Origin of the sequence: Streptomyces sp. NPDC058001 (assembly GCF_042886315.1) — a bacterium.
In the GTDB taxonomy this organism is placed as follows: Bacteria; Actinomycetota; Actinomycetes; order Streptomycetales; family Streptomycetaceae; genus Streptomyces.
Map to the genome: position 1 here is coordinate 287,141 of NZ_JBHVQT010000005.1, position 57,671 is coordinate 344,811.

Here is a 57,671-nt window from a genome sequence, read left to right on the forward strand (position 1 = left end):
GACGGCGTGGTGTCCTGGATCTCGGCACGGAAGTAGAGGAAGGCGTCGTCCCACGCGCCGCGCATCGCGTACTTCTTGGTGTCGCCGGTCTTGCTCACGCTGGTCAGCGTCACCGGAATGACGCCGCTCCACTGGTCGGCGCCGCCGCCCACGGTGATCGCCCGGTACGGCAGGTGGGCGACCCGAACCGTCCGCGACCCGCTCGGTGTGACGTTGTTCCGCCCGGTCAGCTGGACCGTCCAGTCGACGCGGTACTCGTTGTCCGGGCTCACCTCGTAGGCGGTGACCGGGAATTGGATCGTCCGCTGCTCGCCCGGCGCCAGGTCGACCACCGGCAGACTGGTGCATCGCAGCTTCCACCCCGATGGTTCGGCGACCCGCACGATCGCCGAGAGCGCCTTGGGGGACACGTTCTCCACCCGCACCTCCAGCTCGCTGCCCTTGCCCAGCGGCTTGACCAGCGACAGCGGGGTCACCAGCAACGGTGTGTCGTACGCGAAGTCGGCCTTGGCGGTCAGCACCTCGCGCAGTTCCTCCGCACTGCGGTCGGTGTCGAAGTAGAGCACCTCCCACGGGTTCAGCGTCAGCGTCACCCGGTCCGCCGACCCGTCGGCCAGTTGGTGGCCGAGGTAGTCGTGGACGCGGATGCCGGCGGCGTCGCGCAGCGTCAGGGTGCCGTGGTATCCGGCGGCGGGGGACTCGTCGGTGCCGTCGTAGATCTGGTCGGCATAGACCGCCGCCCTGCCCTTGCCGTCCTCGGTGCGGAACAGGAATCCCCAGGTGGACTTGGCGTCCGGGTACAACTCGGTCTGGAGGGTCGCGTCCTCCAGGACACTGGTCATCGTGGAGTAGGCGACCACCGCGGGCAGCGGCGTCTTCGTCTTGATGTCGTAGATGTTGAATTCCTGGCCCGAGTAGGGCTTGTCGTAGCAGAGGGAGAACCAGAAGACCTTGATCGGCGAGTCCTCCTCCGCCCCCGCGAGCATGTGCAGCAGGTAGGTCGGGGCCAGCGTGCGGGCCACTCCGTAGATGGCCTCCTCGACCGGCAGGCTGGGGAACGAGTGGACCACCGCGGTGCCGCACTCGGTCTGCCACTGACCGCCACGGCCGCCGGTCCTGGACCAGAGCCGGTCCATCTTGACCTGCGTCTTGGCCATCGCGTACTGGGTGGCGTCCGGGTAGCCGTAGGCGTGGTTCACCGAGCCGTCGATGTAGCCGGCGCGGGCCGAGCCCTGGGCGTACACCGCGTCACGGTTGTAGCTGACGGAACCGCCGCCGATCAGGTCGACATCGGGGAAGCGGGGCTTGACCCGGTCCCAGATCAGCTTGGTCATGTCCCGGTAGTCCTGCGAGTCGCCGGTGGTCCAGTACCGGCCGTGCACCCACGGCTCGTTCCACAGTTCCCAGTTCTTCACCAGGTCCTGGAGTGGCGCGATGGCGTGGTACACCATCTCCGCGTGCGCCACCATGTCCTTCGGCCGGTTCCGGTACGTCGGCAGCGGCCGGCCGTTCGCGTCGGGCTGCACGTTCCAGGACATGTTGTAGTTGATGCCGCCCATCGACGAGATGCCGTAGCTCAGCCATTCGGCCACCTCGGCGCGGGCCTTGTCGATGTCGGCCTGGCCCCAGAACACGCCCGGCGCCGGGCTGACGGTGTCCGGCTGCACCGCGGCGATACCCCGGGTCCACTTGACGCCCATCAGCTGCGCGATCCGCTTGGTGACTTCCAGGTTGCCCTCCTGCCGGATGCCCAGGCCGAACGCCGAGTCGGGCCGCACCCCGGACACCGTGGGCCGCAGCACACCCAACCCCAGCGTCTGCGCGGCCAGTTGCGCGCCGTCCGCATCCGTTACGGTGACCGAGACCCGGTAGTAGTCGGGGTCCAGGGCGCCGAGTGGGACGGTGGTGGTGTGCGCCGTGTCGGCGGCGGCGTTGAAGGCGGCGGTTCCGCTGCCGACGATCCGGGTGCTGCGGGCGCTGACCTTCCAGGCGATCGTGCCGCTCACCGGGGCCGTGCTGGTGACCGTGACGAGCAGGTCGGGGGCGGCACGGCCGGAGCCGTCGACGGGGAACAGGGCGGTCGGGTCGTCGAAGCCGAGCACGATCGACGGCGCGGTGGCCGCCTGCGCCTCCTGGCCGGTGCCGACGACGCCGGCCAGCGCGACGCCGGCGGCGCCCCCGGCACCGTAGAGCAGCGCGCGGCGCCGGGTGATGTTCCGGTCGTCGGTGTCGGGGTGTGAGGAGCTGGGGTGTGGCGTGTCGGTGTGTGGGGCGTCGGAGTGCGGGGTGTCGGACATGAACAGACCTCCGAGGGTGTGTCACGAGGACCGTGGGTGCGGAGTCGCCATGCGGATAGGTCGGCGAGACAGGACAGCGAGACAGAGCAGAGGGAGGGAGGGCAGAGAGACAGGGCAGAGGGGTCGGTCAGGCGGGGGAGAGGCGGCACACACCTGACGGCGGTACGGGCAAGTGGTGTGGGCCGGGGCCGAGTTCCCGGACATGGGTACCTGCCGGCCGGCCGCGGGCATCCGTGACGCTCAGGAGGACCCGGGTATGTGCGGTGAGGTCGAGCACGAGGTGCCCTGCGGTGGTCGAGTTGACCAGGGCGACGTCCGTGAAGCGGTCCGGCTCCAGCGGTACCACCCGGTGCTCGCCGAAGACGGTCACGACGGCCCGGTCCCCGGACCAGGCGGTGACCGTGGCGTCGCGCTGGTCCGGGCGGCCTGTGTCGCGCTCGCCGTCGATCAGCACGTCGCGGTACTGCCGCCAGAACCCCAGCCACCAGGCCGTCATCTCCCGGTGCTCCGTGGACAGTTCGGTCAGCCGTACCGAGATCTGCGGCACCGAGTACAGGGCGGCGTGCAACTGCCGGGCAGCCGCCTCGACGCGGGCATCCGGGTCCCACATGAGCATGTCGCAGTGCACCGAGGCGCCCGGGGCCAGCCGGGCAATGTCCAGCGTGCGCAGCCGGTTGGCCGTCGCGTCCGCCGGGCAGTCGCCGGCGCGCAGCAGGTTGCCGAAGCGGCGCATGGTCGGCCCGGCATAGGGCTGGCGCAGCTCGATGAGTACGTCGTCTCCGCGCAACGCCCGTAGCCGCGCGTGGAGTTCGTCGAGCAGCGTGCGCATCGCCCGGCTGACGTCGGCGGCACCATCACCTTCACCGCCCTCGGCCGTGTCCGCGTAGACCATCGCCTTCTCCAGGAAGTCGAGCTTCAGGCCGTCGAGCCCGTAACGCTCCACAAGGTCGGCGCAACGCTCGACCACGAAGGCCCGCACCTCATCCTGTCGGGGATCCAGCACCCGGCATGCCAGCCTGGGCACGTGATGCGGGGCGAGACCGGCAAGCTCGGCGTGGGCGCGGCTGTGTTCGCCGAGCAGCAGCGGCGCGATCCAGGCGACGTATCGCAGGCCCGTCTCCCGCACTCTGCGCACATGGGCGCGGAAGTCGGGGAACTTGGCCGGATCGGGCGTCCAGTCACCGCAGCCGGAGTATTTGCGGTGGTCGGCCCCCGCCTGCCAGCCGTCGTCCAGCAGCAGCAGTCCGCATCCCAGGTCGGCGGCGACTGCGGCTTCGGCTTCCACGGCGGCCTCGCTGACCGCGTGGTGCATCGAGTACCAGGTCGAGTACGCAGGGGTGCGTCCGGCCTCCGGCGCGGGCAGCGCGTCGTCGGTGCCCGGCATCCACCGGGCCAGCGTGCGGAGGGTGTCGTCCACCGGGCGTCCCGGCGCCTCGATGCGCAGCTGGTACTCCTCGTCGGCGCGCAGCGGTGTCGCCAGCCAAACGCCGAAGCGGGCCGAGTCCTCCGAGACGCCGAAGCGGATCAGGGTCGTCGCGTCACCGTGATCACCGGCGAAGGCGAGCAGCGCCCGGCCCGCGCCGTCGTACAGGCAGCCCGCGGCGGCCGAGTCGACCAGCCCGACCCGTCGCCACTCGCCCTCCCAGTCGGCCGGCAGCGGACGCTCCCAGCCCGCCGCCGGATGCCAGTAGCCCACCCCGTCGCCGAGCGGAACATCAAGACGTACCAACGTTGTCTCAGTCTTGGTGCTTCTGACCCGAATCACGGTGGCCTCGTCCTGCGGATCGGACTCCAGCCGCACTCCGTCCGTCAAGGCGCTTACCGCAACATCATGTACATAAAGGGCATCATCGACGGTCCAGAGTTGCGATATATCCGTTAACTGCATAGGCGCGGCTCTTCCAGCTCGTGCTGAGGCTTGGCGAGGGGAACGTAGCCCGCGTGAGTCAACGTTGTCTAGGCATGGACGCGCAAACTCTCCAGCGCCTGAGGGGAGTTCGAGGTCGGCGGTGCGTTCGGGTCCAGATGGGTCCGGCAAGGGCGCGGGTGGCGCAAAGGGTGAGGTAGGAGCCGTGATTCGGGTCGAGAGGCGTCCGCCCGACACACGCACCGGATGCCCGGAGGGAGCCCGCGCACCGGCCGCTGGCACTCGGATCCCTGTCGGGAGCCGTCAGTGCAGGCCAGCGAGGAAGTGGCTAATCTCAGTCCTACGTTGTCTCGAAGCTCTGAGTTGCCGTGGAGTCAGCGGGTCGTGAGGTGTGCCGACCGAGCACGCGTCAGCCGTTGCCGCGCTCCACCAGCGTGGTCGGTACGACGATGGTCCGTGGCCGGGACTGCTCCCCGTCGATCCGCCGGAACAGCAACTCCGCTGCGACCCGGCCCATTTCACGGGCGTCGGATGAGACGACCGTCAGTGGGTGCGGCACCAGCGCGGCGGCCTCGAAGTCGTCAAAACCCACGATGGCCACGTCGCCGCCGGATCGGCTGAGGACCCCGAGCGCGCCGAGGGTGAGCCGGTTGGTGAGCGTGAAGAGAGCGGTGGGAGGCTCCGGCGACGCCAGCATCCGCTCCACCGCCGCCTGCGTGTCCGGCACGGTGTGCAGTCCGTCCCGGATGAGGTCCGGCCGGTAGGGCAGCCCGGCACGCTCCATCGCCGTCTCCGCGGCCGACAGTCGCTCGCGCATCGTGTAGATCGTCAGCCTGTCCGCCAGCACCCCGATGCGCTCATGCCCCCTGGCCACCAGGTAGTCGATGGCGCTGCGGGCCCCCTGCGCGTTGTCGATGAGCACGTTGTCGGCCCGCACATTGACGGGCGGGCGGTCGATGAACACCACCGGCGTGCCCGCCTCGATCTCGACGCGCAGGTACGTCTGGTCGCCGCCGGCCGGCACCACCAGCAACCCGCCGACCCGCCGCTCGCACATCTCCATCACCAGACCGCGTTCCCGGTCGCCGTCCTCGCCCGAAGTGGCCGTGAGGAGCATGGCGTTGTGATCGAGCGCGCACTCCGCGGCCCCGGCCGCCAGGCTCGAATAGAACGGGTTGGCCAGATCCTCGTCGATGACCAGTCCGATGGTGCCCGACGTGCTGCGCGAACGGAGGCTGCGTGCCATGTCGTTGCGCCGGAACCCCAGCTCCGAGACGGCGGCCAGAACACGTTCGGTGAGCGCGGGGTCGACCGTCGGCACATGGTTCACCACCCGCGACACGGTCTTGAGGCTGACGCCGGCCACGCGGGCGACATCGGCCATGGTGGGGCGGTTGGGGCCCGCGCCGGTCGTGGACGGTCTGCTCATCGGACTGGTGGCTCCTGACGCCGGCGCGATCGGGGAGTACCCACGTTATCCCGCCCCACCCGTCCGGTCGGCCGACGGAGGCGGGCCCGACCGCGGACCGCGCGGCGAAGGCCGTCCCACCGGACCTTGTCGTCCCACACGGCCCTGTCGACGGGGCGGGCAGGGCGTATTACGGTGCTCACCGTCATGGCAGAACGCTTGCCCCGCGCACCCGCGATGGCTGGAGGACACAGGACGTGATGGCTCGTCCATCCGGATCGGGGCCGGGCATCGGCCGGCGGTCACCGCGGTGAGCCCGCCGCGCGTCGCGCTGGCGGGTACCGGCGGCTACGGAGCGGTCCACTTCGACAACATCGAGCGTCTCGTCGGCGCGGGGCGCCTGCGCTTCGCCGGCTGCACCGATCTGCGTCCGCCAGGACCTGACATGGCGCGGCGCATCGCCACGCTCGGCGGGTCTTTCGCCGAGGACTACGACACCCTGCTCAAGGCGGAGCCCGACATCGTCGTGGTCGCCACGCCGCCGCATCTGCATCGCGGGATGGTCTGCGCCGCACACGCCGCCGGCGCGCACGTCCTGGTGGAAAAACCGCCGACCGTCCGGCTCGCCGATCTGGACGCCATGACAGCCGCCGCGTCGGCGGCCGACAGACTCTGCCAGGTGGGCTTCCAGAGCCTCGGTTCGGAAGCGCTCGTCCGACTGCGCAAGCTCATGGACGACGGCGAGTTGGGCGAGGTCACCCACATCGGAGCCACCGGCTGCTGGGCACGCTCGGACTCCTACTACACGCGGGCGCCCTGGGCCGGACGCCGACGGCTCGACGGTGTGGAGGTGGGCGACGGCGCACTGTCCAACCCGTTCGCGCATGCCGTGATGAACTGCCTGGCGCTGAGCGGCGTCGGCGCGTCCGAACTCCCGTACGCCGAGGCAGAGTTGTATCGGACCAGGCCGATCGAGGTCGAGGACACCGGCTGCCTGCGCCTGACCACCCCGGGCCGCCCCCCGATCACCATCGCCGTCACCCTGTGCGCCGAGACTCCGCGTCCCCCGTACGTACTGGTGCGCGGTGACCGGGGGAGCGCGCGATGGTGGTACCAGACCGATCGTCTGGAGATCGCGACGAACGGTCGGCCCGCCGTCACCACGGAGCACACCCGCGTCGACCTGCTGGACGATCTGCTCCAGGCGATCGACGGTCCGGAAGCCGACCTGCGGAGCCCGCTGCGTAGCACCCGGCCGTTCGTCGGAGTCGTCGAATGGCTGGCCGGTCGGCCGGTCCGCACCGTGGCGATCGGGGCGCGCCGCCGCCACGACGACGAACTCGGGCCGCGCAACAGCATCGTGGGCGTCGAAGAGGACATCGAGCGCGCGGTCGCGCAGTCGCGACTCTTCTCCGAGCTACGCCCCCGACCTGGATGGCTGTAGCACGATGCACCTGTCCGACACCGGTACGGCGATCGATCTCACCGTCGGGGGCGTGCGGCTCTACCGGTACGAGTACCGCCCGGAGCTGTCGGCCGAGTACGCGCCACGTCCGTATCTGCACCCGGTCGCCACCCGCGCCGGGGTGGTGGTCACCGACGCGGCACCGGACGACCATCCCTGGCACCACGGCATCGGGGCGGCCGTTCCGATGGTCGCCGGCTCGTCGTTCTGGGGTGGCCCGACCTACGTGTCCGGCCGAGGCTATGTCGCGCTGCCTGATCACGGCCGGATCGAGCACGTCGAGTGGCTGGACCAGGGGATCGCCGCCGAGGACACAGCCGGCGGTGGTGCGGACGACGCGGTTGGTGCCGGTGCCGGTGCCGGTGCCGACGTCGGTCCGGTCGCATCCCTGCGGCACCGCCTTGTCTGGGTCGGGCACGACGGCCGCCCGCTGCTGGCCGAGGACCGCGCGGTGACCGCCCGGCTGAACGCCGATCCCACGGTGTGGACGTTGCGCGTGGCGAGCCGACTGCGCAATCTCACGGACACACCGGTCGAGTTGGCGAGCCCGGCGACCGCCGGACGCGTCGGCGCCGGGTACGGCGGATGGTTCGTCCGCGCGGCGCCGCGGTTCCGCGCGGCCGACGTCGGTGACTCGGACGGGCGGCGTGACGAGGCCGTCCACGGCGAGCGGGCGGCGTCGGTCACGATGGCGTGCGCCACGGCGTCGATCACCGTGACGGCCGACCCGGTCGCCCGGGAACCGTGGTTCGTACGTCGCGCCGAGTATCCCGGCCTCGGTCCCGCGCTTGCCTTCCGTCGGCCCCTGCGGGTGGCTCCCGACGCCCAACTCACCCGCGCCTACCGGATCGACATCGCGGACCGGGGCCCACGGTATTGCGCGGGGAGGGTTGATGGCCCAGTCTAGGCAACCGGACGGCACGGGCGGCGGGCGCCCTGTGCGGGGGCGGACGGAACGAAAGCCGGTCACCGGCCGTGTGACGCCGGACCGGAGCCTGTGGCGATGGGCATGGTCGGCCCTCTACGCGGTCCACCACCGCGGTCCCACCACGCACCGTCCAGGCTCGGGAGGCCATGTGGAACCGGTGAGCCCCACACCATCGGCTGAAGGGGCGAGAACGGCCAATGTGTCGGTCGCGACTGCCTCGCGAACCCTCGGCAGCGGACCCCGGAGTCCTGGAACGGAGCGACGCGGGCGAGGCGTTGACACCCCGATGCGCTTAACCCGCGCACCGAGCACCACGGCACCGGTGAAGACACGTGGCCACACCAACGTCGTAGGACTGATCGTCCATGACATCAACGACCCGTACTTCTCCTCCATCGCCGCCGGGGTCATCGGGGCCGCCGACCAGCAGGACATGATCGTCACGCTGGCCGACACCAGGCGCAGTCCGGAGCGGGAACCGATGTATCTCGCGTCGCTGCGAAGACTCCGCTGCCGAGCGGTGATCCTCGCGGGCAGCCGCAGCACGGACCGCTCGTCGGAGGCACGCCTGCGGCAGGAGATCTCTTCCTTCACCAGCGGCGGTGGCCGGTTCGCCATGATCAGCCAACGGCTGCCCGGAGTGGACACGGTCCTGGTGGAGAACCGCGCGGGCGCCCGCGACCTGGCCCGCGAACTGTTCGACCTGGGACACCGCTCGTTCGCCGTCCTCGCCGGTCCGGCGTCGCTGCGGACCTCCCGCGACCGGGTCTCCGGATTCCGCCAAGGGCTGGCCGACCGGGGACTGCGGCTGGACCCCGCGCATGTGCTCCACGCCGACTTCACCCGTGACGGCGGGTTCGCCGCCGCCATGCGATGGCACCGTTCCGGCACCGGGGCGACATGCCTGTTCGCGGTCAACGACGTGATGGCGGTGGGCGCCATGGACGCCCTGCGCCAACTCGGCCTGACCCTGCCGGACGACGTCTCCATCGCCGGGTTCGACGGCATTCTCCCGCTCCGGGACATCTCACCCCTGGCGACGACCGTGCACATCCCGCTGGAGACCCTGGGGATGGAGGCGATGGGCCTGGTCCTCGCCGAGGACGCCGGCCTCACACCGAGGGTGAAGCGCATCCGCGGCACGGTCCGCCTCCGCGAAAGCACCCGTCCCCCGAACACGCGTCACGGCGATCCCGGTACCGAGGGGCGTGTGCACATCTGATCGATGTGGCATGATCCGCTGCCATGTCGCTGATACCCGCGTGGTCGTCAACAACGGTTCGTCGCCTGCTCGTTGTGCTGCTCGTATGGCTGGTGGCGGCGGGCGCCACCGTGTCCGACGCTGTCACGGCGCCGATGCCGAATACGGAGCTGCCCGACAGGGCGACGCCCGACGGGCTCCGGTACGACGTGCGTCTGCGCGCCGACACCGACGGCTCCCGCTGGACGGGCCGACAGACCGTGTCGCTGCGCAACACCGCCGACCAACCGCTGCGCGAGGTGTACGTACGGCTGTGGGGCAACGGCGAGGACAAGTGCGGCACACCCTACGCACCGCCCCGCGTGGAAGTGGCGGGGGTGAGTGGCGGCACCGCGGGCGGTCTCACCGTGAACTGCACCGCGCTGGCCATCACCCTGCCGAAGCCGCTCGCGCGCGGCGAACGCACGTCCGTCTCTTTCGACGTGTCCATCACCGTGCCCGAGCGCAACGCCCGCTTCGGCCGCGAGGGAGCGTTCCGTTTCCTCGGCAACGCGCTGCCGGTGCTCGCCGTGCACGACGACAAGGGGTGGCACCTCGATCCGTATGTGTCGACCGGCGAGAGTTTCTACGCTCTGGCCGGCGACTTCCGGGTGCGGATGGACCACCCCGCTGCCCTCAAGGTCCCGGCGACCGGCCGCACTTGGACCCGCCCCGGCAGCGCGGGACGCGCGGTCACGTGGAGCGTCGCGAACCGGGTGCGGGACTTCGCGTGGGCGGCCGGCCCGTTCCGGACCGCGACGGACGTGTCGCCCGGAGGCGTGCGCGTGAAGTCGTACTGGGCGCCCGACACACCTGCCGCGGGGGTGCGCCTGAACCGGGAGGAAGGCGTCGCCGCCATTGACCGTTTCGGCGAGGAGCTCGGCCGCTATCCGTACGGCGAGATCGACCTGGTGATGACCAGCGGGTTCGGCGGCGGCATGGAGTACCCGGGCCTGGTCCTGCTGGGCACCACCGAGGAGGGCAGCGCCGTCGTGCACGAGGTGGCTCACCAGTGGTGGTACGGCATCGTCGGCAACGACGAGTACGACGCGCCGTGGCTGGACGAAAGCTTCGCGCAGTACGCCAACGCACGTTTCCAGGGCTGGGACACGAGCGACTGCTGGTCGGACGTCTACTGGCCGAACGAGGGCACCGCGCTCACCAACTCCATGGCGTACTGGGCCGAGCACAGGAACGAGTACCACCACATCTACACGACCGGTTCCTGTGCCCTGGCACGCCTGGAGCTGACCCTCGGGTCCGACACCATGGCCGACCTGCTCAAGACATACGCCCGCGACCACTGGTACGGCGTCTCCACCACCGCCGACTTCAAAGATGCCGCCCAGTCCATGACGGACCAGGACCTGACCGCCTTCTGGGACGAGCACCGCATCCGCTGAGCCTGCTGTCGTCCACTTCAGACGCCGGTCAGGAACCAGCGTGGGACATGGAGAACTGGCTCAGAAGCGGTACGGGTTGCGGAGGTAGGTCAGGCTCAGGTCACCCGTGTTGCCGAAGTACCGGGAGATGAGGTAGGCGGGGTCGGTCGCGATCACGCCTGCCTGGAGGTCGCTGCCGTCGTTCGTGTCGTCCCAGGCCCAGGGAGTGTGCGCCGCGTTGTCCTTGCCGTTGTCGCCGCGGAACGCGCCCCACTTGGCGTACGTCTCACTGTTGTTGCGTCGGCCCCAGAGGCTGTCGGCCGCGGTGAGGTCGGTGAGTAGGTACCGCGCGTCCCGGTCGTTGCCTCCGGCCGGGACGGAGCCCGCACCACGGCTCGGCTTGTAGAGGATTCCGTCGCCGCCGGGGAAGTTGGCACCGTTCCAGGCATAGGCACCGTGACCGCGCGCTTCCTGAAAGCTCGTCGGATGCGCCGCGCCGTCGTAGTTCTGCATGATGACAGTGCCGTCGATGTTCTCGCGGCCGTCGGTGAAGGGGCTGCCCGGAGGGGTGTACGAGTAGAAGTTGTCGTGCGCGAGCGTCACGACGGCCTGGAGCGTGCCGTACTCACTGCCGTCCTTGCGGACGACTTCCACTTGGCCCTCCATGTCGTTCTCGTGCGAGAAGAGGTTCAGCGGGTAGTCCTTCCAGTCCCGGGGGTGGAAGAAGGCGTAGGTGATGTACCAGTGCGTCTGGGTCTCGACCACGGAGTAGTACGCGGTGCCGGTCAGCCGTGCGGTGTTGGCATCGAGGTTCTCCCAGTTGTTGAGGGTGTTCCAGTCGCCGTCGTAGTTCACTGGCGCCAGGTAGTCGGCGGTGTAGTACGCCGACGAGGTGTCCTGGTAATGCAAGGGCGCCCAGCGGTAGGCGAGGTCGGCGTCGCTGGGGGCCGCCTGAGCGGGCGGGGCGAGGAGCAGGGTGGTGGCGCTGACGAACGCGGCCGACAGGATGGCCAGAGCGGATCTCCAACGGGGCACGGCAGACCTCCGGTAAGGGGGAGACGGGGGTGACGACTCCCCATGCTCGGGGCCACCGGGCCGCGCACAAAGCCCAGGTCAATGAATGTTCAACCCAGACGCACGATTGTTCACCTGCCCGCTTTGGACCGTACCCAACTTCTCCTCAGTCCAGGACGGTTGAGGGTCCGTCAGCGACGACGACCCTGCTCGATTAACGTCGCACGTCTGGTTCGGTGGGGGCCCTTGGAAGACGGCATACTCAACGCGGCGTGCGCACTGAGTAACCAGTTGGGGATGGTGGTCCCGGCTGGCTACCCTCCGAGCCATGAGTGGAGCCGTGTTGGTGATCGAGTTGGCGGAGGCCGTCCCCCTCGCGTCGCTCCAACGAGTCCGCGAGTTTCTGGTTCGCTCCTCGGCGCGTTTTGAGGAGGAGCGGGTCGGCGAGTACGACGTGAGCATTCACGCGGAGAGCCTCGGCATCACGGAAATCGGGGACGTTGACGGGCGTCGGCCCCTCATGGTCTCGCTCATGGGACCCGGCATAAGCGACGAGGCCATCTTCGAAGCCGAACACGCCGACGATGTCGACCAGGAACCCCTTATCGGTTTCACCCGACCCACTCCGTCGACGTCATCGCGTTCTGCGACAGCCCCGTCGATCACGTCGCCACGGCCCTGCTGACCGACGCCGTCATGGACCTGATCGGCGGCGTCGCCTACGCCGAACTCCGAGTGGACCAGGTGCCAATCGTGGCGGGCCTTCCCGGCATCGTCGCAACGATGACCGATCCGTGGCCCGCCGCATACGGCTCAGCGGAATTCCTCAGAGCATGGGCCCAACAGCCCCACTTCCGGCTGCTGAAGTAGCCTGGTCGCCGCGCTCGCGGCGCGCGAGGGCGTGCGGGTCGGCGGGGAAACGGCCGGAGTGGGGAACGGCAAGTGACCACGTCCGAGCGGATCACCACGACCGGACTGCGGCTCGGCAACGCCCCGGTCAGCTACGGCGTCTACGGCGAGGGCGCGGGCGGTGACGGCGCCTCCGGCGATGCCCTGCTCGCCTCGATGGCCGAGGCCGGTTACGAGGACAGCGAACTCGGCCCACCCGGATTCTTCGGCACCCCCGAGGAGACCGCCGCCCTGTTCGCCCGCCACGGCCTGGCCGCCGTCGGCGCCTACATCCCGGTCCACTACGCGCTCGGCGATGACGTCGTCGCGTACGACATGCGGCGTATGGAAAGGTGCGGGCTCCGGCCGGTTTCGATCTGGGCGGGGATCCCGGATGGACAATCCCCATGCCGTCGCCTCCGTGAACGATCCCACCCACCCGGCGCCGGCGATCTGACCGCGCCGCCCGTCGTCGTCCCGGCCGGCGCCTACCCTCCCACGGCGTCACCGTACAGTGCGATCCGGGCGGCGACCGGCAGATGGTCGCTGCCGGTGGCGGGCAGGGTGCGGATGCGGCCGACGGTCGCCGAGCGGGTCATGATCTGGTCGATTCGGGCCACGGGGAAGGCGGCAGGGAAGCTGAAGGCGAAACCTCGCTTCGCCACGTTCATCTGTGAGGTGAGCGGGGCCAGCCCACGGTCGTCGACCGTGCCGTTGAGGTCGCCCAGCAGGATCACCGTTCTCAGCTTCTCGGCGGCGACGGCCTTGCCCAGCAGGTCAGCGCTTTCGTCGCGCCAGGAGGATTCGAGGCCGCTCGCCCGGACACGGATCGAGGGCAGGTGCGCGACGTACGCCGCGATGTCACCGTGCGGCGTGTGGACCACGGCCCGCAGCCCGCGACTCCAAGTCTCCGTGATCCCAGGGGGTTTGATGTCCACCAGGCGAGTACCCGTGAGCGGATGCTTCGACCAGAGTCCGACGGTGCCCTGGACTGTGTGGTACGGGTAGTCCGGGGCGAGAGTCTTCCGGTAGACCGGCAGTGCCGGGGGCACCAACTCCTGTAGCGCGATGAGATCGGGCTCGGCGTCAGCCAGGGCGCGGGCCGTGCGCGCCGGGTCGCTGTTCTCGTCGCTGACATTGTGCTGTACCACGACCATGTCGTTCGGGCGGGACTTCGCCCCGGGCAGGAGCAACTCGCCGAAGAGGTACGTCCATGCCGCCGCCGGCAGCAGCAGGGCCACCAGCGCGATGGCTGAACGGCGCAGCAGAGCCAGGCCGAGCAGCGCCACGACCACCAGGCCGAGCCAAGGCAGGAACGCTTCCAGCAAACTGCCCAGGCGCCCGGGGGAGTTGGGCACGGTCCGGTGGAACGCCAGTAGCCCGGCTGTCAGCACCGCGAACGCTGCGAGCACTCGCCCTCGAGTCCAGACCGACCGTGCCCTTCCGTCCCCCTTGTTGCCATCACTCGGAATCCGCTGCCCAGCCCGGCGCACCGCTGCCTTCACCGTCGACGTCACACCGCTGTCCGCCTTCTGCACCTGGCTTCCCATCCGCTAGTCCTCGCTCCCCAAGACGGGTCACCAGGTGAATCAGTTTCCGTTTTCCCCGTGGAGGAGCCGTCGGTGCCGGGTCTGGCCGCCAAGGACTGCGTGGACATCCAGGTCTGCGTCGAGGCGATCGACGAAAGCAGGCAGATCGGGCTGCTTACGGCGATCGGCTTCCGCCGCCGCCCCGAACCCTGGAACCGCGTTGAGATCTCCGGTGGCGAGGAGTGTCGCAAGTTGGTGTTCGCGCCGCCTGTCGGCGCCCGCAGGTGCAACGTGCATCTGCGTGAGGACGGCGGTCCGAACGTCCGCTTCGCCCTGCTCTTCCGCGACTACTTGCGCGCCGATGAAACTGCCCGTCGCTCGTGGGGAGCGTTCAAGAAACGCCTGTCCCTCACCGTTCCGGACCTGCTGGACTACGGGCAGATCAAGGCTCCGGCCACGGAGGTACTCATGACGGCGGCCGAACTCTGCGCAGCCGAAACCCGGCTGGCACCCTGGCTTTGTTCACGAGTAGCGGTTCTGGCTGGGGTTCTGTGACTGGTGACGCTGTGTCATGGCTCAAAGTCAAAGAGCGGGATGGTGGGTTGCGGTGGGGCAAGTACCACGCGAAGGCGATTGAGCAGTGCACGCCATCGTCTCTCGTCATCTGGGTCGACCCAGTTCGAGGCTAGCCCGGACTCGTCGCTGACAATGCGTGCGAGGGCCTCGTCGCCAAGCGTCCAAAGATCGGTGGGGAAGGCCGGCATTGGTGTTTCAGGGCCGTAGGGCGTGTCGACAGGGTCGCCGTCTGGGCATTGCGCCGCGATCAATGCGGAGGCGGCCACCGCCTCTTCCGCCTCCACGAGGTAGCCAGTGGCGTCGACGGTTCGGGTGAGGACACCTCGGATCAGGGCTTCGCGTTCCTCGGGCTTGGCGTCGTCGAGAGCGTTGGCGAAATCCGCCGCTGTGTCGTTGTCGAAGGGGCCGGTGTCCCAGGTGCCCATGTTGATCTCCTTGCGTAGGTTCGCCGGGATCCTCGCATCAGCCACCGACAACACCGGTCGGTGGTGGCATGGCACACCGTCACAGGCCATGGCGAACCGATTTCCTCCAACTCCAACTCCAACACCGGCGCTGGAGTTGGCGCCGAGCGGCGTCGGCGTGCGGTGGGGCGGGACCCCGCCCAGGAGGTCCCGCCCCCTCTTCAACGGGTCATGCGGCAATGGGCCATGCGGCTGGGCTCAGAAGCGGTCCGGGGCACGTTCCGGGAGCGGAGAGCCGGGGAGCGAGTCCCGCTTCTGGTTCTTTCGTGCCTCCGCGTTCGAGCCGGCCGTCGCCTGGCAACTCACGTCCTTCGCCGGAAGTTTGCCGGTGAGTAGGTAGCGGGTGACCGTGCCGTCGGTGCAGGCGTTGCCGTTCGGGTAGACGCCGTGGCCTTCGCCGCCGAGGACGGTGACCATTTTCGAACGTTTGAGGTCGGCGTGCAGGGCCTGACCGCTGGGCAGCGGGGTCTGCGAGTCCCACTCGTTCTGGACGACCAGGGAGCCGACCTTGTTGTTCACCTTGGTCACCGGTTCTGCGGACCTGTCCCAGAACGCGCAGGGTTTGATGCTGGACGCGAAGTCACCGTAGAGCGGGTAACGGCCCTTGTCCTCGATGGCGTCCTGCCGGTAGCTCTCAGGATCGCGGGACCACGCGGCCGAGTTGTCGCCGCACACCACGGCCCAGAAGCTCGCCGTCATGTTGTCGGCCGGCACCCCGGAGGCACCGGCGGCGCCTGCCGTTCCGGTCCCCTTGGATCCGGCGAACGCCCCGAGCTTCGTCGCGGAGGCGGGCTCGCCGGCCGCGGCCTTCTTCAGCTCCACGAACGCCTCGGTAGCCATCTCCGGGGTGAAGACCGCCTGGCGCATACCGCTGCGGATGTCATCACCGGTGACCGGCTGCCCGTCCAACTCGATGGGCTTCTCGGTGGCCTGCGCGACCAGGTCCCAGAAGGTCCGGTCGACCTTCTTGGGGGTGTCACCGAGGCCGTACTTCTCCGAACGCGCGGCGGCCCACTCGGTCCACCGGTCGAACGCGGGCTCGGCGCCCTCCGCCCACCACTGGATCATCCCTCGCCACGCGCGCGCCGGATCGACCGCGCTGTCCAGCACGAACCGGTCGGCCCGGCCTGGGAAGAGCTGGGTGTAGACGGCGCCCAGGTAAGTACCGTACGAGTAACCCACGTACGAGATCTTCTTCTCACCGAGGATCGCCCGGAGCAGATCCATGTCGCGCGCGGTGTTGCGCGTGGTGATGTGGGGGAGCGTGTCGCCCGCTTTCTCCCTGCACTTGTTCGCGACGTCGCGTGCCCAGGCGACGTCCTTTTCGAACGTCTCTTCCTTGTACGGCCGTAGCCAGTCCTCCTCCTCGGGCTCCAGACCGCAGGAAACCGGGCTGCTCCGTCCCACACCGCGCGGGTCGAAGCCGATGAGGTCGTACTTCCGCTGTGCGGACTTGGGGAGGCTCTCCTGCATCGACAGCGGCATGTAGAGCCCCTGCCCACCCGGGCCGCCGGGATTGGAGAACAGGACACCGTGCCGATTGCCGGGCGCGGTGGTCTTGATCCGGGATATGGCCAGGTCGATCCGCTTGCCCCTGGGAACCCGGTAGTCCAGCGGGACCTTGATCGTGGCGCACTCGAACTCCGCCGGAGAGTCGGCTCCACACCGCTTCCACTTCGGCCTCTGCTTCACATACCGCTCCAGCGCGCCGTTGGTGGCGGACGAGGCGGCGGCCTGCGGGGTGGCGGCCGGAGCCGCGCTGGCCGTTGAGGTGGCGAGTGCGGGAGCCAGCGTTGCCGTGACACTTACGGCCAACAGGGGCGCGAGACGTCGTCTGCGCACGATATCGATCCTTCCGGTCGCATGTTCGGACAGGAAAGATCCTTCAGGTACCACCCAGGCATGCGGATCCCTCGCCGGGTTGCACCTCCCCTCCACCCTGGGAATGACACAACGGAGGTGGCTGGTACCCGAGTTGTAGGGGACCGGGCCGCTCTCAGCGATGGACGGTACCCGCATCGGCGACGGGACGAACGAACGGGAGACGCCGGGGTCTGGCTCGGATCCTGGATCAGGCCGACCGCGCGCTGCTCTCCTCGTGGTACTGCCGCACGGCGGCCGCGGCGAAGGCACGGGTGTGGCACGGCACTTGCAAGGCCCGGACTGTACGTGGGTGCTGTGGTGCGCCGGGCCCGGCGCGGCGGCGGCAGGGCTGGGGGCTGCCTGTACGGCCGTGGGGCTTTGATCACAGTCAACTTGCCTGTGGCGCACCGAACTTGCGGATCCGCCGCCCCATCTCGTCAGTTATGTGTTCCACCTGGTCGCGCCGGGTGCCTTGCACGGCTTCCGCAGGCCCGGCACGTGGATCACAGCCCCCTTGGGACGGGCGGCCGGGACCTCGGCGACGACCGGGAGGATCTCGATCGCGGTGGGCCCGGCCGGAAGTCCTGGTTCTGCTCTTCAGAGGCTGCTGGCGGTGATGTCGCCCTGGGAAGTGGTGGCGCGGATGTCGAGTTCGGCGGTGCCATCGTTCTTGAGGGTGTTGCTGATGCGGCCGTGGTCGGTGCCGGCGTCCAGGGTGGCCGAGACGCCGGTGGCGGCGGCGACCGAAATGTCGCCGGACTCAGTACGGAGCACGACCGTGCCGCGTACGGCTTCGGCGATCCGGATGTCGCCCCTTGCGGTGCTGATCTCCGCGGGGCCGTTGAGCCGGCCGACCTCGACGTCGCCGTCGACCGCGGTGAGGCGGACGCTCGCGGCCTCGTCGATCTTGATCTGGCGGTACGCGCCTTCGAAGACGATGTCGCCGAGGCGTCCGACGCCGCGGAGTTCGGTGCTGGCGGCCTTGGCCTCGATGCGGGAGTCGGCGGGCAGTTGGACGGTGACCTCCAGGGATCCGGAGGGGCCGAAGAGTTGGTTGTCGGAGGTCCGGGCCGTGATCCGCAGGACGCCGTCGGCGTAGGCGACGGTGGTCTGCTCGGCCATCTTGGTGTCGCGGCTCTTGGAGGGGTTGGCGGGCAGGACCTCGACGGTGGTGTCGGCGCGGTCCGCTGCGATGAACTGGACGCGTCCGGCGGGGATGTTCAGGACGGCGGAGATCGGGGCGGGGGTGTCGAACTTCTGCATCGTGCTCTCCTGTGGTCGTTCTGCGTTTCTGACACCAGAAACGCTACGTTGCTTTCCTGAGTCCGACAATGCATCCGTTGCGTAGGATCAGTATTTACGCAGGTAGATGCCGAGTAATCGTTGCAACGACTTTGAATTCAACGCAACGATAGCTATTCTGATCATTGCAATGGATGTGAAGTGAACGCTATGATGGGGGATCAGGGACCGCTACGAAGAATCACCGAGGAGATCGCGATGCCGGGAGGCAGGCTCACCCAGTCCGAACGCCAGCAGATCGCGCTGGGGCTGGCCGACAGCCTCCCTTACGCCGAGATCGCCCGACGCCTCGACCGTCCGACCTCGACGATCACGCGTGAGGTGATGCGCAACGGCGGCCCCACCGCCTATCGCGCCGACTTGGCCCACCGTGCCACCGAACGCCGAGCCCACCGGCGCAGGAAGGCTGTGCCCAGAGGGCAGGGAGCGCCTGCGCCGAGTCACGGGCGCGACACCGAGGCGGTGCGCGAGTACGAGGAGTCCTTCACCACCCTCCTGATGCAACAGGGCATGCCCAAGATGACGGCTCGGGTGCTGACCAGCCTCTTCATCGCCGACGCGGGCAGCCTCACCGCGTCCGAACTCGTCCAGCACCTCCAGGTCAGCCCGGCGTCCATCTCCAAAGCGATCGCGGTCCTCGAAGAGCAGGGCCTCATCCGCCGGGAACGTGACGAACGCCGCCGCGAGCGCTACTTCGTTGACGACAATGTCTGGTACCAGTCGACGATCGAGAGCGCCCGCCGCATCGCCCAGGTCGCGGAGACCGCACGGCAGGGCGTCGGCATCCTCGGCCGCGACAGCCCGGCCGCCGCCCGCCTGGAGAACATCGCCCGCTTCAGCGACTTCATCAGCGAGAGCATCCTCCGCGCGACGGAGCAGGTCCGCGAGGTCCTCGACACGAAACCCGAAGCGAACTGAGCTTGTTCTTCAACGTCTGAGCCTACGCAGGACCTTGGGCCAAGAGATGCCGGTCTCTCGCACCACAGTCCCGGCTCGTGACCGATCCTGCCCACCGCACGGCTGCGGAGCCGCGCCGGTGGCTGTGGACGTGGGCAGACAGGAACAGCCAAAGAATTGGCTATGTGGCCCATTCCGGCTTCGGCGGTTCCCTGGGCGACCAAGCCACCATCAGGGCGAACGACCCCGGCATCAACCCACTCGGGACCGTCAGGTACTGGGGTGGCACATTGTGCCCTGGGCGGCGACAGCGGGGGAGCAGTGCGTCTACTGACGGCCAGTCGTCCCCAGTTGTCGCAACCGGTGAACCTTTCCCAGGCCAACAGCGTCACGGGGACATGGCCGTCAACCAGACGTCATTCCTCAATTCCGGGAGCACACATGCGGATCAGGTCCTCGCGGTCCGTCAGCCTGCTTGTTGCGGTGCCCCTGGCTGCCACCGGCTTGGGGACTGTCGCCGGTTGCGGCAGCCAGCAGGAGGCCAGCGTCAGTACACAGGCGCCGGCCGACCGTGCCCGGCAAGTTGCCGCAGCCTGGGACGGTTCACCTGCGGCTGCCGCGTGGCGCGCCGGCTACTACCCGGTGGGCGAAGTGATGCAGCTGCCGCAAGGCGGCCTGCGTGGCAAGAATGACAAGCACGCCTACGAAGACCAGAGCTTCGTTCTGCAGGGAACCCTGCCCGCCACCCGGCCGAAGAACGGTCGGGTGGCTTGGGCCGGAGGGGGGTCGCTCACGAGGCCGCTGTTGGCAGCCGATGAGTCGTACGAGACCCTGGCCGGCGGCCACGTCGACGGAAAGCCCCACCTCACAGTGACCGGAGCGAAACTGGGTGAGATGAGGGTCGCCACCAGCCGTGGACCGGCGGTGGTACCGGCCTGGTTGTTCACCCTGGACGGCTACGACTCTCCCCTCAAGCAGGCCGCTGTCATGCCGTCGAAACTCCCCCGGCCGCCGATCAAGAGGGCCAGCGATGTCCCTGGCTATCCGCTCAACCGGCTGGTCCAGATTTCCGCAGACGGGCGATCGGTGACCGTGGTCGCTCTTCACGGCGTCTGCGACGACGGCCCCGTGGTGGACGTACTGGAAACGCCCGACAGCGTGGTGCTGTCAGCCTCCGTCAAGGACCGCAAGGACGGTGACACCTGCACCAAGCAGGGCAAGTTGCAGGAGGTGACGGTGCAACTGGACCGACCTGCGGGCGACCGCGTCCTGCTCGACGGGGTCACCGGCCGGCCGGTTCCCTTCAAGCCGCCGCACGGGCCCTCGCCGAGTTGGAGCTGAGCTCGGGGGACGTTCATCGAAGCGACGGGCCAACACAGAACGCTGGCCGAAACCGGGTGCCCAGGCTTCGGCTTGCGCCCGCAATTGTTGACACTGCGTGTGCAAGGCTTCACGATCAAGATTCTTATGATCGCACCCGGTTGCCGCGCTCGGACGCCGCCTCCGGTACGTATCGCTTGGAGCCCGGAGGTCCTGCATTGGGCGTTCGCAGAGCACGAGGCACCGTGGTCTGTATCGGTGCCGCAGCACTGCTGACCGTGCTCTCGACGTCGGCCTGCATGCGCGGCACGGCAGGGGACGAGGCCGAGAGGATGCGGACGGCGCTGCAACCGCTGCACGATGCCGGCTCTTTCCGGATGGCAGGGAAGCTTCGAGCGGCTGACGGGACCACGACCGCGTTCAACGTGCAGTTGGACGGGCGCGGGAACTGCAAGGGAACGCTGGGCGCGGCAGAGAGCCTGCTTGTGGGTAAACGCGTCTGGACGCGTTGGCAGGATGCCGCATTGCCGGACGCGGTCAGTTCCCTGAACGGCGGTCCTCTCGACCCGGTGGACCCGGCCGCCGACCCGAGCGAGGACACGGAATCGGCCGTCATGAAGCTGCTCAGAGGCGCGTACATGGTCACCGATCTCCCAGCCGACAAACCGTCCGCAGAGGGCATCGCCCCCGTGTGCCAGGCGGGTGCGCTGCTTGCCGGCGCGGGCAGCGGTACCGACGACGTCACCAGCGATACGGTCGTGGATGGCGCGGGCGAACGGTTGCAGCAGCTGACCCGTGCCACGGGACCGGTCACGGTCCGGGTTCTCGTACCGGTTGACGGCGAGCCCACCGTGCGACGTGCGGAGTACACGGTGGACGGTGGCCGATCTCTGAGCGCCACGTTCACCGACCTGGGCGACCCTTTGACCGTGAGATTTCCAAGGGACGCTCCGACAGTAGCCTCAGCCGACGTGCTCGCGCTCCTCGGCTGAGCCGCACCGCCGGGCGCGATCGGCGTCCCGCTTTCGGCCGCCTCCCTACTGACCGGCCGGGGAGGTCGTTTGGGGCTGGGACGGCAACTTCCGCGAAGTCGAACAGATCGACTCCGGCGTCCTCAACACAGACGCCACCCTGGTTGCCCTCACCGTCGGCGGCAACGACGCGGGCTTCCCGAGCGTCGTGGCCGAGTCGGCGGCAGACCACCCGCCCTTCGACCGGGACACCTACAAGCGGCGCACCAGCGCCGAGCATTGAATCAATGCCTCAAGCAATGGCGCGGCCTGCCCGGTAGACCGGTGCCGGTTGTGCCGGACCGGCGTGTTCCTCATCTGGTCGGCCGTATGAGCCGGAAGAAGCGGCCTCGTTCAGCTGGGCGGTGTGACGGAGGGCCGCACGCCGAACCACTGCTCGGTGCCGTACTCCTCGTACCGCTCCACCTCGGTGAACCCCAGTTTCGCCGCGAGGCGCATCGCGCGGTCGTTGGCGGCCTGGGTGCAGAGCACTACCGGCTCGCTGGGAAGCGCGTAGGCGAACCAGTCGAGTACCGCTGCGCACCCCTCGGCGGCGTACCCGTATCCCCAAGCCTCCGGGAGGAACATGTAGCCGAGTTCGGCCTCCCCGGCATCCGGACGGACGTGACCCGGACGCTCCGCGTCGCGCCGATCGAGCGTGATCATGCCGATCATCGCCCCGTCGAGGTCGATCACGAAAAGGCCGGGGCGTCGCCCGGGAACCTCAGGCACCGAGTGTTCGAGTTCATCACGCGGTCGAGGGCCACCGAGGTAGGTGCCCACCTCCGGGGATGCGAACAGCTCGATGAACGCCGCACGGTCCCGGGCCTCGGACTCGCGCAACACGAGCCGTTCCGTCCTTATCGGGGCAGGTGGCCAGGCGACGGGTCCGAGTCCGATCATGGCGGGCAACCTATCGCACGCCGTGAGAGTGATCCGATGATCCGAAAGGAAAATGCCCAGCGCGGGGTCTGTCCGGCGATGGAGTCCTGCACGCTCGCGGCGGTTCGGTCAGCTCCCGCGGGCGGGGAGCCGGGCGTCGCCGTGGTCATTCGGACACCTTTGGGTATTGCCTTCGAAGACCGAAACGGGGACCATTCCCCGCTTCGTGTTATGGTCACCTCGATGTGTAAACGGGGAGTTGTCCCCACTTCCACCCAGGAGCTGCCCATGCGCACGCAGCACCCCACCGTCCAACTCGCCGACCTCACCGACGACTTCACCGCCGATCCCTACTCCGCCTTCACCGCACTGCGCTCCCGCGGGTCCGTCCACCACGTGCGTTTCCCCACCGGGGACGAGTCGTGGCTGGTGGTCGGGCACGAGGAAGTGCGCGCCGCGTTCGTCGACCCCAGGCTGCGCAACGACGTGCGGCACTCCGCCGACTTCGAGGACGACGGGCTGTACGCCGTGGGCCGCAACATGCTCCAGGTCGATCCGCCCGATCACACCCGCCTGCGGACGCTGGTGGCGCGCGAGTTCACCGCCCGCCGCGTCCAGGCGCTGCGGCCCCGCGTTCAGGAGGCGGCCGGTGCGCTCCTGGACGCAGTGGTTGCCGACGGCCGTGCCGACCTTGTGGCCGCGTACGCCTATCCGCTGCCGCTCACCATCATCTGCGAGCTGCTCGGCGTGCCGGACGTGGACCGGGCTGCCTTCAGGGCGTGGTCCACGAAGGTCGTAGCCCTCGACGATGCGGAGCAGTCCACCCGCGCCATGCAGGAAATGGCCGCGTACCTCGCGGGGCTGGCGGAGGAGAAGCGGCGGCTGCGGGACGCGGCGGAGACCGATTTGCTGCACGGCCTGGTCCGCACCCACGACGGGGACGGCGCCGACCGGCTCACCCCGGAGGAACTGCTCGGCATGGCCTTCCTGCTGCTCGTCGCAGGGCACGAGACCACCGTCAACCTCATCGCCAACGCCGTCCACCTGCTGCTCGGCCATCCCGGGCAGCTCGACGCCCTCCGCGCCGACCCCGAGTTGCTGAAGGGCGCCGTCGAGGAGACGCTCCGCTTCGAGTCGCCCGCGCCGGCAGGTACCTACCGCTACACCGCCGAACCGATCGACCTCGGCGGCGCCCGGATACCGGCGGGCGCGCGTGTCGTGCTCTCCATCGCCGCCGCGAACCGCGACCCCGCGCGCTTCCCTGCCCCCGAACGGTTCGACATCCGCCGCGATCCGGCCGCGACCCGCGCTCACCTCGCCTTCGGGTACGGCCTGCACCACTGCCTGGGCGCCCCGCTGGCCCGCCTGGAGGCGACCCTGGCCCTGCGCATCCTGCTGGACCGCTTCCCCCGCCTGGCCTTCGACGGTGACGGCACACCGCAGTGGCGTACCAGTCTCATGCGGAGCCTGCGAGAGCTGTCGGTGCGCTGGTAGACGCCGGCCCCTTTACGGCGGCGACTCAATCCCGTTGGAGAGCCGGCGCGCGTAACATCCGTACCGGGGAGCACTCTCCGGTACGGGGGGCAAGACGGAGCACAAGGAGACACGATGGGCGGCCACGCGCCGACTGGGCGCCGCGACGCGGTGCGCAACCGGAAGCTGCTGACGCAGACGGCCCGCGAGGTCTTCGCCGAACAGGGGCTGGACGCTCCGCTCGACGTCATCGCTCGGCGCGCGGGCGTGGGCAACGCGACCCTCTACCGCCACTTTCCCACCCGCGCCGCGCTCGTGGACGAGGTCTTCCGGGATGCCCTCTCCGAGACCATGGCCGCCGGCGCGCGAGCACGCACCGCGGAGGACGCGTGGACAGGGCTGACGCAGTACCTGCACGCCGTGTTCGCGACGCTCGCCGCAGACCGCGGCACCAACGACCTCATGACCACGAGCCTGGAAGGCGTGACCTCTCTGGAGGCCATCCACGCCCATAACCGCGTCACCATCGCGGACCTGCTCCACCGCGGCCAGATGCAGGGCACCGTCCGCCCGAACCTCACCACCGAGGACGTCCTCTTCGCTCTCGCGGCGCTGGGCCGCGTCGTGCCCGCCCTGAGCACCGTCTCCCTGGACGCCTGGACCCGCCCGCTCGCCCTGCTTCTCGACAGTTTCCGCGCCCACCCGGCCGCGCCCACCCTGCCTGCGCCGCCCCTGACCTCCGCCCAACTCGGCAAGGTGCTTCTCGAACTGGGCCCGCACCGGCGGCGCTGAGAGACTCCGTGAGCGAGACCGTCCCCCTCACCGCCCTGAACCCGGACGGTCCCCACGGGTGGATCTGGCAGCAAGCGGAGCTGAGCTGAGCTGTCGGAGTATCGCCGCCCGGTTTGCCGGCAGACCGAGCTGGGGCGCGAGCCGGACTCCAGCCCGGCCACCTATGGCCAGCCCGATGTTCGCGCATGTCGGAGCGGGTGGCGGCCCGATGCGATGTCGGCAGGCCGATAGCGGGGTGGTCCCGGACTCGTTCGGCCCGCGTCCTTGACAGGCACGGACCAGGTGGGCCCGGCACCTTTCCGAGGCACTCGGGTTCCCGGCTGTGTGATGCGGCTGCCGCTGGGGTTCGCGGAAGGATCGCCGGACGGGCGTCGGTGCTGGCCACTTTCCGCCTTGTGCCGGTGGAGTATCTGACTGAGCAGCACGGCCATCGCCCCGATAAAACCTTCGCGCACGTCGCCGTCCGGATGATGAGGTGGCACGGTGACCAACGACGATGAGGCGGCGGCTGTCCGACCGTTGACACTGGCTTGGGTGAGCCGGCACTTGGAGGTCGGCGAACGGATCGTCAGAACCGAGGCGCTGCACGGCGGCATCACCGCCGAAATGCGGAGGCTGACCATCGGTACGCGGGAGGGAGGCACCCGTGACCTGGTGCTGCGGACCTTCGTCGACGTGGAGCATGCCGAGGACTGGCTGAACAGGGAGGCCGACGCCCTGACCCTGCTCACGGGGACCGGTGTGCCGGCTCCTGGCCTGGTCGCGGTTGATCCGACTGCCGCGCATTGCGAGTATCCATCGCTGCTTATGACCCATCTGGCGGGCCGGACGGTCCTGGACGATGAGGGATTGGAGACACGCGTTCCCCTGCTGGCCCGTCAACTCGTGGCGATCCACGCGGTGCGACCCGCCGAGCGACCCCGGGAGTATGTGGCGTTGACGACCGCCGACACCGTCGTGGTTCCGAAGGGAGCCGACGCGGCGGCATGGGCCGCGGCGATCGATGTGATCCGCAGGCCCGCGCCGCCCTATGAAGGGCGATTCCTGCACCGGGACTTCCAACCCGGCAACGTGCTGTTCGATGTGCCGACCCCCAGCCCGACAGGTGCCCGGATCACCGGCGTCGTCGACTGGGCAGCGACCTCCTGGGGCCCGGCGGATCTCGATGTGGCGCACTGCTCCACCAATCTCGCGCTGCTGCACGGCCCGGCGTGGGGTCTGCGGTTCGCCGAGGCGTATGAGGAGGCCGGCGGGGTACTGGCCACGGCCGCGAGCGCGCGGCTGTACTGGCGGGTGCGGGATGCCCTGGCGTTCTCAGAAGAAGTGCAGTTGGTGGCACAGCCATGGCGGGAGGCAGGCAGGACGGAGCTGACGACGCGGGCCGTGGAGGAGCGGCTGGATGCCTACGTCACCGCCCTGATGGACACGCTGAGCTGAGCCCAGGCGGTGTGGGGTTTCGCGTGGGCGCGGGCGGGCCAGGCCGACATTGGTGTGGCCCGCCGAGCCGTCTGATGGTCGGAGCCGTGTACTTCAGGTTTGGTCTCCGGGCCGGATCCTCAGTTGTTGGCCAGGGTGCGGTCGAGGAGGGGGAGTAGGCGGTCCCAGTGGTGTTGCAGGGCGGCGGGGTCGAAGGCGTCGGTGTCGGACATGGTGAAGCCGTGGACGGTGCCGGGGTAGATCTCGGAGGTGAAGTCGACGTTCGCGGCGTCCAGGGCATGGTTGAGTTCGCCGAGAGCCTCGGGCGTCAGGTCGCTTTCGGCGTGGCCGAAGTGGACCTGGGCGGTGATCTTGCCGAGGGTGGCAGGCCCGTCGGCGCCCACGGGGCCGTGGAATGCGGCGAGGGCGGCCACCTGGCCGGGGTGCGCCGCGGCGGTGCGCATCGCCAGGAGGCCGCCTATGCAGTAGCCGGTCACCGCGACCGGTACGGTGGCGACCTCGGGCTGGGTGGTGAGGAACCTGAGGTAGGCGTCGGCGTCACGCAGTGTGCGTTCGGCGGTGTGCGCCTCGATCAACGGCATCAGCTGGGCGAAGACCGCGGGCCGGGCCTCTTCTCCGATGTGATCGGGAAGTTCGATGACCGGTGTCGGGCCGTGCCGGTAGAAGACGTTGGGGACGAGTACGTAGTACTCGTGTCCGGCCAGTTCGCGGGCCAACTCCCGCAGCACCGGCCGGATTCCGAAGCCGTCCGGGTACATCAGCACCCCTGGGTGCCGCCCGCCACCATCGGGAAAGGCGGCGAACGCGTCGGCCTGGCCGTCCGCGGTGGGAATGTGCAGCGTCTTGGTGGGCATGAGTTCTCCTGTCGTGGTTGACGTGTTGAGCTGTGATCAACACGACAGGAGGCGGAGCCCGCGCGACAGCGCCAGATCCTTGATCCAACAGAGGGCCGGCACCGGCCCGTACGGCGCTCAGAGTAGCGCCGGGTCACCAATCCGTGTGTGGCGCAAGGCCGTCCCGGTATTCATGCCGCACAGCATAGCCAGTCGGGCAAAAGCCAACGTCAGCAACCCAGTTCATAGTGCGGTTCACGAGAATGATGTCGGCCAACCCTCGGATCCTGAACGCGGAGTGTCAGGGGGAGGCTGATCTGTTGGCCTCTGCTTGTGCTGGTGTCGTCCGGGATCGCTTCTCGTTCGTACTGTCGGATTCTCATTGCGTCGCGCGCTGAGCGACGACGTTTGCCCCGTACACAGCAGACTGCGGACAGGCTTTGTTCTTGGACCAGATCAGCCGGCGGCCGTGTGATCAGAGCGGGGCTCGGATGGCGTCGCGCTGCTCTGGCAGGCCGACTTCCCTGAGCCAGCGGAATTTGTTGCCAATGTTCCCCCAGCAGTTGTCATTGGCGGTGACGGCTTGCAGAAGCTCTCGTTGCGCGGCCGACAGTGGCAGGCCGGGGCTGTAGCCGGTGGGGAAGGCTTTGACGAGCAGCGGACCCCAGTCGCGGTCGATGGTGTAGTCGCTGGCGAGCGGTATCAGGGCCATGGCCGCCGGAGCTAGGTCTCCGAAGCCGTCGACGCGGTCAAGGACGGCCTTCAGGAGGGTGAAGCGGAGCCAGCCGTCGAATTGAGGGAGTGGGTCGGGGAACCAGTGGTCCGCCTCGACCGGGTTTTGCAGGGCTTCGAGCAGGACGGCGGTGGCGCGTGGCATGTGCGCGCATCCGCTGGCCAGAGCGGCGCAGCTGCGCACGGCTGGATCAGGATCGTTGAGGAGGCCGGTGGTGTCCTGGCCCCAGGCGCCCATGGCCAGAGCTGCGCAGGAGCGTTCTCGGCGGCTGCCGTCCGCTGCGAGAACGCTACGCAGGCGGTGGGTGGCGCGGGGAACGAGCTGGGCGAGGTCGGGTGCCTTCAGAAGCAGGGTGACCGCTCCGAGGGCTGCCTCTCGGGTGTCCGGATGCGGATCGTCGAGAAACGGTTCGACCGCGTCGTAAAGCTCGCGTCGGATACTCCGGCATGCGTGGATCGCTTCGAGCTCGTCTTCGTCCTCGCCGTCGTACTCATCCCCGTACTCGTCCTCGCTGCCGGGGTCCTCGCCGTAGGAGGCCGAGTCGGCGATCTGGCCGAGCCAGTCGAGTAGTGCGGCCCGTAGGGGTCGGGGCCGGTCATCCCAGGGGAAGAAGCTCTCGTGCTCGGCCAAAGTCTGGCGGTGGGTCAGGATCGATGCGACGAACAGTGCGGCCGGCGGGGTGGAGCTGTACAGGGATCCTTGATGCAGCACGGACATATCGAGCATTCCTAGTGCCTCGGCCTGCACCTCGGGATCCTCATTCAGGAGTTGACACAGGTACGGCGGGGTGTCCTCGGCGTTCCCATAGGCATGCCGCAGGGCGCCCCATTCAGTTGCCATGAGCAGCTCTCTGGCCGTCGAAGGCAGTCCAGACCAGATGGGGGCGCCACGTTCCTCGTCTCGATTCGTCACATGCACACCCTGCCGAACTGCACTGACAACCGGTTGCACCGGGGGTCCCCGCAGGCATGTCTCACCTGTTGTCGCCTTTGGGCAGTTCTGTGAATCACCCTCCACGAAAGCCAGGTGGTCGACGGCTCGCTGTCTGACAGATGCAATTCGACAGGACACGGACCACCGCTTCGTTCTCCCGACCCCGGCCGTCGGCACGCACGTGTGGACATCTTCCCGGACGGGGGCATCTCCCGACTGCGGCTGTTCGGCTCGCTGACGGAGGGCGGCGCGGCGGGGCCGGCGGCGCGGCATCAGGAACTCGGCGGCTGAGCGCTCGGGCCTCGGCGTCGGAATCCCGGCGGCGAGGTCCCCAATGCCCCAAGGTTTGCCGGGTGGTGACGATCCGCGAGCCGCTTACATACCATGCGTGCATGGGTGAGACTCAGGGCACTGCTGGGCTGGAAGGACTCGTGCGCTACGCGCAGGAGATGATGGCTCTCGGTCGGACGGAGTACGCCGAAGTGCTGTTGCAGAAGGCGGCCCGGCTCGCCGATGCCCGGGACGCGGATCCTTTGGCCGTCACGGTCTACTCGCGGCTCGTCGACTGCGCGCGGGCCGACGAGCGGTGGACCGACGCTCTGGAGTACGGCCGTCTCAGCCACGATGTGGCGGCCCGGATCGGGTCCCTCGAACTCGTCGTGGGGACCGCCAACACGCTGACCATGGTCATGGCGGAGTCAGGCCGGATCGAGGACGCCGTCCGTATGAGCGGCCAGCTGGTCGAGCTGGTCAGGCCCCATGGCAACGGACTCCCCCTCGCGGTTGCGTTGTTGGGCCATGCCACGGCACTGCGCGCCGCCGGCGACGACGCGTCCGCCGACCGGTACGCCGAGGTCCTCGACCAACCCGGGGCGGAGGATCTGCGCGGCACCGCGCTGAGCGCCCTGGGCCAGGAGCTGTTCCGCCGGAACCGAACCGCCGAAGGCATGGACAGGCTGCGCGACGCGGCGGAGGCGTATGCCGCCGCGGGCCAGGAGCGTGAGGCATATCGGACCCGGTTGCGGCTGGCGAACCTTTGCCGCGACCGCGGACTTGCCGAGTCCGGGCCGGAGTTCGCCAAGGTGCACGACCTGGCCCTCGATCTTTTCTCCGACGTGGACGAGGCACACTACCGAGCGTCCTCCAACACCGTGCGCCGGACCGAGGCGGAGAACGGCAGCAGGTTTGAGTCCGCGATCGTCGAGCTGACCCGCGCAACCGCCACGACACATCTCGCCGAGGGCACGAGGCTCCTGAGTGAGCACCGGCACACGGATGCGGAGCTACGTCTGCGTGCCGCCGAGGAGTTGCTGTCCCCGATCGACGGCTACCGTGAGCTGACCGTGGTGTGGTTCCTGCTGGGGCAACTGGCGGGCCAGCGCGGAGACAGCCGTGGTGCCGGTGAGCTGTTCGACCGTGCGGCCGCGGTCGCCGCCCACCTCGGTGACGCCTCCGGCGAACTCGTCTACACGATGTACCGGTGTATGGCGGCGCGTCCCCGGGAACCGGAGCAACTGGAGCGACTGGTACGGGCTCGGGCGCTGCTGCGAGTAGCCCGAGCCGAGATCGCGGACGACACAGCCGCCATGATCAGCAATCTGCTCCGCGACACGTGCGAGGCGTACGGTGCGCACGAGTTGGCCGCTTCCTATGAGCGCGAGGCTGCGGAACAGGCCAGTCAGCACATCCCCTCGCTCGTCCCGTGGCTGGCAGCGCTCGAACTGACGGACCGGACGAAGCCCGGCACCCCCGAGGAAGCCGAGCTCACAAAGCGCCTCACCGCGCTCCGGGACGGGGACCCCTCCGCCATCGGACGGTACGCGGTCAGCCGCCGCATGGGTCTGCTCGAGTTCGAGCAGGGACGGTTCACCGAGGAGACGCTGGCCGCTCTGCACCATGCCTGCACGGCCTTCGAGGAGATGCGCCGGAACAAGGGCGAGACCGACACCTTCAGTGGGTACACCTCGGTTGGGCCCCCGCCGTACGAGGAGCACGCCGAGCTGGCATTGCATCTTGGGCGCGTGGCCGAGGCGTTCACCTCACTTGAGCGCATCAAGTCGCGCACCGTTCTCGACGCCCTGCGCACGGCTCCGCCGCCGCTCGTGACCGACGATTCCGCGCTCGCCATGGAAGCGGAGTTGTGGCAGGAACTGCTCGACCTGCTCGGTTATGGGTCGGCCCGTGCCGAATCCGGCACGGGCAGCATACGGATCGAGCAGCTGCGCACCGAACTCGCCGCTCTGTGGGACGACTTGGCGGAGTCTCATCCCGGACTGCGGGCCCACCGACTGGCCGAGCCGGTCGAAGCCGACGAACTGCCGGCGCTGCTTGCGTCCCGGGACGACGCGGTACTCGTCGAGTTCTTCGCCGGGCGTCATGCCCTGCACGCGTTCGTCGCCTCCGGCCAGACGCTCACCGCCCACCGGCTGGACGACGTCGACGGCACTGGGCTGGACGAGTTCACGCGCCTGCTCGCCGCCGAGTCGCAGCGTTCCCCGGCCGACCCGTCCGCGGTGCTGGAGCATCCGGTGCACCGGACGCTCGCCGGATGGCTGGACCGGGCCGCCGCGGGCCGCCCGCTGTACGTGGTGCCACACGGGCAGCTCCACAAGGCCCCTCTGCACCTCGGAGTGGACGAGGCCGGGCAGCCACGGCCGCGGGCGGCGACCCAGATGCTGCCCAGCGCGTCGCTGCTGCGTGCCACCGGAGCCGCCCGGTGGCAGCCGGTGACCGGTGCCGCACTCGTCGGCGCGGACCCGGTCGGCGATCTGCCGTACGCGCGGGCGGAGGGCGAACACGCCGCGGCGCGACTCGGCGTCCCGGCCGCCTACGGTCAGGAGGTGACCGCGGACTGGCTCGCCGACGGGCTGGCCGGCCTCCGGTCCCCGTTCGTCCACCTGGCCTGTCACGCCACGTTCAACGCCCGTCGCCCCGAGCGCAGCGGACTGCGGCTGGCCACCCCGGGCGGCGGCACGGAGCTGATCGGCCCGGACCGGCTGGCCGCGATGAACTGGTCCGGCGCCGTGGTCGTGCTCGGCGCCTGCCGGAGCGGTTCGCACGAGGTGGAGCAGGGGGACGAGCTGGCGGGACTCGGCCGGGCGCTGCTCGCCGCCGGTGCGGCCGCCATCGTGGTCAGTCGGCAGCCCGTCGAGGACCTGACCTCCGCTCTGCTCATGACGTGGCTGCACGACGAACTGACCCGCACGACCGGCCCGGTGCGAATGGGCGCGGTGCTCGCCGCCGCGCAGAACCGGATGCGCTGCCTGTCCGCACGGGAGCTGGTGGACTGGGCGGTAAGCCGTCGCGACGGTGCACACGGGCCGAAACTGGCCTCGTTCGCGGTCGCCGTGGCACACCGGGCAGCAGGTGAACAGGACGGCCACCGGACCTGGAAGGCGCACACCGCCGAGCTGCTGCTGGGCGGGCCCGGGCCGTCGGTGGCCGACTGGCGGGCTCTGCCGGAGCAGGCCGACGGGCCGGGCTACGCGGCTCGCCCGTTCGCCCGGCCCGAGCACTGGGCGTGGTTCTATGTGCTCGGTACCTGACCCTGATCCGACTGCTGGCCGGAGGCCGGCGGGTAGCCGAGGAGGTGGGCCTGACCTGCGTCCGGCACCCCGCGCTGCCAGACCTGGTGGATCTGCCGCCACTGCTCGCGCTCCGCGTTCAGACCGGTGGGCCGGGTCAGGCCCATCGCGTCCAGGAGCAGCCAGCGGTGCACGTCGAAAGCCGTGCGGATCAGCTCTCCGTACGCAACCGCGGCACGCACCGCGGCCTGGTGGCCCAGCCAGCAGGTCAGCGCACCTCCCCCGGCGCAGTACGCAGCCGCGTACCAGGGCAGCGCGACCGCCGCGAAGCCTCCGCCGACGACGGCGAACACCGCACCCAGCGAGCTGATCGTGACGGCCAGATCGACCGCGCCCGCCGCCGCGGCGAAATGCGTCGTGAACGTCTCCGGCAACGTCACGTACAGCCGTGGCCAAGCCGTCGCTGCGTCCATGCCGTAGCGCCTCGCCTCCTGCTCGGCGGCCCGGATGATGTTGCCGAATCTCGTCGGCAGCATCTCTTCGGGGGCGGGCAGACTCCAGGGCCGCCTGCTCCGCTCGACCGGATCGTCGAGACGTCGCGCGCACCGCCGCGCGATCCGGCGAAGCAGTGGGACCGCGTCCCAATACCCCTCGAACAGACGGATGATCCCCGGCCGGACAGCCGCGAGCAGTTGGGTGAGCAGGACGGTCACTGCCAGGAAGAGCACGATCGCGAGCCCGCGCAGGTCGGCCGACAGGCCGTCCCAGCGCCCGCGCGCCAGCGACCATCCGGTGGCGGACAGCACGAGCACGGTGACCAGCGCGCCGAAGACGAGCACCGGTACCCACGTCGTGGTGAACAGGCGGCGGCCGAGCACGCCGCTGGTGGAGTCGAACAGGCCCGTCACGGTCAGTCCAGGTCCGGATCCAGCGGATGACCCTGTTCGCACGGCTTCTCGTCCCCCGGCAGGTAGAAGTCGTAGGAGTTGATCGTCCGGCAGGTCCGGCAGCGCACCCGCACCGCACCGCTGACCGTCCTCGGCTCACCGTGCAGCAGTGGGTCGGAACCCAGGTCGTTGCGTACCCGGCCACCCATGACCAGCAGGTCGATCAGCTGCTCGCGCGGCACGAACCCGGCGACCCGGCCGTCGTCGACCACCACCACCCCGGGGACCGTCCTGACCACCGTACGCAGCAGTGCCTGGTTCGCGGAAACGTCAGTGAGGAGGGTGCCCCGCGCGAGGACCACAGCGGGATAGCCGATACCGCCGACGATCACCTTCCACGCCTCACCGGAGGAGTCGAGCACGACCGTCGGCGTGGACACAGCCTCCTCCACCGATGGCGCCGTCATGGTCCGGACTTCCACCGTGGCCAGCTCGCCGATCGTCTGCAACGCAGGACCTCCCCCTCGACACGATCGCAACGACGATACCGCTCAGGCCCGTGGGCGAGGCAGCACCGGATCAGGCCGCACGCCGAGTCGCTCCAGCACCTGCGGTGTCGCGTCCGCGATCCACTCGCCGACCGCCGGCAGCGAGGTCGCCCCGGCCGGCACCGCGCACGCGGTCAGCGCGCGTAGAGCACTCCGTGATCACGGAACCTTCCCGGCATCGTCCCCGGGTCACATCAACGCCGCAGCCTCGCCTGCCACCCAGGCCCGCCAGACATGAGGTGTGTTCGGTATGCCGGGGCGGTCAAGGAGCCAGAGCACATACCCTGCATGGCACCGGGCCCACGGACTGTCCGAATCGACGGCACGATCGAGCCTGCCGCGCAGGTCAGCGCTGTCGACAGCCCGGGCAACCCACACGTACTCGCGGTCCTTGCAGCGATATGCGCGAAGGACGACGATCTCGACCAGATCGGTGAGCTTCGCCCTGATCGCCTCCTCCTGGTGGGCCAGGGCCATATCCCGGACAAGACGCTGCTTTGTACCCCACGCCTTCGCATGCTGCGTCCATTCCCGTGGGTATCTCGCTTCCCACTCCAGGAAGAGCAACGCATAGGGCAGCCCTGGCCAAGTCGCCAGATCCCCGCTCGCAGGGCGACTCCACAGCCCGTCAGGCAGCGAACGTCTCTGCGCCTGGTGATACCTCCGACGCGCCTTGAGGAAGGCCGGCTCCCGGTACTGATCGTCCGCTCCCAGGGGCAACGTCAGCCGCCACATCGCGTTGGACCGACCGAGCGCGTCCGCGACCTGCCTCCGTGCCTCAGCCAGATGGTCAAGCGCTGCAGTCCTCGCAGCCGGATCATCCGCTATCAGTCCGAACGTCCAGCCCAGTCGCTCATCCCATGCACAAGCGTCGTCCGCACCGGTAACTGCCTCTTCACCCACGCAGGAGATCATCCCCCGGCACAGTCGGCTCGCTCCACTCGACGGTATAGACAGACACAACAGCCCCAAGGCGTAACGTCCGTGAGCAGGGAACCGTCCGCTCGCCCTCCTTTGCGAGCCCGGTCGTATCCGGCCACATTCAGCCAGGTTGGAAGAACGCGAGCATTTTCTGGGCGGCGTCCGGCGACATCAGCAATTCCTGCATGTCCGCGGACATCTGGGCGGCAGCGCTGGTGCGTTCGAACATCTCGCGCTCGTATTCTTTGACGGCGGCGGGAAAGTTGTCCGGGTGCGCGGCCAGCGCGAGACCGAGACGGGCGCCGTCGAGCAGCGCCATGTTGGCGCCCTCTCCCACCGGCGGCATCAGGTGGGCGGCATCGCCGACCAGTGTGACGCCTGGCGTCGACGGCCAGGTCAGGCCGACCGGGAGAGTGGTGATCGACCGCGGCACGACCATGTCGTCGCAGGCCGCGATCAGCGCGGTGAACCGTGAGTCCCAGCCGGGGAGCAGGTCGATCAGCCGTGCTCGGGCGGCGGCCGGGTCGTCGAACGGGATCCCGCTGGTGGCGAACCAGTCCTCGGCGGTGTTGTAGAAGCTGAGGCCGATGCGAACGCGCCCGTCGCCGTTGCGCTGCGCCGCCAGGGACAGTCCGTCGCCGAGCACCCAATAGTTGCCGCGCCCGACCATCGCCGCGAGGTCGGGGTGCGTGCGGTCGATGTCGGGGATGCCGACCTCAACGACGTTCTGGCCGATATGCGTCGGTCGGGCGTCGGTGAGCAGCGCGCGGACCCGGGACTGCGCGCCGTCCGCGCCGACCAGCAGGTCATACGTGGCACTGCTGTCGTCGGTGAAGTGCAGCAGGCCGTTGTCGGCGGATGTGAACGCGTGTCCCCAGCGCACCACGTCTTCGGGGAGGGAATCCAGCAGCAGGTCGCGCAGGTCGGCGCGGTCGACCTCGGGTCGCTCAAGCGGGGCGTCGTCGGGCGTGTCCTCCTGGAGCAGCAGGGTGCCATCCGGTTTGAGGAGACGCATGTCCTGGCCTTCACCTCGGGCAATCGCGTAGAACTGGTCGATCAGGCCGGCCTCGCGTAGCGCCCGTTGGCCGGAGTGGATGTCGAGCATGCCGCCCTGACCGCGCGCAGCGCGTGACGCTTCACGTTCGTACACGGCGGCGGCGATGCCGTTCACGTGCAGCACCCGGGCAAGGGCCAAGCCACCCAAGCCGGCTCCGACAATGGCGATGGTCATGGTTGCCTCTTCCCGATACATCGTACTGGTCAATACACTGTATCGCCCGATGCGGTGTACTGTAAGCGGCATGTTGGTGTGGGAGAGGCCGGAGCCACCGAAACGACCCGTGCCGGCCTCGCTGAACCGGGAGCGGATCGTGCGAGCGGCGATCCAACTGGCCGACGCGGACGGCCTGGAGGCGGTGTCGCTGCGCAAGGTCGCCACCGTGCTGGGCGTCGGGCCGATGCGGCTGTACAGCTACATCGCGAGCAAGGAGGAGTTGCTCGACTTGATGGTTGACGCCGCCCACGCCGAGATCCGGCCGGTCGGAGACGGCTGGCGGGAGGTGCTCCGGTCTCTTGCCGAAGCCACCCGGCACGCCGTTCACGAGCACGAATGGCTCGCCGATCTACTGGGGGGCCGGCCCCAGCTCGGGCCGCACGCGCTGGCCAGTGGGGAGACCGTGGTGGCCGCACTGGGCGACGTCGACGTGGACGCCGTCATGCCGGTGGTCGCCGCAGTCAACGCGTACGTGATCGGCGCGGTGCGCCGGGAGATCGCCGAGCGGCGTGCCGAGCGGGCCACCGGGATGGACGAGAAGCGTTGGCAGGCATCACTCGGGCCCTATCTGGAGCGGACCTTCGCCACCGGCCGACTCCCCGCGCTGGCCACGGTGGTGCGCGACGCCGCCCACCTGGACGCCGACCAGACCTTCCGGATCGGCCTCGACTTCCTGCTCGACGGCATCGAAGCCCGCATCGCGAGGTGACGCGCGGCAGAAGGACCGGACCGGAGTGACTTGACTGGGCATCCACGTGGACCTTCACGATCGGATCGTTGTCGACGTAGGCGACGCGCACATCCGGGGCCGTGCGCCGGGCGATCTCGTGGATGTTCGGCGATGTCGGCAACCCGGCCCCGACATCAAGGATCTGGCGGATACCGCTGCCGACGGCGAATCGCGCGGCGCGCTCCAGGAACGCACGGTTCGCCCGAACTCCTCTACGGGCTTCCGGCGCCGCGGCAACGAGCGCTTCGCCGGCCTCCTGGTCCACGGGGTAGTTGTCCTTCCCTCCGAGGAGGTAGTCGTACACCCGTGCCGGATGCGGCTTGTCGGTATCGATCCCCGAGGTGCTCACACCCTCAGCCACACTCCACCCCATCCCACGACCGTGATAGCCGCCCCATGAAATGCCGCCAGCATGCCCACAGCAACTCTCGCTGTACGTATGCCCTTTGAGGGATGGTGAGCTGCACGGGTTCGGGGCGCGCACGAAGGATCCCGAGCGGGTGGGAGGGAGTGGCCGCCCATCCCGGACTTGGCCGGCCGAGCCGGACCTGGCTTCTTCTTCGCAGGAACCGTTGCCAGGACGTGCTGTCCGGGGCGACCGGCGACGCCGCAACCACAGGCGTGATCGTCCCACTGGAGCGGCACCCCACGCCCCGGGCCGTCGTGGACCTCGGGTGTTACGCCTCCCGCACGCTGACGGCGGCCCGGTGATGGCGGGGCGTCTCGATCTCGTCGATCAATGCGATCGCCAGGTCCGCGTACGTAATCCGGCTGGCCGGGTCGCCATGCTCAGCGATCCGGTACCGGCCCGTGCGCGTGCCCTCATGGTCGAAGTCGCCCGCCGGGGCCACGTACGCCCAGTCCAGGTCACACCTCCGCAGTTCGTCGAGGCCCGCCGCGTGGCCGAGGGAGAAGGAGCGGTACTCGTTCGGGTAGCCGGGCTCGTCCATCAGGGGAGCGCCGGACGCACCAGGCATGATCGATGCGAGCCCGACCACCACGAGGCGGTGCACGCCCGCGTTCGCCAGGCCGGTGGCCAGGGCGCGCGACGAAGCGGTGAAGAACTCGTGAGGTGGCACGGACAGGTCCGCAGCAGCACTGATGGCGGCATCATGCGCGGCGGCCACCTGCGCAATGCTCGCCGTGTCCGTGACATCGCCCGCCACGACCCGCACGTCGGTCAGGTCTTTGTGGCCCGCAGGGTCGCGCACCACGGCGGTGACCTGGTATCCGCGTCGGTGCGCCTCCGCGGCAGCCTGCCGCCCGGCCCTGCCGCCGGCGCCGAAGACCACAATGTTCATGACGAGCCACCTCTCACCAGGGACGGAGCCCGTGTGCCCCGGCCAGTCCTCGGACGCTATCGAGGACCCCGGTTACCTCTGGGATACCGGCTAGGGTGAGGCCATGAGGGAACCGCTGCCCGCCGACATGTTCGACGAACTGTGCCCGTCCTCCCTCAATCCGATCCGATTCGGCGACAAGTGGGCAGCCCTCGTCATCCGTTGTCTTGAGCACGGGCCGCGCCGGTTCTCCGAGCTGCGCGTGCCGCTGAGCCGCGTCACCCCCAAGGTCCTGACCCAGTCGCTGCGGTCCCTCGAACGAGATGGTCTGGTCAAGCGCACCGTCTACGCCGAGGCCACCCCGCATGTCGAGTACGAACTGACGCCGCTGGGCCGCAGCATGCTCCAACCGATAGCGGTCGCTTGCGCCTGGACGGAGAAACACTGGGACGAACTGCTTGACGCCCGGGAGTCGTACGAAAAAGCCACCCGCCTTGACCGCGCCGGATAACGAGGCGATCGGTGGTCCCGCGCCGCAAAAGGATCAGACTCACACGGACCGCGGCTTGCGGTTGCGCCCACGGGCCCGAGCGCTGAACAGGCGGAGGGTACGAGCCGGTTCCGCGATCTCAGTCTGATCAGTTCAGAGAAGCCCGCATCCGCTGCCCGATGCTGAGCGTCAACCCGAAGATGCCGCCCCGCCTGGACGAGTTGGAGGAGGACCTACTCGCCCGCCGCGAGCGCCGCCGTCGCCGAGGACTGGCGGGGTGAGATCGACGGACTCGACCTCACCCCTCACCTTCCTGCGCAGCAAGCGCGACCAGGCCCGCCGCTTCGCGCGAAGCGGCCCGATCTCCCTCGGGCTTCCCGTGTTCCGCGAACCGTCCCGGTGAAGGCGGGCTATACGGACCAACCCGGGCCGGCCAGGGCGCTGGTGGTCGAGTCGGTCGCCTGTCCGGCGAACCGCAAGGTACGGGTCGAGTGCCGCACGGAGCGGGCCCAGTTGATGAGGGCTGGTGGCCGAGCGCCGCCCCGACCGGCCGGTACCGCCGATGGCCGGTACCGCCGATGGCCGGTACCGTCGCGATCGGGGCGGTGGTGCATCTGCCGGGTGCCGCTCATCGGGGAGGGCCGGGGCCTGTCCTCGATGAGCGGCGTCCTGGCCGACAAGCGCCTACTGTCTGGTGCCGGCCTGGCGGCCCGGCGTCACTTCAGGTGTCGGCCGAAGAACCGGTCCCCGTCCTCCACCTCGAACCACGGGGTACCGGTGTGTCCGCCCATATTGGCGTGCAGGGTCTTCTCCTTGGTGCCGAAGGCGTCGTACAGGTCCAGGGCGCGCTGTCGGGGGTTCCCTTCGTCGTCCCACTGCAGCAGGAGCAGCAGCGGAATGGTGACCTGCCGGGCCTCCTCGCGCTGGGCGTGGGGCACGTAACCCCCGGCGAAGAAGCCGGCGGCCGCGATGCGTGGTTCGGCCACCGCAAGGTGGATGCCGACGGCGGTCCACCCCGAATACCCGACCGGGCCGTCGATCTCGGGGAGCGCGAGGAGGGCGTCCAGGGTGGTCCGCCATTCCGGGACCGCCTTTTCGACCAGCGGGCCGACCAGGGACTCGAAGATGTCGTCGACCGGCTCGCCGGCCTGCATCGCCCGGCGGAGGTCGGCGCGGGCCTGCTCGTCGGCAGCGGAACGGGGCCGGTCACCGCACCCGGCGGCGTCGATGGTGGCCACCGCGTAGCCGTGCGTCGCGGAGTGGCGGGCCCGTGCCACCAGCCGGGATTGCTTCCTGGGCAGGCCGTTGTTGTGGGCCATCAGGATCAGCGGGGCCGGTGCGGCGGTTGCAGGCGTCCACAGGGTGCCGGGGATCTCGCCGAGGGTGAATTCGCGTTCGAGGACGCCGTCGTCGAGGCGCTGTTCGGAAGTGCAGTGCATGGTCGTGCCTTTCGGGAGTGCGTTTGAACGGCGCTCCCGGACGACCTATCGCCCGACCGTGACCCCGGAGGGGAGCACCCATGTCGATACTGTGTTCACGGGTACCACCTCCTCGCTCTCTCGCACGGCCTCCGGGAAAGTAGCAGTGGTCGCCGGGGTCCGCCAACAGGTTTTTGTGGAGGCTTCGCGGCCGGATGCCACGGAGTCTCTTGCCCAAGACCGTGTCCTACGTGGTGCGGCGGACAGGTCGCTTGTAGCAGCAGAGGGCGGCGGGCCCGAGGAAGGCCAGGTAGTTGCGGGGATTGCGTTCGTAGCGGGGGTTCAGGCATCGGTAGGGCCAGGACATCGTCTGGCCGGCGGGATCAGTCGAACAGGTGGGAACCGAGCGGGTGTTGTTGGTCGAAGCCCGGGAGGATCAGGAAGGTCGCACTGGCGGTCGTGGTGGTGAAGGGCAGCAACGCGTCGGAGGCGTCCATGCGGGCGAGCGTGGCCGTGAAGGTCCGCAGGTCGTTCTGGAAGCTGATGAAGAGCAGGCCGGGGGCGGGCTCGTCGGTGCTGTAGGAACGGCGGAGCATGTGGCCGACGCCGACCACGGTGGGGTTCGCCCTGCGCACGTGGGCGTCCACGGGAACGAGATAGCGCCCGTCGGGCGTCTTGGCACCGAGTTCCGGGCCCGAGGCGACGGTGCCGCCGGAGAGGGGTACGCCGCTGTCCCGGTGTCGCCCGAAGACCGCCTCCTGCTCGGCGACGGACAGGGCGGCGAACCGTGTCAGGTCGAGTTCCATGCGCCGCAGTACAGCCAGCGTGCCGCCGGCGACCGCAGGGGGACCGGCCAGCCACAGGTCACGTTCTTGCTCGGCGGTCGTGTGCGGGCCCACGATGCCGTCGATGAAACCGAGCAGGTTGCGCGGTGCGGTGAGGCCCTTGGCGACGGACACGTCCGTACCGCGGCGTCCGGACTGCCGCCAGCGTTCGCGGATGCGGTCGCCGGCCTGGTCCAGGAGCGCGACGGCGGCGAGCGGTGCGAGCAGCGCGTCGCCGGCACAGATCTGTAGCAGCAGATCACCGCCGCGCGCCTGCGAGGCGATCCGCTCGCGGGAGAACCGCGGAAGGTCGGCCGCGCCGGGCAGTGAAGCTCCGGCCGTCCGCACCAGCCGCGGACCCACGCCGACGGTCACGGTCAGATCCCCTGGGGACAGGCCGAGAAGCCGCGGGTCGGACCCGGCGGTGAGGGCGCGGATGGTCTCGCCGAGTTCGGCCAGTAACGGGCCGGGCGCCACCGCGGTGTCGAGGTCGGCCACCACGGCCAGCAGGTTGTGCTGGGCCGACCGGGGAAGCGTGACGCCCGCCTGATGCCGGCCCGTCGCCGGAACCGGCGCGGGCGTGGAGGGTGTGGCCGCTGAGGAAGGGGCGGGCCGGCCCGGTTGGGCGGAGTCCGATGTGCACCCGGCGAGGAGACCGGCGGCCACCGTGGCGCCGGTGGCATCGAGGAACGCGCGGCGTGACGGAGTGCGATCGGCGTGGTGCATGAAGTGAGAGTGCCACACCCGCCTCGTGTCCGCCGCTCAACTTCACTGTTCCGGCGGGGAGTTCGCCGTCGTGCCAGACTTGGGATCATGTCTCGATTAGCTCTTCGTGTAATGGCGGCGGTACTGGGCGTGCTGACGCTGGTGACCGGCTGCAGCGGTGGCGGTGGCGGTGGTGGCGACGACGGTTCGGGCAAGGGCCGGCGGCCGGAGGGCGCTCAGGTGACCATCCGCGTGCCCCGCGACGCCCCGACGATCTCGGCCGCGGTGTCCCTGGCCCGGCCCGGTGACCTGGTGCTGGTGGCCCCGGGGGTGTACCACGAGTCGGTGAAGGTCGACACGGCTCGCATCACGCTGCGGGGCGAGTCCCGGGACAAGGTGGTCATCGACGGGCAGTTGCGGCGGCCCAACGGGGTGGTCGTCACGGCGCCCGGGGTGGCCGTGGAGAACCTGACCGTGCGGATGAACACGCAGAACGGGGTGCTGGTCACCGGTTCCGCGGCGGCGGTCGCCGGGCTGCCGGGGAGCGGCGGCTACGACACCGGCGATGAACCCGTCAGCCTGCTGAAGTCGTTCCTGGTCTCGCATGTGACCGCGACCCGTAACGGTCTGTACGGCATCTACGCGTTCTCCGCGCAGAACGGTGTCATCGAGCACTCCTACACATCGGGCGGGGCGGACTCGGGGATCTATGTCGGCCAGTGCAAGCCGTGCCGGATCGTGGTGCGGGACAACATCTCCGAACTCAACGCGGTCGGTTACGAAGGCACCAACGCCAGCGGCGACATGTATGTGGTCGGAAACCGTCTGGTCGGCAACCGCGTCGGACTGACCACCAACTCCGACCACCAGGAGAAACTGCTCCCGCAGCGCGACGCCGTCATCGCCGGCAACCTGATCGCGGACAACCAGCAGACCCGGACGCCCGTACAGGCCGACGGTGGCTGGGGCCTCGGTATCGGCGTCGACGGCGGCAGCGACAACCAGTTCATCCGCAACCGGATCACCGGGAACACCAACGCCGGGCTCGTGATCACCGCGACCGCCGACCTGACGGCGGACCGCAACCGGATCACCGGCAACACCTTCGCCGGCAACGGCATCGACGTCGGCTGGGCGTTTCCCACCGCCACCCGCGGACAGGGCAACTGCCTGCGAGGGAACGTGCTTCGGACGACCGTACCCGCAGGGCTCGCGGACACCGCGCCCTGCCCGGTTCCCGCCAAGTCACCTACGCCCTCCGGCAGTTGGGCGCGTCCGACGGCCCCCGGCGGCATCCCGTTCACCGACGTGGCCGCGCCCGGCCCGCAGCCGGAGTTCCCGCAGGCCATCACCGGCGCCACCGACGTGCCGGACGTTCCGGTGCTGCCGGACGTCGCGGACATCGCGCTGCCGTCGCCGTCGCTGCTCGCCGCCGGTGCGCGGGTGCGGACCTCGTGAGCGGCCGGGTGCGGACCTCGTGAGCGGCGCTACGGCGCCGGTGTGACTCCGGGTACCGGCTGGACGGGGACGTACTTCCGGGGGTCGAAGTCGAAGACCACCGGCTGTGACTCGGAGGCGAGAGTGGCCTGAACGCGATACATGGTGCCGTCCGAGCCGATCCAGTAGCGCACGGTCTGTGACGTACTGGCTTTGGTGTCGGCGTCCGGCCCTTTCATGATGTCCGTCCGATGGCCGTGCACTTGGTCCTGCCCGACCCATGCGGCGCCGTTCTGCGGCAGCAGTGCGGCGTTGTCCGGCCGGTCGTTCCCGAGGCTGAGCGCGATGGCCAGCGAGCTGTCCAGGGCCATGCCGGTTCTCTGCAGCGGACGGCTGTGCCAACCGGACGCGGGAGGCGACGCCGGTGCGGCTGCCGGGGGGTCTGTCATGGGGTGGACGAGGACGGTGGTGGCCGTCCACTGGATCAGCCCGTCGCTGGACGTGTCGCGCCCGGTCCCGTGTACCACCCCGTAACCGGTGTGGGTGCGGTAATCGATGGATCCGGTGATGACCAGCCCGCCGGTGGCGTTCGGCACGGTGATCGTCACCGCCCGGCCTCCCGCCTGGTAGTTGAGGAACCGCGTGATCGCCAGCCGGTTCACCTCGTCCGAGGTCAACGCCCGCGGGGCGGTGGGGCCACCGCTGTTGCCGAGGAGGACGAAGGCGCTGGTCGCGGCAGCCGCGATGCCGATGACGGCGGCTGCCATCCAGCGTAACTTCGGCCACCGGTGGCGCCGGCCTGCCTCGCGTCTCACGAGACTCCGCTTGCTGTCGATGCTCCGTGTTCTGATGCTCCGCACGCGGCGCGACAATAACAGGTCTCCGCCGAGACACCATCAAACTCTGCGTTTACCGGACATGACGCTCTGTCAACTTGTATGCTCACCCCTGCATTTGCCGAGTTGGCAATAGCGTAGGACGACGCAAAGGAGCGCCATGTCATTAGGCGGACTGGTGCGGGTGGGGCTGACCGGCCTCTTATTGGTCGGGGGCAGCACAGGCACGATCTTGACGGGCGCCGGGCAGGCCGGCGCCTCGGCCTCCGACGGTACTCTGACCGTCGAGGTGCTGCGGGACTTCTTCGGCACCGGCGTGATCAACTCGACCATGGACGTGCCTCAGCGGGGAATGAAGGTCGACGTCTCCGACCCCGCCGGGCATCACGTCACCGGTGTCACGGATGCCACCGGAAAGGTCATCGTGTCGCCGTCGGGCGAGCTGACCGGCGGCCGGTACCGGGTCGATGTCACTGTCCCGGCACCCTACAGCGACTATCTGCGGGCGGCGCCCGCCTCGACAGCGCCGAACCACTTCGACAGCTTCACCACGTTCGTGGACGTCTCGGACGGCAAGGACGACTCGGTGATCACCGGGGTCTGGGACCCGGCCGACTACGCACTCCCCGATTCCCGCTACTTCGTGCCGATCCAGAGCGGCGCCGGCGGGACCGACACCCGGGCACTGGTGGCCTTCGGGACGGGCGTCCGCGGCAACTGCCCCGACCAGGCGGCCTGCCCGGAAGTGCTCAACACCCAGGAGCAGGTGGGCACGACCTACGGGCTGGCCTACGACAAGTACCGCGAGCAACTGTTCCAGTCGGCGTTCGCCCGGCGGTACACCGAGTACGGGCCGGAGGGCGGTGACGCGATCTACACCGTGCCGGCCGCCGGCGGCGCCACGAAGCTGTTCGCGAAGGTGCCGGGCGCCACGAAGACCGCGCACGACACCGGCAACCTGATCAAGGACGCCGGATTCACCGACGCACCGGGCAAGGAGAGCATCGGCGGCCTGGCGCTGTCCGAAGACGGCTCGACCCTGTACGCGGTGAACCTGCTCACCCGCAGCCTGGTCAGCTTCGACGCGACCAAGCCCACGGCCTCGGCGCCCAAGGCGACCGTGCCGATCCCCGACCCGGGCTGCGCGGCGGCCGGCGACTGGCGCCCGTACAGCGTGGCCACGCACAACAACACCCTGTACGTCGGGGGCGTGTGCAGCGCGGAGAGCAGCAAGGAACGCGCGGACCTGAAGGCCGTCGTCGCCACCTATGTCGGCGAGAAGTTCACCACCGTGCTGTCCCAGCCGCTGACCTTCGAGCGCGGGAGCGTGCTCGCCAGCAACTCCGGTCGCGACGAGGTCAATCACTGGAACGCGTGGAACAACGACCTGGCGGACTGGGACACCTTCACCGTGAGCGGCGCGATGATCAACCCGCAGCCGGCGCTGGCCAGTTTGGCCTTCGCCCGCGACGGCTCGCTGATCCTCGGCTTCCGCGACCGGTTCATGGACGTCGTGAGCTGGGGCGGCCTCGACCCGAGGCCGGGCAACAACACCCCGCAGAGCGGCATGGCCGGCGGCGACATCAACATGGCCTGTGCCAAGCCCAGCGGCGGGTACGAGTGGGAAGGCACCGGAGACTGCCCCGACCACGCCACGGACCCGACCCTTGACGGGGTCCAGCCCCCCGGCGTCGTCGAGTACTTCCCGGGTGACTTCTTCCCGAACGGCGGCTCCGCGACCCAGCCAGGGCCGCACCAGGAGTCCGCGCTGGGATCGGTCGCCTACATCCCGCAGCAGCAGTGGGTCGTCAGCACACAGATGGACCCGACCGGCCAGGTCGCCACCGACGGCACCGGCTACTACGACATCGCCACCGGCCTCGGCCCCGGCAACGACCCGGCCAAGAACGCCTACCAGTTCATCGGCCAGAACCAGAACGGGTTCGGCAAGGCCGGCGGCCTCGGCGACATCGCGTACGCCGCGGCCAACGCACCGATCCAGATCGGCAACGTGGTCTGGTTCGACGGCGATCACAACGGCATCCAGGACCCCGGGTCGGTGCTGCTGCCGGATGCGACGATCAACCTCCTGGACGCCGACGGCAAGAAGGTCGCCACGACCACGACCGATGCCGCCGGCGAGTACTACTTCGGTGGTGTCGGCGCGGACTACGAGCTGACTCCGGGCGCCAAGTACACCGTGCAGTTCGATGTGTGCACCGCGGACACCAGCGAGGTGCCCGGCCAACCGGCCGCCACCGACCTGCGGTTCACCCTGCCACGGGTCGGTGACGACCGGGTGCACGACTCCAATGTGACCCCGCCGACCACCGGCCAACTGTGCAACGGGTACGCCCCGGTCACCGCACCGGCCAAGCCAGGAGGGGTCGATCACACGATCGACGCCGGCGTGTACATCCCGAAGGAGGCATCGCCGACACCCACGCCGCCGGCAACCGAGTCCCCGACACCGACACCGGCGCCGCCGACGGGCCCGGCGCCCAACAATCCGGCACCGGCCGGCGGGTCAGGTGGCTCACTCGCGAACACCGGCACGTCCGACCTGGGACAGCTTCTCTCCCTCGTCGCCCTGCTGCTCGGTGCGGGTGCGACAGTCGTCCTCGTCACCCGTAAGCGGCGCGCCAGGCACCGCTGACACCCGAAACCCCGACGGGCCGGTGCGTCGCACCGGCCCGTCGGCATGACCGACTCGACCACCGGCGGCAGCGGAGCGACCCGCGGATGCCGTGGCCGGCCGCCGGGAAGAGGTAGGACACCACGGTGCGGCGGTCCGAGGCTGGACGGGCTTGCCGGCCTCACCAGTCGTCCGGAGACCACGTTGAGCGGGCTCCGGCCCGTGGTTCCCACCCGCACCCTCTGCGATTCGGTGTGCTTCTGTCCCGGCCGTACCGGTTGCCCCGGCTCTCCAGGCGCCGCAGGCTTGAACCGTGGCTGTTTCCGCGTCCGCGCCTGCCGCGTACAACGGCTGGGCCGTAAGGGAACCGGGGCCGATGGACACCGGGCCGCTGGAGCGAGTCCTGCGGCAGACGTCCGCGCCCGGCCCGGGAGATCTTTTGCTGCGGGTGGAGGCGTGCGGTGTGTGCCGCACGGATCTCCATCTCGCCGAGGGAGACCTGGTTCCGCGCCGCCCGTCCACGATTCCCGGTCATGAGATCGTCGGCCGGGTCGAGGCCGTGGGCGAAGGAGTCAAGCTGTTCCGCGTCGGTGACCGGGCGGGCGGGGCCTGGCTGCGCGGAACCTGCGGGACGTGCGCGTACTGCCGGTCCGGCCGGGAGAACCTCTGCCCGCGGTCCACGTATACGGGATGGGACGCGGACGGCGGTTTCGCCGAGACGGCCGTGGTTCCGGAAGCGTTCGCCTACCGGCTGCCGGGGGAGCGGAACCCGGCGTCGCTTGCCCCCCTGCTCTGCGCGGGCATCATCGGCTACCGGGCGCTTCTGCGCAGCGCCCTTCCCGAAGGCGGGCGGCTGGGGATCTACGGCTTCGGCGCGTCGGCCCATCTGGCGGCTCAGGTAGCCCTCGCCGAGGGTGCCACGGTCCATGTGCTCACCCGGTCGGCGCAGGCGCGGGCGCTCGCCCTGGAACTCGGCGCGGCGTCGGCGAGCGGCGCCTACGACCAGCCACCCGAGCCATTGGACTCGGCGATCCTCTTCGCCCCGGTCGGCGACCTGGTGCCGGTGGCGCTGGAGGCCCTGGACCGGTCGGGAACCCTTGCCGTGGCCGGCATCCACCTCTCCGACATCCCGGTACTCAACTATCAGCGCCATCTGTTCCAGGAGCGCAATCTTCGCAGCGTCACCTCCAACACCCGCCAGGACGGCCGGGACTTCCTGGCTCTGGCCGAGCGCATCGGCATCCGGGTCACCGTGAGCCCCTACCCCTTGAGCCGCGCCGACCGGGCGCTCGCGGACCTGGCGGCCGACCGGGTCAACGGCGCCGCCGTACTGGTGCCGGGATGACGTCCGCCCGCGCCCGAGCGCCGGGAGCCGACCGGTCGGCGACGGTGCTCCCGGTGAGGATCACATCGCTGTAGCCGACGAACGGCACACCCAGTGCGGGCAGCAGTGGGTGCGGAAGGCCGGTCAAGTCGCGGCGCCGAGCGCCAGTGACACCTCGGACCGGGTCTGACCTGGAGATCAATCTGAACCGTCACGGTGCAGCCGGTGGTTGAAGAACAAACTCACTTGAGTTTCAACCTCAGGTTGGGCCCTGGCGTTCGTTGCAGGGGCAGAGTTCCTGGTGAGCGGCGGCTCGACGTGCCGTGATCGGTCGTCGGCCGGGGTCAAGTGACATCGGCCGATGCGGCGCCCGTCACGCGGGGTTCCCGAGTCTGCGGTCCCTCCAGCGGTAGACCGCGTCGCGCAGACGGCCAAAGCGGTGTTCGAAGGCGAGGATCTCTTCTGCGGGCAGGGCCGACAGATGGTCGACGACGGCGACGTCGAGAGGCTTGTCACCGTCCTTAGCGGCATCCGGCACGCGCCAGAAGGCTTCGGTGTCCATGGCGGGCAGTTTGCCAGGGCGGTACGACACCCTCCCCTGCACGGTGCGAAGGTTAAAACTCAACCTCAGACGGCGCTGATCTTCCGCCAAGGGCCCGCGCCCGTCCTTCGCGAAAGCCGTGGACATCGCCGCCTGAACCTCCCACCATGCTCCCAAGCCCCTTCGCGGTGCGGCTCAGTCGGGGGGCTCGGGAAGCGGGACGGCGCCGAGGTGGATGGCGAGACGGTCCGCGGCCTCGGCGACGGTTCGGCCGCCCCGCTCCAGGTAGCCGGGTTCTGCGCGGAAGTTGAGCAGTTGCCAGGGGATCGTCGTTCCAGTCGGCGAGCCAGGTGCGGTGTCTCGTTCGAGAGCCTGGACGGAGCGGTGGACACCCCGCTTGAGCTTCTTCTGGGTCAGCTCGGCGAATCCCGACAGGCCGGAGCACATTCCCGGGGAGTCCGTCACGCGGGCACCCAAGCTGGTATCGGGTACACCGCTCACCGAGGGCGCCTCGGCCAAGGGCAACCGTGTCATGGAGATCGGGGAACTCCAGGCGCAGCCGCTGTCCGTGCTCGTGAACTGTCAAGGCGAGGGGACGCTGACGGTGGAACTGGAGCCCGTCGGCCTGAGTTTCCCGCTGGAATGTGTGACCGAAGAGGTCAGCAGCATCTACAACGAAATGCGGCTCAAGCAGCCCAGGAAGAAGGGAACGGTCTCCGTGACCGCTCCCTCCACCGTTCGCTGGTCCCTGACCGTAGGCCAGTAGGCGTCCGCACTGGGGTTGCCGACCTGGCGGTCGGCAACCCCAGTGCGGCGTGCCGCGACCAGTCACCACAGAACTTCGGTATTCGTTCCTGGAACTGGTACTCACCCCCGACTGACGGCGTGTCCGGCCGTAGCGCTCAAAGCGCGGGGCGGACAGCACCGCTGATCGACGGTGCTCCCGCCCGGGCCAGACCGACCCAGGCGGCCGGACCCGCAGACTCGCCCCACCAACGACGACCTGATCCACGGGACACGCCTTAGCCCTGACGGTGTGTGATACGCGATGACACACCGTCTCCGGAAAACGGTGGGCACTCAACCCACCGGCACGGGCGCATCCGGATAGAGCTCCGCCGTTGCCTTGCGGACGCAGTCGAGGACGTCCGACTTGTGCTTTTCGCCAGCCCTGCGCAGCAGGTCCGGCAGGTTTTGCGCCGAGTCGGACGTAGGCGCACGCTCACCGCGCAGGCATGCGGTGACATGGCGTCTCAAAAGCGGCTCCATAACGGGTCTCTTCTGTTCCTGATACTTCTCGGCAACGAGGACGAGATGTGCTTTCTCGCACTGGTCAGCCCAAGCTCCTACGACTTCGTCATCTGCCTCTTCGTTGCGGAACCACAGGAGAATGTTCTGCCCGTTAACCGGGTTCCATCCGTGATTGATCACGGATATTTCCCCGCGAGACAGGCACCGCTCCAAGTTTCCGATTGCGGCGATGTAGTCGGATTTGCTTGCGACGCCGTCGGAGAGCAGCTCCTCCTGCGCTGCGATTCCGTCCCGCCTCTGCTTATCGTTCACATAGGCGTTGTGCTGGACCTGCGGCGACGTGACTGCGCGATGGTCATCGGCCAGCGCGCACCCACCCAGGACCCAAGCAACCAAGACCGAACTTAGAGCGAGCATGCTGGTGGGCCGAGCCACAGAGGACCGCCCTCCTAGTGCCTGACGGACTTGTACGTGCAGTCGGCACAGCTCTTGTGGTCGCTCACTCGAATGCCCGTCCCGTCCGGAGACGACCAACTGACATAGTTGGCCCGGTGGATCCACGAGCTGATGGTTCCCTTGTAGTTCACGCGGAGCCAAGCGTGACCCGTGCAACTTCCTGAGCGCTTTTCACTGTCCGCGAAGCCGTGGCTGCTGCTGCCGTAGTACGTGCACGAACCGCGGCTGATGTCCACGATTCCAGTGTGCGCTTGAGCCGGACTGGCACTGGCGGCGAATAGGGCCGCAGCACCACAGATGGCGGCGATTACCGAACTCCGCTTGGAGCGAATCATGATCGAAGAGCCTTCCGTTGAAGCGGTCAATTACAACGCCTCACACATGAGGCGGAGTAGCGTGCGCGGAGCGGGGCTCGCCCAGGCGCCTTGCGCACGCTGTCGATGTACTCGAACCTGCCCGCCCCCGGCGATGAAGATGCGCATCGAGCAGGCTGTCGGCACCGTACGTGTAGAACTGCTGCTCCGGCTTACCGCCGTTGCATGAGCCAACGCATAATTCCCCTTCCCTCTGCCATGCCCCACTGGCATGGCAGACATCGCGGCGGCGGGACCGTGCCTTGGCCTTCCCGGCACCGCCACCGCTTGGCGCAAGACCAGTAGACCGCCCTGTCCAGGCACCCGGGAGGGCTGGCTCATGTTCACGATGCCCGGAATCCGCATTCAGGGTGCGCACGGTGCACAGTTCTGTGGGGAGGTAATGCACTGTGCACACCCGGGAATGCCGCGATCTGTGCACGATGCGCGGTCGGGCACGTGGGGATTACGGATCAGGACACGGCTGGGGTCAGCAGTTGGGGGATCTCTCCTGAGAGGTGGAAGGCATAGACGAGGTCGTGGACCCCGGAACCAGCAGTCAGCAGATCCCGGTTCAACAGTCGCTCAGCGGTGCGAAGGTGTGCTGCCACGGTGGTGCGGCTGATACTCAGGCGCAGCGCCGCCTGCTGGGCGTCAGTGTTCGCTGTGATCCATGTGCGCAGGGTGGTGAGCACATGCTGACGGGGAGGGTCTCGAAGGGGTTTGAGGAACGCTTGGGCCCACGCTCCCGCAAGGTGGGTGTCCAGCACCCTTTCCAGGGTGGGTGTGGCCTGCCGTTCATCGGTGATTTCACTGTCCTGGTGCAGGCTGGTGACGGCAAGCGCCAACGTGAGTGTGGCGCGGGAGCTGACGTCCCGGAGGTCAAGGCCCAGTGCCGCTTGCGCTCGTCTGAGGTGGGCGGTGACGGTGTTGCGGCTGATACCCAGCAGGCGCGCGACCCCGGATCTGTGGAAGTCCATTGCGAAGCGGGTGATGTCGACAGTGAGTTGTGGCATCGAGTGCATCGGCCTGAGGAAGGAGCGGGCCCAGCTTGTGGCTGCCTCCCGTGGCAACAGACGTTCCAGTGGTTCCTGGCCCTGGTATCCGGCCACCCGGCCGGGCGTGTTGCGGGCCACGGCCAGGGCGTGCCGGGCCTGGTCGTATGCCTCGGCCGTTGCGCGGAGCGGCTGAGTACTGCTGATGCCCAGCGTGTAACGCGGATTCCCAGCGACCAGAGTGCGGAGTGCCTGGCCCAGGCCGTCGGGGGCTTCGGCGTTCCCCTGGTTGCTCTCGTCTTCGGCGATGAGGCAGATGAGGTCCTCGTCGTAGACGGGGCAGCGCACCATCAGACCAGGGCCGTGGTAGCCCGATGGGTCCTGATAGATCTGCGCGATCCGGTCGCGGTCATCCTGCGCGCAGCGCAGCAGATGAACGCGCAGACGATCGGAGTCCAGGAGCTCGGGGACGGCGTCGGCCGTCATGCGTCGTGCCAGGACGGGATCCCCCGCCATGAGGGCCATGAAGAGTGCCAGCCGTAATTGGCGTGCCTTCTGCTGGTATCCCGAGAACGCTCTGTCGGCAGCCCGGGCGCGGTGCAGGACCGCGATGACGCTGCCGGTGTGCGAGGCCATGGCTGCCTCCTGGCGCGTCAGGCTGGTCGGGCTGACCAACAGGAGTACGCGGCGCGGCAATTCGGAGCCGACTGCTTCGAGACGCACCTGCGCCGTCCCGACCTCGGTTGCCGCTGAGGCAACGTGACCTGCCGCCAATCGCGCGAGCATCGGTTGAAGCGGCACCAGGATCTCCTGGGGGAAACCGGTTGTCGACTCCTCCACCGCGCCCGCACGGCCGACAACGACGGCGATTTCGGCGCCGAGTTGCCGGTGGAGCCAGTCGACAACCTCGTGGAGTCCGGCATCCGGCCGCCAGGCCATCTGCCCCACCAGGTACAGGAATTCATCCAGCCGATCGGCAAACCGCTGCGCCTTCGCGATCCCCGTCATCAGGTTCCTCTCTCGCGGCCCGACAGGACTGACGTCGCGTCGTACGACGGCACAGCGGGCTGCCATTTCTGCGGACCGGCAAGCGGGTGATGTCCGCCACCTCTGCTTGGCTGCCGCTGCGTTCACCTACGCGGCGATGGCCGTCGTACTGCTGAGCACCGGATGCCCCCATTTCGCGCCCAGCAGCAACGCGACCTCATGCCGCGGTGCAGGGCGGCGGATCCGTGCTGCCCACTGAGACCGAGCGCAGCTCCGTGCCGGTGGCCGAGGAAATCGGGCCCATCCAGCGCCCCATCCGCCAAGGGCAGGTCCCTGTGTGGGAACAGGTGCGACCGAACCGCATTCCGGAGCCGTGGGCGGCCGGTCCCTTCTCGGGCCGGCCGCACAACAGCGACGTCACGTCACTGACAACCTGGAATCTCTCGTCCGCTGTTGTCCTTGGCCTCGTCATTGCCCCATCGGCTCAGGTGCAACGCGGAAACGAACGCGCGACCGTCTCGGCCGTCGTCGACATAGTCGAGGTCTGTCAGGAGCCACCAGTGGTTGTAGGCGTCGCCGGAGCGCACCTCTTCCCCCCACACTTTACAGAAGACATAGTTCGTTCCGGCGTACAGCTCGCCGTCCTTGTTGCAGCGAGCGCCAACCCTGTTCGGGCAGTACCCGTCCTGATAGCCGTCCGCCGTCCCGAAGGTGTCCACCGAGTATTTCGGCGATGGTTCGCCGCACTTGTAGCTGATGATGTCGGCGGTGTCGAAGTCTGTCAGCTTGATCCACTTGGAGTGCAGCTTGCCGCGCCGGTCGTCATAGAGGAGGGCGCCTCTCACGAAGTACTCCATGACACAGCCCGCGTCCACGCGGAAGGAGTCGGTGTCCTCGAAGTGTTCCCCGTCGCCGGACTCTGTTCCAGCCGCCAGCGCCATGCTGTTAATACAGTCGAAGAGGTATCCGTAGCGGGGTGCGTTGTCCTCCCAGCACCAGCCATGCTCCTCGTCCTGGTTCCCGCCCCCGATGATGACTGGTCGGCCCGAGTGGTTGTTGACCTCGCCGCACCAGTTCCCCGTGCACGTGCCCAGCGTGCCGGCCCTATCGGAGTTCCCCGAACTTCCGTACGCGGCGACTCCTGCCGCGGACCGGTCGGCAGCTGCGCTGTGCGCGCTACTGGGGGCGGCCGCTGCGGCGACGCCTATGAACATCAGCAACGCGGCGGCCACGGCTGTGGCGATCCTTCTGATGAGGAGCATCGATCCTCGTTTCTCTCACGCCGTTCCCCCGGGAGGCGTGATACCCGCGATCGTCGGAAGCGACCGTGCGCACCACTGTCCGCATCCGCGCCGGGGCGGGCAAGAAGATCGTTGTCCTACTTCCCTGTGGGATGGGTACCCTGCTCGTGAGCTGGGCTTCTCCTCCCCGAATGGGATGGGTGTGAGAGCCTCTGACAGGGCATCACGGGGCAGGGGAGATCATGGCGGGGCAACCTGTGGCGCAGGACCTGGCTTCGGTTCTGAGGGGACTCAAGCAGCGCAGCGGGCTGAGCTACGCGGAACTGGGGAAGCGGACCTTCACCAGCCGTTCGACGCTGCATCGATACTGCAAGGGCGCAAACATGCCACCGGACTACGACGTGGTCGTCCGGATTGCCCAGGAGTGCGGCGCGACGAATGCAGAGCTGAACGAGCTACTGCAGTTGTGGAACGCAGCCGCCGAGTCCCCGGCCGGAGAAGATCCGCTTCTTCCGCATTCCCCGCAGCTGAACCGGCCTCCCCCGGTCCGGACCGCTCACGTACCTTCGGCGCCGTGTTCGCAGGGGCCGGCATCCGCGTCTGATGTCCGGCCCGGCCTACTGCAACGGCCCTCTTTCCGACTGGCACTCGTCCTTGCGGTCTGTCTCCTCCTGCTGGCCCCGGAATCACGGCTGCCCCGTACGCCCGCACCTGCGCAGTTACCGGCGCCCGTCTCCGCGCCGGACTCCCCCGGGGCGCTGTGGACGGCGACGCCCAGCCTGGTGCCCTCAACGACCTTCGGTGTCACCATCAACAGTTCCACTGGCGCCATGCCGTCGTTTCAGGTCGGCAGTGTGCGCCTGTGGGACAGCGAGACTCGCTGGGCCAACATCCAGCCCCGCGCCGGAGAGTTCAGGTGGGGTACCCTCGACCGGCTCCTCGACGGCGCCGAACGGATACGCCGCCCCGTCCTTTTCGTTCTCGGTGGTACTCCGGCCTGGGCAGCGCCGAACGGGCACAAGACCGCCTACCCGGACAACTCTCGAACTGCGCCGCCCGACGACCTCGCCGCCTGGGACGCTTTCGTAAAGGCTCTGGCCGAGCGTTACCGAGGCCGCATTGAGGCATACGAGCTCTGGGTGCTGGCCAACGACCGGCGTTTCTACTCCGGAACTGTGGAAAAGCTGGTCGAAATGACCGCACGGGCCAACCGGATCCTCAAGGAAGCCGACCCCAGATCCCTGGTGGTCTGCCCCTCCATGGGCCGCCTTTGGGAGCCCGACGCCCTACCATTCCTGCGACGTTTCGCGGACCTCGGCGGATATGAGCACTGCGACATCGCGGGGATCAAGCTCTATCAGCGCCACGCGTCAGACCCGCCGGAGACCATGACGAAAGCGCTGACCGCTGTCGACTCGTCCCTGCATCGTGCCGGAGTGCACCCACCGATGTGGAGTACCGGAACCACTTACGATCTACCGCTTCAAGGCTCACTCGCCCCCGAACGCGCCCGCAACTACGCCGTGCGGTTCTTCCTGGTGGGACTGTACGGGCGCGACGTCAACCTACGACGGCTCTACTTCTACAACTGGGGCAGTGGGCGCCTCCCGGTCGTGCTCCAGGCCGAGGGCGGGCGCCCCACCAAAGCCGCCCGGGCGGTCGAGCAGCTTCAGCGGTGGCTCAGTGGAGCTCTTATCCATGGTTGCGCCCACGGAGCGACCGCTGGGCTACCGAACAACGTCTGGCAATGCGATTTCTCCGGTGGACCGTACGGAGCGACGGGCACCGGAGTCATCCGGTGGGCCGAGTCCGGCACAGCCATCAGCATGGCCGGGCCCCGCACCCGGGCGCTGCACCGGCTCGACGGGGACGTCGTCACCATCCAACCCGGTGACCCGGTCGAGATTACCGAGGAGCCGGTACTGATCTCCAGCCGCCGGGCGCCCATCGGAGATGACGCCTGACCAGCAGGCGTACCACGATGGCTTCGTTCACAAGATGAGACTCGCGTTGGTGATCTCCGCCTGCCGCACGCCGTGGACGCCGCGTGTTAACACCCCGCTGCGAAGCGACCGCCCTCCGCACACCACCGCACACCGCCCCGACTGGTCTCCCCCCGTCCAGCCGGAGTGCTCCCGGACGCGGCTGACGCGCCTCACCAGCGTCACAGCTCACCTTCGCGCCGCGCAGCGCCTGCTGAACTGGGATCTGCTGACGCTGGTTCCGGGGTTCACGACCTCGTCGATGCCTTCCGCCTCTCGGGGAGATCCCCCGTCCGTCTACAGCCTCGTCTGTCTTCTGATCCATTGCACCGCAGGCCCAACTGTGCATCGCGCACAGATCACACATGCCGGGGTGTGCACGGCGCATCACCTGCTCACCAAGCTGCGCACGATGCACACCCCGAATCCGGATTCTGAGCATCGTGAGCAGGGGTCAGCTCTCCTATCCGCCCGGAGCACGCGGTCTACTCGTCCTCACCACAACTTCAACGGGGGAACAGAATGATTCGAAGAATGGTGATGGTGCTGCTGGCCTCATGTGTCGCGCTGACGCTGGTGGCGTGCTCACAGGGAACGAACGACGGCACGAAGCCCACGAAGATGAACAACAAGGCGAGTCAGGGCTCCGAGGATTTCGGCGACGTCGGCATTCAGCGCGCCGACACCAAGAGCCGACCAGTGTTCTTCATCCACGGATGGTCTTCCAGCAATTCGGGCCACGACTGCAAGGCGTACTGGAACAAGACGCTGGAATGGTTCAAGCACCGGAAGTGGTCGTCGAGCAGTCTCATCACTTGGGGCTACTACGGTGATAACAAACGCTGTGACCGCAATCTGAAGTCCGGCGACGTCAATACGGAACCCACGGTGATCGCCCGAAAGCTGGCCAATCACATCTACGAGAACTACTCGAAGAAGGGCCGCCCCGTCGACATGGTGGGCCACTCATACGGCGGTTTGATCATACGCGCCGCCATTGTCGGCACTAATAAGAAGCTCAAAGGATTCCCGCCCTACCTTCTGATCGAGGACGCCGTCACGATGGGCACCCCCCACCACGGCGCCGCCTTGGCCTCCGGGTGTCCGAACGTCCAGTGCAAGCGCATGACAAAGGGCAGCGACTGGATCAAGTGGCTCAATGGCGGGAACTCGGAGGCCCGGGGCGGCACCGACTGGACGCTGATCGGCTCCAACGCGGACCTCATCGTTTCCGCCGACTCGGCGACCGCCATGACGGGCAATCACAAGAAAATGAGTGCAGAGCACCGGATTCGCTACCACAAGAAGGAGGGCATCGGTCACGACGACTACACGGTCATAGGCAAGGGCATGACGTACGACTACACGCGCATCAGGAATGGTGGAAAGGGCTACACCGTGCGCAATAGCGCAGGTCCCATTCGGATGGCTAATCGCGCCACGCAATTCGCCAGGTGGTGATGTAGCCGACCACGGTACCAGTTTCTCGTGATGGCCTGCCGGATGCACAGGCGGGCCATCACGCCCGCCCAGCGAGTATTCCGCCGGCCCCCCGTGAAGCCTCGGGCTTTCATGAGGTGGTCTGTCCGAGGCTTGATCACAAACGCGAGATGTGCTCCTGACCTGGAACGATAGGGCTTGTCGAGGGCCATATCGTGTCGTGGAAAGAACCACTTCTCAGGTGAAGAAGCGTATCGGGTCGTACTCGCGTGTCCGCGTTGAGGGCAGCGGGCGTGGAGTCGTCTCGCAGGCCGGGGCCGTGCTGCTGGTGGAGACAGGGGAAGATTTCGCCGACGAAGTCAGGAGAGTGCTCGGCTCGGCCGTCGCTGTACAGCGGACGAAGGTGAACCGGAAAGTCTCGGCCAGTCGCTGCGGGTAGGTGAAGAACAGTGCCGTCGCCAGTCCGTCGGCGAGGGCGGTTCCGTTGGCCACGACCCAAGTGATGACCACCTTGTCGATGGGGACGCCGGTCCGTGCGTCCAACACGTGGTGCAGGCATTCTCCCCACGTCCGCCGTGTGATCCCGGACGCGCACAATGCCTGGCCTTGCAGGCGCGCGACTCCGATGACCTGCTTCGGATCGAAAGGGTGCTCCCGGCCGACCCGGATGGCGCGCCCACCCTCGTGGAACAGGTCCCCGCTCCTGTCGACGACGAACTCGGTGTGGCTGGCCTCGCGGAGGATCGCCGCGGCAGGCAGGACGACGGCCCGAGGAGGCCGCCCGGGGCGGCGGAGGACGCGCCCGCTCGACAGGCCACACCGCAAGCCCCCTTCACCAGCGCCCGGAAAGACGGCGGCGCCCGGTGTGGGGCCCATACCTGACGACGGGGAGCCGGCGACTGTGCAGTGCTGTGAATCCTGCGGATCCCGACGCTCGTGGATCCTCGGTGCACTCTGCCTCGCCCTGTTCGCGGTCGTGCGGACAATCCAGACCGGCAACTTCCGTGATGAAGTGAGAACGGTGGCTTCTCGACTGTTGACACCGGGGTCGGTCCTTCCT

45 protein-coding genes and 5 pseudogenes (1 of these 50 cut by a window edge) are annotated in these 57,671 nt (G+C 68.7%); 23 read left to right on the forward strand and 27 right to left on the reverse strand.

Features of this window, described 5'->3' with window-relative positions:
- The 3 genes from ACFVT5_RS14025 to ACFVT5_RS14035 all read right to left on the reverse strand — a co-directional run.
- Positions 1-2,297, reverse strand: the 5' portion of a protein-coding gene (locus ACFVT5_RS14025; RefSeq protein ID WP_389885982.1) for a hypothetical protein. The gene continues 616 nt to the left of window position 1, outside the view; 2,297 of the gene's 2,913 nt are visible here — the first part of the coding sequence; the start codon lies at positions 2,295-2,297; its stop codon lies off the left edge, out of view.
- A 127-nt stretch (positions 2,298-2,424) separates the two neighbouring features.
- Complete coding sequence (locus tag ACFVT5_RS14030; protein WP_389885985.1) at positions 2,425-4,110, reverse strand: alpha-galactosidase; 1,686 nt, start codon at positions 4,108-4,110, stop codon at positions 2,425-2,427.
- A 463-nt stretch (positions 4,111-4,573) separates the two neighbouring features.
- Complete coding sequence (locus ACFVT5_RS14035; RefSeq protein WP_389885988.1) at positions 4,574-5,593, reverse strand: LacI family DNA-binding transcriptional regulator; 1,020 nt, start codon at positions 5,591-5,593, stop codon at positions 4,574-4,576.
- Between the two features lie 289 nt (positions 5,594-5,882).
- Between ACFVT5_RS14035 and ACFVT5_RS14040 the strand changes: the two genes are divergently transcribed.
- The 4 genes from ACFVT5_RS14040 (at position 5,883) to ACFVT5_RS14055 (ending at position 10,608) form a co-directional block, all read left to right on the forward strand.
- A complete protein-coding gene (locus tag ACFVT5_RS14040; RefSeq protein WP_389885991.1) occupies positions 5,883-7,016 on the forward strand; it encodes a Gfo/Idh/MocA family protein in 1,134 nt (377 codons plus the stop codon).
- Positions 7,017-7,020: 4 nt separating this feature from the next.
- On the forward strand, positions 7,021-7,944 hold the full coding sequence (locus tag ACFVT5_RS14045; protein ID WP_389885994.1) for a PmoA family protein: 924 nt from the start codon (positions 7,021-7,023) through the stop codon (positions 7,942-7,944).
- A 343-nt stretch (positions 7,945-8,287) separates the two neighbouring features.
- A complete protein-coding gene (locus ACFVT5_RS14050) occupies positions 8,288-9,187 on the forward strand; it encodes a LacI family DNA-binding transcriptional regulator (protein WP_389885996.1) in 900 nt (299 codons plus the stop codon).
- Between the two features lie 23 nt (positions 9,188-9,210).
- On the forward strand, positions 9,211-10,608 hold the full coding sequence (locus tag ACFVT5_RS14055; RefSeq protein WP_389885999.1) for a M1 family metallopeptidase: 1,398 nt from the start codon (positions 9,211-9,213) through the stop codon (positions 10,606-10,608).
- 60 nt (positions 10,609-10,668) lie between these two features.
- Here ACFVT5_RS14055 and ACFVT5_RS14060 read toward each other — a convergent pair whose 3' ends face one another.
- A complete protein-coding gene (locus tag ACFVT5_RS14060) occupies positions 10,669-11,622 on the reverse strand; it encodes a hypothetical protein (protein ID WP_389886002.1) in 954 nt (317 codons plus the stop codon).
- A 307-nt stretch (positions 11,623-11,929) separates the two neighbouring features.
- Here ACFVT5_RS14060 and ACFVT5_RS14065 point away from each other — a divergent pair.
- Positions 11,930-12,471 (forward strand): annotated as a pseudogene (locus ACFVT5_RS14065) (DUF6368 family protein).
- A gap of 506 nt (positions 12,472-12,977) precedes the next feature.
- On the opposite strand, the gene ACFVT5_RS14070 reads toward ACFVT5_RS14065, so the two are convergent.
- Positions 12,978-13,901 (reverse strand): endonuclease/exonuclease/phosphatase family protein, encoded by a 924-nt coding sequence (locus tag ACFVT5_RS14070; protein ID WP_389886004.1) that lies wholly within the window; start codon positions 13,899-13,901, stop codon positions 12,978-12,980.
- A 195-nt stretch (positions 13,902-14,096) separates the two neighbouring features.
- Here ACFVT5_RS14070 and ACFVT5_RS14075 point away from each other — a divergent pair, with 195 nt between their 5' ends.
- Entirely contained in the window at positions 14,097-14,573 is a 477-nt protein-coding gene (locus ACFVT5_RS14075; RefSeq protein ID WP_389886007.1) for a GrpB family protein, read from the forward strand.
- Between the two features lie 14 nt (positions 14,574-14,587).
- Here the strand turns inward: ACFVT5_RS14075 and ACFVT5_RS14080 are convergent, their stop codons facing one another.
- The 3 genes from ACFVT5_RS14080 to ACFVT5_RS14090 all read right to left on the reverse strand — a co-directional run bounded on the left by ACFVT5_RS14080 (position 14,588) and on the right by ACFVT5_RS14090 (position 18,184).
- A complete protein-coding gene (locus tag ACFVT5_RS14080; protein WP_389886010.1) occupies positions 14,588-15,019 on the reverse strand; it encodes a DUF4259 domain-containing protein in 432 nt (143 codons plus the stop codon).
- A gap of 237 nt (positions 15,020-15,256) precedes the next feature.
- Entirely contained in the window at positions 15,257-16,900 is a 1,644-nt protein-coding gene (locus tag ACFVT5_RS14085) for an alpha/beta hydrolase (protein ID WP_389886013.1), read from the reverse strand.
- Positions 16,901-17,518: 618 nt separating this feature from the next.
- Positions 17,519-18,184: a DUF4097 family beta strand repeat-containing protein gene (locus ACFVT5_RS14090; RefSeq protein ID WP_389886016.1), complete on the reverse strand. Its 666-nt coding sequence runs from the start codon at positions 18,182-18,184 to the stop codon at positions 17,519-17,521.
- 237 nt (positions 18,185-18,421) lie between these two features.
- Here ACFVT5_RS14090 and ACFVT5_RS14095 point away from each other — a divergent pair, with 237 nt between their 5' ends.
- The 3 genes from ACFVT5_RS14095 to ACFVT5_RS14105 all read left to right on the forward strand — a co-directional run bounded on the left by ACFVT5_RS14095 (position 18,422) and on the right by ACFVT5_RS14105 (position 21,432).
- Positions 18,422-19,141 (forward strand): helix-turn-helix domain-containing protein, encoded by a 720-nt coding sequence (locus tag ACFVT5_RS14095; protein WP_389886018.1) that lies wholly within the window; start codon positions 18,422-18,424, stop codon positions 19,139-19,141.
- 420 nt (positions 19,142-19,561) lie between these two features.
- Positions 19,562-20,461, forward strand: a complete 900-nt coding sequence (locus ACFVT5_RS14100; RefSeq protein WP_389886021.1) for a hypothetical protein — start codon at positions 19,562-19,564, stop codon at positions 20,459-20,461.
- A gap of 278 nt (positions 20,462-20,739) precedes the next feature.
- Complete coding sequence (locus ACFVT5_RS14105; RefSeq protein WP_389886023.1) at positions 20,740-21,432, forward strand: hypothetical protein; 693 nt, start codon at positions 20,740-20,742, stop codon at positions 21,430-21,432.
- 372 nt (positions 21,433-21,804) lie between these two features.
- Here ACFVT5_RS14105 and ACFVT5_RS14110 read toward each other — a convergent pair whose 3' ends face one another.
- On the reverse strand, positions 21,805-22,353 hold the full coding sequence (locus ACFVT5_RS14110; RefSeq protein ID WP_389886026.1) for a GNAT family N-acetyltransferase: 549 nt from the start codon (positions 22,351-22,353) through the stop codon (positions 21,805-21,807).
- 267 nt (positions 22,354-22,620) lie between these two features.
- Between ACFVT5_RS14110 and ACFVT5_RS14115 the strand changes: the two genes are divergently transcribed.
- The 3 genes from ACFVT5_RS14115 (at position 22,621) to ACFVT5_RS14125 (ending at position 26,034) form a co-directional block, all read left to right on the forward strand.
- Positions 22,621-23,826 (forward strand): cytochrome P450, encoded by a 1,206-nt coding sequence (locus ACFVT5_RS14115; protein WP_389886028.1) that lies wholly within the window; start codon positions 22,621-22,623, stop codon positions 23,824-23,826.
- A 114-nt stretch (positions 23,827-23,940) separates the two neighbouring features.
- Positions 23,941-24,597 (forward strand): TetR/AcrR family transcriptional regulator, encoded by a 657-nt coding sequence (locus ACFVT5_RS14120; protein WP_389886031.1) that lies wholly within the window; start codon positions 23,941-23,943, stop codon positions 24,595-24,597.
- A gap of 534 nt (positions 24,598-25,131) precedes the next feature.
- Positions 25,132-26,034 carry a phosphotransferase family protein gene (locus tag ACFVT5_RS14125; RefSeq protein ID WP_389886034.1) on the forward strand — a complete coding sequence of 301 codons (903 nt, stop codon included), beginning with the start codon at positions 25,132-25,134 and terminating at the stop codon, positions 26,032-26,034.
- Positions 26,035-26,153: 119 nt separating this feature from the next.
- On the opposite strand, the gene ACFVT5_RS14130 is transcribed toward ACFVT5_RS14125, so the two are convergent.
- Together ACFVT5_RS14130 and ACFVT5_RS14135 are read right to left on the reverse strand one after the other, a co-directional pair.
- Entirely contained in the window at positions 26,154-26,888 is a 735-nt protein-coding gene (locus ACFVT5_RS14130) for a dienelactone hydrolase family protein (RefSeq protein ID WP_389886037.1), read from the reverse strand.
- A 454-nt stretch (positions 26,889-27,342) separates the two neighbouring features.
- The gene (locus ACFVT5_RS14135; RefSeq protein WP_389886040.1) at positions 27,343-28,440 is read right to left on the reverse strand and encodes a HEAT repeat domain-containing protein; all 1,098 of its coding nucleotides are present in this window, start codon (positions 28,438-28,440) and stop codon (positions 27,343-27,345) included.
- 226 nt (positions 28,441-28,666) lie between these two features.
- Between ACFVT5_RS14135 and ACFVT5_RS14140 the strand changes: the two are divergent.
- Positions 28,667-28,824, forward strand: a pseudogene (locus ACFVT5_RS14140) (allantoicase); the annotation flags it as partial.
- A gap of 101 nt (positions 28,825-28,925) precedes the next feature.
- Positions 28,926-32,078, forward strand: a complete 3,153-nt coding sequence (locus ACFVT5_RS14145; RefSeq protein ID WP_389886042.1) for a CHAT domain-containing protein — start codon at positions 28,926-28,928, stop codon at positions 32,076-32,078.
- On the opposite strand, the gene ACFVT5_RS14150 is transcribed toward ACFVT5_RS14145, so the two are convergent.
- The 4 genes from ACFVT5_RS14150 to ACFVT5_RS14165 all read right to left on the reverse strand — a co-directional run bounded on the left by ACFVT5_RS14150 (position 32,060) and on the right by ACFVT5_RS14165 (position 35,644).
- Positions 32,060-32,965 carry a hypothetical protein gene (locus ACFVT5_RS14150; protein WP_389886044.1) on the reverse strand — a complete coding sequence of 302 codons (906 nt, stop codon included), beginning with the start codon at positions 32,963-32,965 and terminating at the stop codon, positions 32,060-32,062. The two genes, ACFVT5_RS14145 and ACFVT5_RS14150, sit on opposite strands and share 19 nt — an antisense overlap.
- A 2-nt stretch (positions 32,966-32,967) precedes the next feature.
- Positions 32,968-33,453, reverse strand: coding sequence for a hypothetical protein (locus ACFVT5_RS14155; RefSeq protein ID WP_389886046.1), 486 nt, complete (start codon positions 33,451-33,453; stop codon positions 32,968-32,970).
- Between the two features lie 228 nt (positions 33,454-33,681).
- Positions 33,682-33,969 (reverse strand): hypothetical protein, encoded by a 288-nt coding sequence (locus ACFVT5_RS14160; protein WP_389886048.1) that lies wholly within the window; start codon positions 33,967-33,969, stop codon positions 33,682-33,684.
- Between the two features lie 565 nt (positions 33,970-34,534).
- A complete protein-coding gene (locus ACFVT5_RS14165) occupies positions 34,535-35,644 on the reverse strand; it encodes an FAD-dependent oxidoreductase (RefSeq protein ID WP_389886654.1) in 1,110 nt (369 codons plus the stop codon).
- A gap of 70 nt (positions 35,645-35,714) precedes the next feature.
- Here ACFVT5_RS14165 and ACFVT5_RS14170 point away from each other — a divergent pair, with 70 nt between their 5' ends.
- Complete coding sequence (locus ACFVT5_RS14170) at positions 35,715-36,395, forward strand: TetR/AcrR family transcriptional regulator (protein ID WP_389886050.1); 681 nt, start codon at positions 35,715-35,717, stop codon at positions 36,393-36,395.
- 19 nt (positions 36,396-36,414) lie between these two features.
- Here the strand turns inward: ACFVT5_RS14170 and ACFVT5_RS14175 are convergent.
- A pseudogene (locus ACFVT5_RS14175) lies at positions 36,415-36,789 on the reverse strand (SAM-dependent methyltransferase); the annotation flags it as partial.
- Positions 36,790-37,093: 304 nt separating this feature from the next.
- Positions 37,094-37,717, reverse strand: coding sequence for an NAD(P)-dependent oxidoreductase (locus ACFVT5_RS14180; RefSeq protein WP_389886052.1), 624 nt, complete (start codon positions 37,715-37,717; stop codon positions 37,094-37,096).
- Positions 37,718-37,820: 103 nt separating this feature from the next.
- Between ACFVT5_RS14180 and ACFVT5_RS14185 the strand changes: the two genes are divergently transcribed.
- Both ACFVT5_RS14185 and ACFVT5_RS14190 read left to right on the forward strand, forming a co-directional pair.
- A complete protein-coding gene (locus tag ACFVT5_RS14185) occupies positions 37,821-38,207 on the forward strand; it encodes a winged helix-turn-helix transcriptional regulator (RefSeq protein WP_389886055.1) in 387 nt (128 codons plus the stop codon).
- Between the two features lie 256 nt (positions 38,208-38,463).
- The gene (locus ACFVT5_RS14190) at positions 38,464-38,589 is read left to right on the forward strand and encodes a hypothetical protein (RefSeq protein ID WP_389886057.1); all 126 of its coding nucleotides are present in this window, start codon (positions 38,464-38,466) and stop codon (positions 38,587-38,589) included.
- Positions 38,590-38,902: 313 nt separating this feature from the next.
- Here ACFVT5_RS14190 and ACFVT5_RS14195 read toward each other — a convergent pair whose 3' ends face one another.
- The 3 genes and pseudogenes from ACFVT5_RS14195 to ACFVT5_RS14205 all read right to left on the reverse strand — a co-directional run bounded on the left by ACFVT5_RS14195 (position 38,903) and on the right by ACFVT5_RS14205 (position 41,154).
- On the reverse strand, positions 38,903-39,625 hold the full coding sequence (locus ACFVT5_RS14195) for a dienelactone hydrolase family protein (RefSeq protein ID WP_389886060.1): 723 nt from the start codon (positions 39,623-39,625) through the stop codon (positions 38,903-38,905).
- Between the two features lie 226 nt (positions 39,626-39,851).
- Positions 39,852-39,977, reverse strand: a pseudogene (locus tag ACFVT5_RS14200) (IS5/IS1182 family transposase); the annotation flags it as partial.
- A 10-nt stretch (positions 39,978-39,987) separates the two neighbouring features.
- Positions 39,988-41,154: a Dyp-type peroxidase gene (locus ACFVT5_RS14205; protein ID WP_389886062.1), complete on the reverse strand. Its 1,167-nt coding sequence runs from the start codon at positions 41,152-41,154 to the stop codon at positions 39,988-39,990.
- Between the two features lie 87 nt (positions 41,155-41,241).
- Here ACFVT5_RS14205 and ACFVT5_RS14210 point away from each other — a divergent pair, with 87 nt between their 5' ends.
- Positions 41,242-42,591 (forward strand): nitrous oxide reductase family maturation protein NosD, encoded by a 1,350-nt coding sequence (locus ACFVT5_RS14210; RefSeq protein WP_389886064.1) that lies wholly within the window; start codon positions 41,242-41,244, stop codon positions 42,589-42,591.
- Positions 42,592-42,620: 29 nt separating this feature from the next.
- Here the strand turns inward: ACFVT5_RS14210 and ACFVT5_RS14215 are convergent, their stop codons facing one another.
- On the reverse strand, positions 42,621-43,337 hold the full coding sequence (locus ACFVT5_RS14215; protein WP_389886067.1) for a hypothetical protein: 717 nt from the start codon (positions 43,335-43,337) through the stop codon (positions 42,621-42,623).
- A 229-nt stretch (positions 43,338-43,566) separates the two neighbouring features.
- On the opposite strand from ACFVT5_RS14215, the gene ACFVT5_RS14220 reads away from it, so the two are divergent.
- Both ACFVT5_RS14220 and ACFVT5_RS14225 read left to right on the forward strand, forming a co-directional pair.
- Positions 43,567-46,062, forward strand: coding sequence for an SdrD B-like domain-containing protein (locus ACFVT5_RS14220; RefSeq protein WP_389886070.1), 2,496 nt, complete (start codon positions 43,567-43,569; stop codon positions 46,060-46,062).
- Between the two features lie 292 nt (positions 46,063-46,354).
- On the forward strand, positions 46,355-47,386 hold the full coding sequence (locus ACFVT5_RS14225; protein WP_389886073.1) for a zinc-binding alcohol dehydrogenase family protein: 1,032 nt from the start codon (positions 46,355-46,357) through the stop codon (positions 47,384-47,386).
- Positions 47,387-47,738: 352 nt separating this feature from the next.
- Here the strand turns inward: ACFVT5_RS14225 and ACFVT5_RS14230 are convergent, their stop codons facing one another.
- Positions 47,739-47,927: a DUF4240 domain-containing protein gene (locus ACFVT5_RS14230; protein WP_389886076.1), complete on the reverse strand. Its 189-nt coding sequence runs from the start codon at positions 47,925-47,927 to the stop codon at positions 47,739-47,741.
- A 174-nt stretch (positions 47,928-48,101) separates the two neighbouring features.
- The gene (locus ACFVT5_RS14235) at positions 48,102-48,371 is read right to left on the reverse strand and encodes a hypothetical protein (protein WP_389886079.1); all 270 of its coding nucleotides are present in this window, start codon (positions 48,369-48,371) and stop codon (positions 48,102-48,104) included.
- A gap of 67 nt (positions 48,372-48,438) precedes the next feature.
- Between ACFVT5_RS14235 and ACFVT5_RS14240 the strand changes: the two genes are divergently transcribed.
- Entirely contained in the window at positions 48,439-48,672 is a 234-nt protein-coding gene (locus ACFVT5_RS14240) for a hypothetical protein (protein ID WP_389886082.1), read from the forward strand.
- A gap of 314 nt (positions 48,673-48,986) precedes the next feature.
- On the opposite strand, the gene ACFVT5_RS14245 is transcribed toward ACFVT5_RS14240, so the two are convergent.
- From ACFVT5_RS14245 to ACFVT5_RS14255, 3 genes are all read right to left on the reverse strand, one after another.
- On the reverse strand, positions 48,987-49,592 hold the full coding sequence (locus tag ACFVT5_RS14245; RefSeq protein WP_389886085.1) for a hypothetical protein: 606 nt from the start codon (positions 49,590-49,592) through the stop codon (positions 48,987-48,989).
- A gap of 847 nt (positions 49,593-50,439) precedes the next feature.
- Positions 50,440-51,969 carry a helix-turn-helix domain-containing protein gene (locus tag ACFVT5_RS14250; protein WP_389886088.1) on the reverse strand — a complete coding sequence of 510 codons (1,530 nt, stop codon included), beginning with the start codon at positions 51,967-51,969 and terminating at the stop codon, positions 50,440-50,442.
- A 401-nt stretch (positions 51,970-52,370) separates the two neighbouring features.
- On the reverse strand, positions 52,371-53,210 hold the full coding sequence (locus ACFVT5_RS14255) for a hypothetical protein (protein WP_389886091.1): 840 nt from the start codon (positions 53,208-53,210) through the stop codon (positions 52,371-52,373).
- A 236-nt stretch (positions 53,211-53,446) separates the two neighbouring features.
- Between ACFVT5_RS14255 and ACFVT5_RS14260 the strand changes: the two genes are divergently transcribed.
- Complete coding sequence (locus tag ACFVT5_RS14260; RefSeq protein WP_389886094.1) at positions 53,447-55,153, forward strand: helix-turn-helix domain-containing protein; 1,707 nt, start codon at positions 53,447-53,449, stop codon at positions 55,151-55,153.
- A gap of 552 nt (positions 55,154-55,705) precedes the next feature.
- Positions 55,706-56,632, forward strand: a complete 927-nt coding sequence (locus tag ACFVT5_RS14265; protein ID WP_389886097.1) for an esterase/lipase family protein — start codon at positions 55,706-55,708, stop codon at positions 56,630-56,632.
- A 459-nt stretch (positions 56,633-57,091) separates the two neighbouring features.
- Here ACFVT5_RS14265 and ACFVT5_RS14270 read toward each other — a convergent pair.
- Positions 57,092-57,487 (reverse strand): annotated as a pseudogene (locus ACFVT5_RS14270) (FAD:protein FMN transferase); the annotation flags it as partial.
- Positions 57,488-57,671: the final 184 nt, after the last annotated feature.

Coding starts and splice junctions, on each gene's coding strand:
- ACFVT5_RS14240 (WP_389886082.1), top strand. CDS start 48,439: ATGGAGATCGGGGAACTCCAGGCGCAGCCGCTGTCCGTGCTCGTGAAC.
- ACFVT5_RS14120 (WP_389886031.1), top strand. CDS start 23,941: ATGGGCGGCCACGCGCCGACTGGGCGCCGCGACGCGGTGCGCAACCGG.
- ACFVT5_RS14090 (WP_389886016.1), bottom strand. CDS start 18,184: ATGCAGAAGTTCGACACCCCCGCCCCGATCTCCGCCGTCCTGAACATC.
- ACFVT5_RS14205 (WP_389886062.1), bottom strand. CDS start 41,154: ATGCACCACGCCGATCGCACTCCGTCACGCCGCGCGTTCCTCGATGCC.
- ACFVT5_RS14130 (WP_389886037.1), bottom strand. CDS start 26,888: ATGCCCACCAAGACGCTGCACATTCCCACCGCGGACGGCCAGGCCGAC.
- ACFVT5_RS14105 (WP_389886023.1), top strand. CDS start 20,740: ATGCGCGGCACGGCAGGGGACGAGGCCGAGAGGATGCGGACGGCGCTG.
- ACFVT5_RS14035 (WP_389885988.1), bottom strand. CDS start 5,593: ATGAGCAGACCGTCCACGACCGGCGCGGGCCCCAACCGCCCCACCATG.
- ACFVT5_RS14195 (WP_389886060.1), bottom strand. CDS start 39,625: ATGCACTGCACTTCCGAACAGCGCCTCGACGACGGCGTCCTCGAACGC.
- ACFVT5_RS14185 (WP_389886055.1), top strand. CDS start 37,821: ATGAGGGAACCGCTGCCCGCCGACATGTTCGACGAACTGTGCCCGTCC.
- ACFVT5_RS14055 (WP_389885999.1), top strand. CDS start 9,211: ATGTCGCTGATACCCGCGTGGTCGTCAACAACGGTTCGTCGCCTGCTC.
- ACFVT5_RS14100 (WP_389886021.1), top strand. CDS start 19,562: ATGCGGATCAGGTCCTCGCGGTCCGTCAGCCTGCTTGTTGCGGTGCCC.
- ACFVT5_RS14220 (WP_389886070.1), top strand. CDS start 43,567: ATGTCATTAGGCGGACTGGTGCGGGTGGGGCTGACCGGCCTCTTATTG.
- ACFVT5_RS14080 (WP_389886010.1), bottom strand. CDS start 15,019: ATGGGCACCTGGGACACCGGCCCCTTCGACAACGACACAGCGGCGGAT.
- ACFVT5_RS14095 (WP_389886018.1), top strand. CDS start 18,422: ATGCCGGGAGGCAGGCTCACCCAGTCCGAACGCCAGCAGATCGCGCTG.
- ACFVT5_RS14165 (WP_389886654.1), bottom strand. CDS start 35,644: ATGACCATCGCCATTGTCGGAGCCGGCTTGGGTGGCTTGGCCCTTGCC.
- ACFVT5_RS14045 (WP_389885994.1), top strand. CDS start 7,021: ATGCACCTGTCCGACACCGGTACGGCGATCGATCTCACCGTCGGGGGC.
- ACFVT5_RS14170 (WP_389886050.1), top strand. CDS start 35,715: ATGTTGGTGTGGGAGAGGCCGGAGCCACCGAAACGACCCGTGCCGGCC.
- ACFVT5_RS14160 (WP_389886048.1), bottom strand. CDS start 33,969: ATGGCCCTGGCCCACCAGGAGGAGGCGATCAGGGCGAAGCTCACCGAT.
- ACFVT5_RS14215 (WP_389886067.1), bottom strand. CDS start 43,337: ATGGCAGCCGCCGTCATCGGCATCGCGGCTGCCGCGACCAGCGCCTTC.
- ACFVT5_RS14115 (WP_389886028.1), top strand. CDS start 22,621: ATGCGCACGCAGCACCCCACCGTCCAACTCGCCGACCTCACCGACGAC.
- ACFVT5_RS14180 (WP_389886052.1), bottom strand. CDS start 37,717: ATGAACATTGTGGTCTTCGGCGCCGGCGGCAGGGCCGGGCGGCAGGCT.
- ACFVT5_RS14110 (WP_389886026.1), bottom strand. CDS start 22,353: ATGATCGGACTCGGACCCGTCGCCTGGCCACCTGCCCCGATAAGGACG.
- ACFVT5_RS14255 (WP_389886091.1), bottom strand. CDS start 53,210: ATGCTCCTCATCAGAAGGATCGCCACAGCCGTGGCCGCCGCGTTGCTG.
- ACFVT5_RS14135 (WP_389886040.1), bottom strand. CDS start 28,440: ATGGCAACTGAATGGGGCGCCCTGCGGCATGCCTATGGGAACGCCGAG.
- ACFVT5_RS14265 (WP_389886097.1), top strand. CDS start 55,706: ATGGTGATGGTGCTGCTGGCCTCATGTGTCGCGCTGACGCTGGTGGCG.
- ACFVT5_RS14230 (WP_389886076.1), bottom strand. CDS start 47,927: ATGGACACCGAAGCCTTCTGGCGCGTGCCGGATGCCGCTAAGGACGGT.
- ACFVT5_RS14210 (WP_389886064.1), top strand. CDS start 41,242: ATGTCTCGATTAGCTCTTCGTGTAATGGCGGCGGTACTGGGCGTGCTG.
- ACFVT5_RS14145 (WP_389886042.1), top strand. CDS start 28,926: ATGGGTGAGACTCAGGGCACTGCTGGGCTGGAAGGACTCGTGCGCTAC.
- ACFVT5_RS14250 (WP_389886088.1), bottom strand. CDS start 51,969: ATGACGGGGATCGCGAAGGCGCAGCGGTTTGCCGATCGGCTGGATGAA.